Source organism: Kitasatospora sp. NPDC058492 (assembly GCF_042720685.1).
Lineage (GTDB): Bacteria > Actinomycetota > Actinomycetes > Streptomycetales > Streptomycetaceae > Kitasatospora.
Genome location: NZ_JBHXMU010000046.1, coordinates 1 through 57,007 on the forward strand (window position 1 = coordinate 1; position 57,007 = coordinate 57,007).

At 74.7% G+C, this 57,007-nt stretch carries 46 protein-coding genes (1 of these 46 cut by a window edge); 34 read left to right on the forward strand and 12 right to left on the reverse strand.

The genetic code is table 11. The features are described from left to right. Positions 1 to 66: 66 nt before the first annotated feature. Positions 67 to 1,827 (reverse strand): LCP family protein, encoded by a 1,761-nt coding sequence (locus tag ACFWPI_RS26910; RefSeq protein ID WP_380377568.1) that lies wholly within the window; start codon positions 1,825 to 1,827, stop codon positions 67 to 69. 219 nt (positions 1,828 to 2,046) lie between these two features. Between ACFWPI_RS26910 and ACFWPI_RS26915 the strand changes: the two genes are divergently transcribed. The 5 genes from ACFWPI_RS26915 to ACFWPI_RS26935 all read left to right on the forward strand — a co-directional run bounded on the left by ACFWPI_RS26915 (position 2,047) and on the right by ACFWPI_RS26935 (position 7,131). Then, positions 2,047 to 2,424, forward strand: a complete 378-nt coding sequence (locus tag ACFWPI_RS26915; protein WP_380377567.1) for a hypothetical protein — start codon at positions 2,047 to 2,049, stop codon at positions 2,422 to 2,424. Positions 2,425 to 2,524: 100 nt separating this feature from the next. Beyond that, positions 2,525 to 3,805 carry a trans-sulfuration enzyme family protein gene (locus tag ACFWPI_RS26920; protein ID WP_380377565.1) on the forward strand — a complete coding sequence of 427 codons (1,281 nt, stop codon included), beginning with the start codon at positions 2,525 to 2,527 and terminating at the stop codon, positions 3,803 to 3,805. 127 nt (positions 3,806 to 3,932) lie between these two features. Then, positions 3,933 to 4,784 (forward strand): SDR family NAD(P)-dependent oxidoreductase, encoded by an 852-nt coding sequence (locus ACFWPI_RS26925; RefSeq protein WP_380344786.1) that lies wholly within the window; start codon positions 3,933 to 3,935, stop codon positions 4,782 to 4,784. 276 nt (positions 4,785 to 5,060) lie between these two features. Beyond that, complete coding sequence (locus ACFWPI_RS26930) at positions 5,061 to 6,269, forward strand: ROK family protein (RefSeq protein ID WP_380377563.1); 1,209 nt, start codon at positions 5,061 to 5,063, stop codon at positions 6,267 to 6,269. Between the two features lie 340 nt (positions 6,270 to 6,609). Continuing rightward, positions 6,610 to 7,131: a hypothetical protein gene (locus ACFWPI_RS26935; protein WP_380377561.1), complete on the forward strand. Its 522-nt coding sequence runs from the start codon at positions 6,610 to 6,612 to the stop codon at positions 7,129 to 7,131. 862 nt (positions 7,132 to 7,993) lie between these two features. Here the strand turns inward: ACFWPI_RS26935 and ACFWPI_RS26940 are convergent. The 4 genes from ACFWPI_RS26940 to ACFWPI_RS26955 form a co-directional block, all read right to left on the reverse strand. Next, complete coding sequence (locus tag ACFWPI_RS26940; protein ID WP_063350735.1) at positions 7,994 to 8,395, reverse strand: hypothetical protein; 402 nt, start codon at positions 8,393 to 8,395, stop codon at positions 7,994 to 7,996. Between the two features lie 205 nt (positions 8,396 to 8,600). After that, positions 8,601 to 9,512 carry a ketopantoate reductase family protein gene (locus ACFWPI_RS26945; protein WP_380377559.1) on the reverse strand — a complete coding sequence of 304 codons (912 nt, stop codon included), beginning with the start codon at positions 9,510 to 9,512 and terminating at the stop codon, positions 8,601 to 8,603. Between the two features lie 128 nt (positions 9,513 to 9,640). Beyond that, complete coding sequence (locus tag ACFWPI_RS26950; protein WP_380377557.1) at positions 9,641 to 10,180, reverse strand: hypothetical protein; 540 nt, start codon at positions 10,178 to 10,180, stop codon at positions 9,641 to 9,643. Between the two features lie 179 nt (positions 10,181 to 10,359). Further along, positions 10,360 to 12,519, reverse strand: coding sequence for a serine/threonine-protein kinase (locus ACFWPI_RS26955; protein WP_380377556.1), 2,160 nt, complete (start codon positions 12,517 to 12,519; stop codon positions 10,360 to 10,362). A 281-nt stretch (positions 12,520 to 12,800) separates the two neighbouring features. Between ACFWPI_RS26955 and ACFWPI_RS26960 the strand changes: the two genes are divergently transcribed. From ACFWPI_RS26960 to ACFWPI_RS26970, 3 genes are all read left to right on the forward strand, one after another. Continuing rightward, entirely contained in the window at positions 12,801 to 13,571 is a 771-nt protein-coding gene (locus ACFWPI_RS26960) for an ABC transporter ATP-binding protein (protein WP_380377572.1), read from the forward strand. Then, a complete protein-coding gene (locus tag ACFWPI_RS26965; RefSeq protein ID WP_380377554.1) occupies positions 13,568 to 14,956 on the forward strand; it encodes an FtsX-like permease family protein in 1,389 nt (462 codons plus the stop codon). Before ACFWPI_RS26960 ends, ACFWPI_RS26965 begins: the two co-directional genes overlap by 4 nt. A 96-nt stretch (positions 14,957 to 15,052) precedes the next feature. Further along, positions 15,053 to 16,393, forward strand: coding sequence for a sensor histidine kinase (locus tag ACFWPI_RS26970; protein ID WP_380377552.1), 1,341 nt, complete (start codon positions 15,053 to 15,055; stop codon positions 16,391 to 16,393). Positions 16,394 to 16,437: 44 nt separating this feature from the next. On the opposite strand, the gene ACFWPI_RS26975 is transcribed toward ACFWPI_RS26970, so the two are convergent. The 3 genes from ACFWPI_RS26975 to ACFWPI_RS26985 all read right to left on the reverse strand — a co-directional run bounded on the left by ACFWPI_RS26975 (position 16,438) and on the right by ACFWPI_RS26985 (position 19,068). Beyond that, complete coding sequence (locus ACFWPI_RS26975; RefSeq protein WP_380377551.1) at positions 16,438 to 17,103, reverse strand: response regulator transcription factor; 666 nt, start codon at positions 17,101 to 17,103, stop codon at positions 16,438 to 16,440. A gap of 174 nt (positions 17,104 to 17,277) precedes the next feature. Further along, positions 17,278 to 17,778 carry a DUF5959 family protein gene (locus ACFWPI_RS26980; protein ID WP_380425089.1) on the reverse strand — a complete coding sequence of 167 codons (501 nt, stop codon included), beginning with the start codon at positions 17,776 to 17,778 and terminating at the stop codon, positions 17,278 to 17,280. Positions 17,779 to 18,063: 285 nt separating this feature from the next. Continuing rightward, complete coding sequence (locus ACFWPI_RS26985) at positions 18,064 to 19,068, reverse strand: ScbA/BarX family gamma-butyrolactone biosynthesis protein (RefSeq protein WP_380377547.1); 1,005 nt, start codon at positions 19,066 to 19,068, stop codon at positions 18,064 to 18,066. A 461-nt stretch (positions 19,069 to 19,529) separates the two neighbouring features. Here ACFWPI_RS26985 and ACFWPI_RS26990 point away from each other — a divergent pair, with 461 nt between their 5' ends. Together ACFWPI_RS26990 and ACFWPI_RS26995 are read left to right on the forward strand one after the other, a co-directional pair. Next, entirely contained in the window at positions 19,530 to 20,183 is a 654-nt protein-coding gene (locus ACFWPI_RS26990) for a ScbR family autoregulator-binding transcription factor (protein ID WP_363378628.1), read from the forward strand. 235 nt (positions 20,184 to 20,418) lie between these two features. Then, complete coding sequence (locus ACFWPI_RS26995; protein ID WP_380377546.1) at positions 20,419 to 21,300, forward strand: BTAD domain-containing putative transcriptional regulator; 882 nt, start codon at positions 20,419 to 20,421, stop codon at positions 21,298 to 21,300. A gap of 44 nt (positions 21,301 to 21,344) precedes the next feature. On the opposite strand, the gene ACFWPI_RS27000 is transcribed toward ACFWPI_RS26995, so the two are convergent. After that, a complete protein-coding gene (locus ACFWPI_RS27000) occupies positions 21,345 to 22,142 on the reverse strand; it encodes a TioE family transcriptional regulator (RefSeq protein WP_380377570.1) in 798 nt (265 codons plus the stop codon). A gap of 90 nt (positions 22,143 to 22,232) precedes the next feature. Between ACFWPI_RS27000 and ACFWPI_RS27005 the strand changes: the two genes are divergently transcribed. Further along, positions 22,233 to 23,378 carry an erythromycin esterase family protein gene (locus ACFWPI_RS27005; RefSeq protein ID WP_380377545.1) on the forward strand — a complete coding sequence of 382 codons (1,146 nt, stop codon included), beginning with the start codon at positions 22,233 to 22,235 and terminating at the stop codon, positions 23,376 to 23,378. 87 nt (positions 23,379 to 23,465) lie between these two features. On the opposite strand, the gene ACFWPI_RS27010 is transcribed toward ACFWPI_RS27005, so the two are convergent. Continuing rightward, on the reverse strand, positions 23,466 to 24,428 hold the full coding sequence (locus tag ACFWPI_RS27010; RefSeq protein WP_380377544.1) for a LysR family transcriptional regulator: 963 nt from the start codon (positions 24,426 to 24,428) through the stop codon (positions 23,466 to 23,468). Positions 24,429 to 24,499: 71 nt separating this feature from the next. On the opposite strand from ACFWPI_RS27010, the gene ACFWPI_RS27015 reads away from it, so the two are divergent. The 13 genes from ACFWPI_RS27015 to ACFWPI_RS27075 all read left to right on the forward strand — a co-directional run bounded on the left by ACFWPI_RS27015 (position 24,500) and on the right by ACFWPI_RS27075 (position 44,697). Beyond that, complete coding sequence (locus ACFWPI_RS27015; RefSeq protein ID WP_380377543.1) at positions 24,500 to 25,153, forward strand: maleylpyruvate isomerase family mycothiol-dependent enzyme; 654 nt, start codon at positions 24,500 to 24,502, stop codon at positions 25,151 to 25,153. A gap of 230 nt (positions 25,154 to 25,383) precedes the next feature. Next, positions 25,384 to 26,472, forward strand: a complete 1,089-nt coding sequence (locus ACFWPI_RS27020) for a PP2C family protein-serine/threonine phosphatase (RefSeq protein WP_063350747.1) — start codon at positions 25,384 to 25,386, stop codon at positions 26,470 to 26,472. 389 nt (positions 26,473 to 26,861) lie between these two features. Continuing rightward, positions 26,862 to 28,154: an MFS transporter gene (locus tag ACFWPI_RS27025; protein ID WP_380344740.1), complete on the forward strand. Its 1,293-nt coding sequence runs from the start codon at positions 26,862 to 26,864 to the stop codon at positions 28,152 to 28,154. 74 nt (positions 28,155 to 28,228) lie between these two features. Then, the gene (locus ACFWPI_RS27030) at positions 28,229 to 29,503 is read left to right on the forward strand and encodes a non-ribosomal peptide synthetase (protein ID WP_380377540.1); all 1,275 of its coding nucleotides are present in this window, start codon (positions 28,229 to 28,231) and stop codon (positions 29,501 to 29,503) included. A 288-nt stretch (positions 29,504 to 29,791) separates the two neighbouring features. Next, positions 29,792 to 32,902, forward strand: a complete 3,111-nt coding sequence (locus ACFWPI_RS27035; RefSeq protein ID WP_380377539.1) for an amino acid adenylation domain-containing protein — start codon at positions 29,792 to 29,794, stop codon at positions 32,900 to 32,902. After that, entirely contained in the window at positions 32,899 to 34,074 is a 1,176-nt protein-coding gene (locus tag ACFWPI_RS27040; RefSeq protein ID WP_380377537.1) for an acyl-CoA dehydrogenase family protein, read from the forward strand. The genes ACFWPI_RS27035 and ACFWPI_RS27040 overlap by 4 nt, the downstream gene beginning before the upstream one ends. Before the next feature lie 58 nt (positions 34,075 to 34,132). Continuing rightward, on the forward strand, positions 34,133 to 35,926 hold the full coding sequence (locus ACFWPI_RS27045; protein WP_380377536.1) for an AMP-binding protein: 1,794 nt from the start codon (positions 34,133 to 34,135) through the stop codon (positions 35,924 to 35,926). A 74-nt stretch (positions 35,927 to 36,000) separates the two neighbouring features. Beyond that, on the forward strand, positions 36,001 to 37,818 hold the full coding sequence (locus ACFWPI_RS27050) for an amino acid adenylation domain-containing protein (RefSeq protein WP_380377534.1): 1,818 nt from the start codon (positions 36,001 to 36,003) through the stop codon (positions 37,816 to 37,818). Further along, positions 37,815 to 40,694 (forward strand): condensation domain-containing protein, encoded by a 2,880-nt coding sequence (locus ACFWPI_RS27055; protein ID WP_380377532.1) that lies wholly within the window; start codon positions 37,815 to 37,817, stop codon positions 40,692 to 40,694. The genes ACFWPI_RS27050 and ACFWPI_RS27055 overlap by 4 nt, the downstream gene beginning before the upstream one ends. A gap of 121 nt (positions 40,695 to 40,815) precedes the next feature. Further along, positions 40,816 to 41,703 (forward strand): hypothetical protein, encoded by an 888-nt coding sequence (locus ACFWPI_RS27060; protein WP_380377531.1) that lies wholly within the window; start codon positions 40,816 to 40,818, stop codon positions 41,701 to 41,703. A gap of 355 nt (positions 41,704 to 42,058) precedes the next feature. Then, the gene (locus ACFWPI_RS27065) at positions 42,059 to 42,982 is read left to right on the forward strand and encodes an NmrA family transcriptional regulator (RefSeq protein ID WP_380425092.1); all 924 of its coding nucleotides are present in this window, start codon (positions 42,059 to 42,061) and stop codon (positions 42,980 to 42,982) included. A gap of 181 nt (positions 42,983 to 43,163) precedes the next feature. Further along, positions 43,164 to 43,757 (forward strand): DUF1772 domain-containing protein, encoded by a 594-nt coding sequence (locus ACFWPI_RS27070; protein WP_380377886.1) that lies wholly within the window; start codon positions 43,164 to 43,166, stop codon positions 43,755 to 43,757. Positions 43,758 to 43,974: 217 nt separating this feature from the next. Then, positions 43,975 to 44,697 carry a polysaccharide deacetylase family protein gene (locus ACFWPI_RS27075; RefSeq protein WP_380377884.1) on the forward strand — a complete coding sequence of 241 codons (723 nt, stop codon included), beginning with the start codon at positions 43,975 to 43,977 and terminating at the stop codon, positions 44,695 to 44,697. Between the two features lie 104 nt (positions 44,698 to 44,801). Here ACFWPI_RS27075 and ACFWPI_RS27080 read toward each other — a convergent pair whose 3' ends face one another. Then, positions 44,802 to 45,296: a DUF1772 domain-containing protein gene (locus ACFWPI_RS27080; RefSeq protein ID WP_063350758.1), complete on the reverse strand. Its 495-nt coding sequence runs from the start codon at positions 45,294 to 45,296 to the stop codon at positions 44,802 to 44,804. Positions 45,297 to 45,460: 164 nt separating this feature from the next. Here ACFWPI_RS27080 and ACFWPI_RS27085 point away from each other — a divergent pair, with 164 nt between their 5' ends. From ACFWPI_RS27085 to ACFWPI_RS27100, 4 genes are all read left to right on the forward strand, one after another. Next, entirely contained in the window at positions 45,461 to 46,468 is a 1,008-nt protein-coding gene (locus tag ACFWPI_RS27085) for an AraC family transcriptional regulator (protein ID WP_380377881.1), read from the forward strand. A gap of 165 nt (positions 46,469 to 46,633) precedes the next feature. Then, positions 46,634 to 47,794 carry an SGNH/GDSL hydrolase family protein gene (locus ACFWPI_RS27090; protein WP_380377879.1) on the forward strand — a complete coding sequence of 387 codons (1,161 nt, stop codon included), beginning with the start codon at positions 46,634 to 46,636 and terminating at the stop codon, positions 47,792 to 47,794. Positions 47,795 to 47,864: 70 nt separating this feature from the next. After that, complete coding sequence (locus ACFWPI_RS27095) at positions 47,865 to 48,497, forward strand: hypothetical protein (RefSeq protein ID WP_380377877.1); 633 nt, start codon at positions 47,865 to 47,867, stop codon at positions 48,495 to 48,497. A gap of 172 nt (positions 48,498 to 48,669) precedes the next feature. Continuing rightward, positions 48,670 to 50,652, forward strand: a complete 1,983-nt coding sequence (locus tag ACFWPI_RS27100) for a LamG-like jellyroll fold domain-containing protein (RefSeq protein WP_380377875.1) — start codon at positions 48,670 to 48,672, stop codon at positions 50,650 to 50,652. A 42-nt stretch (positions 50,653 to 50,694) separates the two neighbouring features. Here ACFWPI_RS27100 and ACFWPI_RS27105 read toward each other — a convergent pair whose 3' ends face one another. Next, positions 50,695 to 51,948 (reverse strand): SLC13 family permease, encoded by a 1,254-nt coding sequence (locus ACFWPI_RS27105; RefSeq protein ID WP_380377888.1) that lies wholly within the window; start codon positions 51,946 to 51,948, stop codon positions 50,695 to 50,697. A gap of 176 nt (positions 51,949 to 52,124) precedes the next feature. Between ACFWPI_RS27105 and ACFWPI_RS27110 the strand changes: the two genes are divergently transcribed. From ACFWPI_RS27110 to ACFWPI_RS27135, 6 genes are all read left to right on the forward strand, one after another. After that, a complete protein-coding gene (locus ACFWPI_RS27110) occupies positions 52,125 to 53,180 on the forward strand; it encodes a hydrogenase expression protein HypE (protein WP_363378097.1) in 1,056 nt (351 codons plus the stop codon). Between the two features lie 89 nt (positions 53,181 to 53,269). Continuing rightward, a complete protein-coding gene (locus ACFWPI_RS27115) occupies positions 53,270 to 55,054 on the forward strand; it encodes a nickel-dependent hydrogenase large subunit (protein ID WP_063350764.1) in 1,785 nt (594 codons plus the stop codon). Continuing rightward, positions 55,051 to 55,512, forward strand: a complete 462-nt coding sequence (locus tag ACFWPI_RS27120; RefSeq protein ID WP_380377873.1) for a thioredoxin — start codon at positions 55,051 to 55,053, stop codon at positions 55,510 to 55,512. The genes ACFWPI_RS27115 and ACFWPI_RS27120 overlap by 4 nt, the downstream gene beginning before the upstream one ends. After that, the gene (locus ACFWPI_RS27125; protein ID WP_380377871.1) at positions 55,509 to 56,156 is read left to right on the forward strand and encodes a DUF5947 family protein; all 648 of its coding nucleotides are present in this window, start codon (positions 55,509 to 55,511) and stop codon (positions 56,154 to 56,156) included. The genes ACFWPI_RS27120 and ACFWPI_RS27125 overlap by 4 nt, the downstream gene beginning before the upstream one ends. Then, positions 56,153 to 56,869, forward strand: coding sequence for a DUF6084 family protein (locus ACFWPI_RS27130; RefSeq protein WP_380377869.1), 717 nt, complete (start codon positions 56,153 to 56,155; stop codon positions 56,867 to 56,869). Before ACFWPI_RS27125 ends, ACFWPI_RS27130 begins: the two co-directional genes overlap by 4 nt. Beyond that, a protein-coding gene (locus ACFWPI_RS27135; RefSeq protein WP_380377867.1) for a hypothetical protein crosses the window boundary here: on the forward strand, positions 56,866 to 57,007 show its 5' portion. 1,229 nt of this gene lie beyond the right edge of the window; only the first 142 of its 1,371 coding nucleotides appear in the window; it begins with the start codon at positions 56,866 to 56,868; the stop codon falls past the right edge of the window. The genes ACFWPI_RS27130 and ACFWPI_RS27135 overlap by 4 nt, the downstream gene beginning before the upstream one ends.

Here is a 57,007-nt window from a genome sequence, read left to right on the forward strand (position 1 = left end):
CGGGGGCGCGGCGTCGCGTACCCTCGCCCCCCCCCCCCCCCGCCGTCGTCGTACGTCCCGTCCGGGTCAGCCGTACGACACGTTGGCGCACGGGTCGTCGTCGGCCGACCGGGCGGCGTTGGCGACGCTGCTGGGCACCGGGGCCGGAGCAGCCGGGGCGCCGGGCGACGTGGAGGCGGCCGGGTCGGCGGCGCCGGCCGGATTGGCGGCGGCGAAGTCGTGGCCGAGCACCACGCTGACGCCCTTGCCGCCGGCCTGGACGGTGGCGCCCGGGAACAGCTTGGCGACCGCGTCGGCCGCGGCGCGCTCGCCCGCGCCGTACTCGACGACCGTGGTGGCGCGCGGCTTGCCGGTCGCGTTGCCGACGCTGGTCACGGTGTAGCCGGCACCCTTGACGGCCTCCGCGGCCTTGCCGCCGAGCCCGGTCGCGCCGGTGCCGTTGAGCACGGCGACCTTCACGTCGGCGGGCTTGGCCTCGCCGCTCTTGGCGTCCGGGACGGGGGTGGTGGCGGTGGGGCTGGGGGTGGCCTCGGCGGCGGGGGTGCCCGGCGCGGCGGAGTCCGCGGCGGTGGCGCTCGCGTCCTGGCCGTCCAGGGTGCGGTCGGCCTTGAGCGCGGCCCAGAGCTGGTCCGAGTCGGGGTGGAGCAGGGCGACCCGCGGGCCCTCGTAGCGCCACGGCGCCGTCACGAACTTGACGTCGTGCAGGTTGACGTCCTTGAGCGACATGGCGAAGGAGAGCAGCTTGGCCGCCGAGCCGAGGTCGGGGTCGACGGTGAGCGACTTGGTCGCGGCGTCGGCGAGCGGCAGCAGGGTGGTCGGGTCCATGCCGCGGGACTTGACCTCCTTGATGAGCGAGGAGAGGAAGGCCTGCTGACGCTTGGTGCGGCCGATGTCGGAGCCGTCGCCGATGCCGTGCCGCACCCGGACGAAGTCGAGCGCGGACTGGCCCTCCACCTTCTGCTTGCCCTTGGGGAAGACCAGCTTGCCCTTCTTGCCCAGGTTCGGGTTGAGATCGCCCTCGTGGATGTCGTTCGGCAGACAGACCTCGACGCCGCCGACCGCCTTGGTCATCGAGGCGAAGCCGTTGAAGTCCACCACGATGGTGTGGTCGACCCGCAGGTTGGTGAGCTTCTCGACGGCGTTCTGGGTGCAGGCCGGGTTGCCCTGGTCGGTGTCGCCCACCGAGAAGGCGCTGTTGAACATCACATTGGTCTGCTCCTTGGTCCACTTGCCGTTCGGGAGCTTGCACGCCGGGATGGTGACCAGGGAGTCGCGGGGGATGGAGATGCCGACGGCGTGCTTGTGGTCGGCGTAGACGTGCAGCAGGATCGCGGTGTCCGAGCGGGCGCCGCCGTCCCCGCCGCCGCCGAGGTCGCTGTTGCCGTTGCCGCGGCTGTCCGAGCCGATCAGCAGGACGTTGACCGGGCTGCGGCCCTGGGCGTCCGGCGCCGCGGCGGCCGGGCGGTCCTTGCTGAGGGCGTCGCCGTCGAAGGTGGTGAGGTTGCTGTTCAGGCGGTAGTAGACGGCGCAGCCGCCGAGGACCAGGAGGGCGGTGCAGCCGGCCGTCGCCCAGAGCACCTTCTCCTTGGTGCTGCGCTTGGCCTTGGGCTTCGCCCGGCTCGTACGGCTGGTCCGACCGGCCCGGCCTGCCTGATCCGGCCGGCCGGCGTGGCCGCCGTCCGCCGGGCGGCCCGGCGCGGTGCGCTCCTCGGCTGTGCGGCCGCGGCCGTCGGGTATGTCGCCGTCGGGTATGCGGCCCTCCGGCGAGCCGCCGGCTGCCCGGCGCGGCGATTTTCCGGCTCCGGGGGAACCCCTGCGACCAGACACGTCGTCATCCTCCACAGTTGCCACGAAACCCCCGTCGGACCGGCGGGCGTGCGTGGCCGGGGCCGGAGCCGATCCGGGCAGGCCCGTCGCTAAACTTTTACACCGCTGTAGAAACTCAGTGGAGCATACTAGGCGCAGATGAGAAAACCACCTGGTCAGACCAGCGGATCCGGTCGGCCAGGCTCCTCTGTGCTGCTCAGAACCCGTACGAGGAGCACGATGACTCACCGGATCGCACGTTCGATAGCCGGCGCCCTGGTGGCACTGCTGGCCGCCGTCGGCCTCACCGCCGCGGCGTCGAGCGCGACGGCGACGGCCGCACCCCGGCCCGTCGCGGCCGCCGCCACCACCGTTTCCGTCACCGGCTCCGGCCCGGCCGCCCCGGCGGCGGGCCCGGCCGTCTCCGCCAGCACCCGGAGCGGTCAGACCGCGCCGGCCGCCCACCTCGCGGCCAAGGACGAGAAGAAGAAGTCGGGCTTCTTCGCCAAGCTCGGCAAGTTCCTGATCGTCGTGGTCATCCTGATCATCCTGTTCTTCGTGCTGCTGATCGTCGGCATCGTCTACGCCGCGAAGCGGATCTTCGGCCGCCGCAAGTGAGCTGTGGTGGCCCGCCCCGGCGCCGCAGCGGCACCGGGGCGGGCCACCCGGGCGCGATTGGCCCTGGGCGCGGCATGCGACCGGACCGACGATGGGCGGCATGAGCGACTACCTCGGCCACCAGACCCCCGACGGACAGCAGATCCCCGACGGACACCAGGCCCCCGAGGGCCAACGGACCCCCGACGGACACCGGGCCCCCGGCGCGCTGCGCCCCGAGAGCCGGATCGTCCACCCGCCCCTCGCGGACACCGCCGGCAGCCGTCCGATGGGCGTGCCGCTGCACCAGAGCCACCTCTTCGCCTTCGACACCAGCGACGCGCTCACCCAGGCCTTCAGCGGCCCGGGCGGGGCCTTCTTCTACAACCGCTACGGCAACCCGACCGTCCGCTCGCTGGAGACGGCGGTGGCCGACCTCGAAGGCGGCGCCGGCGCGATCGCCACCGCCTCCGGCATGGGCGCGATCAACACCGTCCTGCTCGCCCTGCTGCGCTCCGGCGACCACGTGATCGCCCAGCGAAGCCTGTACGGCGGCACCTTCGCCGTGCTCGCCGACCTCGCCGAGCGCTGGGGGGTGGAGGTCACCCACGTCGGGGGCGACGACCCGGCCGAGGTCGAGGCGGCGCTGCGGCCCACCACCCGGCTGCTGCACCTGGAGACCATCTCCAACCCCACCACCAGGGTCACCGACCTGTCCGGGCTGATCGGCGTCGCCAAGCGGGCCGGGGTGGTCAGCGTGGTGGACAACACCTTCGCGACGCCGCTGCTCTGCCGGCCGATCGAGTACGGCGCGGACGTCGTCATCCACTCGGCCACCAAGTACCTCGGCGGCCACTCGGACGTCCTGGCCGGCGTCGCCGTTCTCGCGGACGCCGAACTGCACCGCAAGGTCTGGCACTACGCCATCGAACTCGGCGCCGCCGCCGACCCGTTCGCCGCCTGGCTGACCCTGCGCGGCCTCCAGACCCTCGCCCTGCGGGTCCGCCGGCACTGCGAGACCGCGCTCGACCTGGCCGGCCGCCTCGCCGCCCACCCCGCGGTCGGGGCCGTCCACTACCCGGGCCTGCCCGGGCACCCCGACCACGACCTCGCCCGCCGGCTCCTGCCCGACGGCCACGGCGGCGTCCTGGCCTTCGACCTCGTCGGCGGCCGCGAGGCGGCCCGCACCTTCACCGAGTCCGTCCGCCTGGCCGCCCTCGCACCCTCCCTCGGCGGCGTGCACACCCTCGTGCTCCACCCGGCCAGCACCTCCCACCGCCAGCTCGACGACGCCGAGTTGGCCGCCGCCGGGATCGGCCCGGGGACGGTGCGGGTGTCGGTGGGCATCGAGCACCCCGAGGACCTGTGGGCGGACATGGAGGGCGCCCTGGCGAAGGTGTGACGGCAGCCCGCCCGGCGGCGCCGGGCTGCCGATCGCGTTTGCGTGCGCGTGCACCTAATTATAGGGTGCGTGCACACGCACACACTTTGCCCCGGAGAAGTCCGGGGAGACCCGAGGAGAGACCTCCATGGACACCGACGCCGCCCCGATCGTCCTCATCACCGGCACCTCCTCCGGGATCGGCCTCGCCACCGCCGTGGCCGCCGCCCGCGCCGGGTACGGCGTCGTCGCCACCATGCGCGACACCGGACGGGCCGAAGCCCTGCGGCGCGCCGCCGCCGAGGCGGGCGTCGACGGGCGGATCGAGGTCGAGCAGCTGGACGTCACCGACCCGGCCTCCGTCACCTCCTGCCTGGAGACCGTCCTCGCCCGGCACGGCCGGCTCGACGCGGTGGTCAACAACGCGGGCGCCGGCCACGTCGGCACGATCGAGCAGGACGGGACGGCGCCGGTGCGGGCCGCCATGGAGGTGAACTTCTTCGGCGTGGTCGAGGTCACCCGGGCCGCACTGCCGCACCTGCGGGCCTCCGGCGGCCGGGTGGTCACCGTGACCAGCGTCGGCGGCGTGGTCGGACAGCCCTTCAACGAGGCGTACTGCGCCGCCAAGTTCGCCGTCGAGGGCTTCATGGAGTCGCTGGCGCCGGTCGCCGCCACCGTCGGCGTGCACGTCACCGTCGTCGAACCGGGCGCCGTCGCCAGCGAGTTCATCGGCAACCAGGCCATCGACCTGCCCGCGCTGACCGCCGCGGCCGGCCCGTACGCCCCCGCCCTGCGGGCCTACGTCGACCGCACGCTGAAGGCCTTCGCCCAGGCCCAGACCCCGGAGCAGGCGGCCGCCCCGATCGTCGCGGCCCTCACCGCCGAGCGGCCGCCGCTGCGGGTGCAGACCTCCGAGGCGGCCCGGGCCTTCGCCGGCACCAAGCTGGCCGACCTGGACGGCTCGGTGGTGCGGCGGATGACGGGCGGCTGGGTGGCCTGAGGGATCCGACCCGGGGTCTGACGCGGCTGACAGGTCCGACGGGCTTGACGGGCTTGACGGGCTTGACGGGCCCGATGGTCCCGCTCGGGGCGGCTCGGGGCTGCTCAGGGCGGTACGGGGCTGCTCGGGACGGTACAGGGCCGGCGGCCGGGGTGGGAACGGAATGATCGCCGGTCATACTTGGGCGGCGGCGCCCGACACCGGACGCCGCGGGCCGTGCCGGCACCGCCCGGCGCAGCCCGCCCGCCAGCCGTCCCGCCCAGACCGGAGGAACCGATGAGCAGCCACCTGCCGACCCACCGCCCGGCGGCCGGGGCCCCGGCAGTGCCGTGGAACCGGCAGCGGCTGCGCAGCAACAACGAATGGCTGCTGCTCGAACTGCTGCGCACCGGCGGCGGCTCCTCGCGCGCCCAACTCGCCCGGGACACCGGCCTGTCCAAGCCCACCGTCTCCGCCGCCCTGGCCGCCCTGGAGCAGGCCGGGCTGGTCCGCGAGGCCGGCCGGCTGGCCCCCGAGCGCGGCCGCACCGCGGTGCTGTACGAGGTCGACCCGGCCGCCGGGCACGTGCTCGGCGTGGACATCGGGCGGGCCAGGCTGCGGGTCGCCGTCGCGGACCTCGCCGGGACGGTCGTCGCCCGCCGGGACGTGGCCAACCGGGGCCGCTCGGCGAACGCCGTCGCCGACGCCGTGGTCGCCGCCGCCCACGAGGCCATCGCCGAGGCGGGCCTGGCCGCCGACGACATCGTGCACGCGGTGATCGGCACCCCGGGCGTGTGGGACGAGCAGCGGCGCGGCGTGCGCTACGCCACCAGCCTGCCCGGTTGGGGCCGGCCCGGTCTGTTCGACCGGATCGGGGAGGGCCTGGGGGTGGCCGTCACCGTGGCCAACGACGCCAACCTGGCCGCGCTCGGCGAGTACACCCTCGGCGCGGGCCGGGGCAGTCGGATGTTCGCCTACCTGCTGGTCGGCACCGGCCTGGGCGTCGGCGTGGTCAAGGACGGCGAACTGCTGCTCGGCGCGCACGGCGCGCTGGGCGAGATCGGCCTGGTGCCGCTGCCCGCCCGCGCCGGTGAGCCTCCGGCGACCATCGAGCAGGAGGCCGCCGCGGACGCCGTGGTGCGCACCGCCCAGGACCTCGGGCTGGGCGGCGCGCCCACGGCCAAGCAGGTCTTCGAACGGGCCCGGGCCGGTGACCCGGCGGCGGTCCGGTCCGTCGACCGTGAAGCCGGCCAACTCGCCTACGCCGTCGCCGTGTTGTCTGCCGTGCTGGATCCGGACCTGGTGGTCCTCGGCGGCGGCATCGGCAACAGCGCGGACCTGCTCCTGGAGCCGCTGGAGCAGGCCCTGCACCGGATCGCCCCGATGCGTCCGACGCTCGCGCCGAGCCTGCTGGGGGAGGAGGCGGTCCTCCTCGGCGCGGTCGCCACCGCCCTGGAGACCGCGCGCCCGGAGGTGTTCGAGCGCCGGACGGCGGGGCTGCCCTAACAGTGGCCCGTGGCTCGGCCGGCGGCTCGACCAGCCGCTCGGCCGCTCAGCCGGTGGCCAAGGTGAGGCCGTAGACGCTCAGGATCGGGTAGACGGGCTGGAAGCAGGGCCGGCAATGTCAGGAACGCGCCGGATTCCCCTGCGCTCCGGCGCTATACCCCTGTTGGGGCGGCAAGCGGCTCGGCGGTTCGGCGCAGCGTGACGGCGGACCGGAGGGCGGCGACGCTCGGTGGTCGGCAGATCTCGATCTGCCAACGAGTGGGAGATCCGTGCACAGATCGTGTGCGGGCTCTGCTTGAATCGCACACCTCATCCAAACGGAACGGAGCGTTCTCCACCCATGCCTTCACGCATACGCGGGCGTCGGCGCGCCGGCCTGGCCGGCTTCGCCGGACTCGTCCTCACCGTCGGTCTGGCGCTGACCGGTTGCGACCCGTCGGCCGCCGACGGCGGAGCCAAGGCCTCGCCCCCGGTGACCGCCCCGGCGGCCGCCACCACCCAGTCGACCCCGCCGGTCGCACCGCCCGCCGCGCCTCCGGCCAGCACGCCGCCGCCCGCGTCCGACCCCGCGCCGAGCACGCCGGCCGCCCCCGCACCGGCGGCCCCCAGCACCCACGCGCCGTCGCCCACCCCGAAGGCGCCGCAGCCGAAGACCACCACGGCCCAGCCGCCGGCCGCCCCGGAGCCGCAGCACACCGCGGCGGCCGGCGGCGCGGAGTGCGAGCTCCGCTCGAACGCGGGGAACTGCTACGCGGCCGGGCAGTTCTGCCGCAACGCCGATCTCGGCAGGAGCACCCATGACGCCAACGGGGGGATGATCTACTGCCGGATGGTCAGCGGCAAGCCGCACTGGCAGGCCTGACCGAGGCCGACCGGGTGCGGGGGGCGAGCCGTCAGTTCCCGCGCCCGGTCGGCTCGTTCCCGCGGCCCGGGGGATCCTGGTCGAGCTGCCCGAGGGTGTCCCAGAACAGGTGCTCGTACGCCTGGAGCACTCGGCCGTGCTCGCGGGCCGCGGCCAGGGTCGGCTCGTCCAGCGGGTCCGGCCCGAGGGCGTCGGCGGCCTGCTGTTCGAGTGCGGTGGCGGGCTGGGCGAAGAAGTCGAAGAACGCGCAGGCCTGGTCGGGGAAGCCGTAGCGGTCGCGCAGGGCCTGCGCGATGGTGGCGCAGTAGCCGCCCCAGGCAGCGAAGTTGGTGACCAGGGCGACGGCTGCGGCGGTGGGCCCGCCGTTCAGCGCGAGCCAGGCGAGGTAGGCCGGGTAGGCCTGGCAGCCGGGCGGCGAGTTCGTCCGGGCCGAGGCCGCAGGCGGCGGCGAGGCCGGGCAGGGTGCGCAGCGCGGCGCTCTCGCCCTCGGCGAGGGTGGCGAACCAGGCGCTCACCGGACGGTCGGCGCTGCGGGTGGCGAGCAGCAGCAGGCTGCGCCGGTCGGAGGCGATGATCCGGTGCTGCTGGGCGGCGAGTTCGGCCAGGGTCGAGCGGGGCGCCGTGCCGTCGGCGAGCGCCGTGACGAGTGCAGGGGCGGCGTCGCCGGGCGCCAACTCGGCGCGCAGGTCGCGGATCTGGTCGAGGATCGGGTGGTTCACCGGTGCCTCCGTGGTGCGGTTCGGTCCCGGTGCCATTCCTACCGCCTGGCGGGGCCCGGTCGGCGGCGACAGGCCGGGGCGGTCCGCGGGTTGCTCCCGGCCCCGCGGGTGCGGGGCCGGGAGCGGGCGGCGCGGTAGGTGGCTCAGGACCCGGCGCAGGCGCTGGTCACGTCGCCGGCGGCGTCGGTGATCGCCCCGATGTCGGGCATCTTGCCCTTGGAGACGTTGTCCTGGGCGCTGGAGACGGCCTTGTTCAGCTTGTCGGTGGCCTTGTCGAGCTTGTCCCCGCTGTTGTGGTCGCGGAGCTTCTTGATGTCGTCGCCGACCTTCTTCAGGGCGTCGGCGGTGTGCTTGCGGCGCTCCTGGTCGGTGAGTTGGCCGACGTTGATGGCCGATGAGGCGAGGTCCTGGATGTCGCCGGTGATGCTGACGGCCTGTTTGCCGCAGTCGAGTGCCTGGTCGACGTCCTTGCATGCGCTGAGTAGTGGAGCGGTGGCGAGCAGCGCGAGTGCGGCGGCGGCCAGTCGGTACGGTTTCCTTGTCATGTCTGTATCCCTCCCGCCGGCAACAACGCCTGATCGCCCACTCGTGGTTCCGCCCGATCGGGTGAATCATGGGTGAACCTTTACTGTCGGCCAGGAACGGGAGTTGATGGAACATCAGATTCCGGGCTCGACTTCGCCGAATTCACCGATGTCACCGACTTCACGTCAGAGGCCCTGCCCCATGACGTGAAGTCGGCTGCGGGTGCTACCGGTTGGCCGGTTCGGACAGGTCGCGCACCAGTCCGGCGAGGGCCGGGGTGTCGGCCCCGTGCGCGGCAGCGGCCCGCAGGACGGCGCCGCCGATGGCGTCCAGCTCAATCGGACGGCCGGCCTCCACGTCGCGCTGCATCGAGGACTTCATCGACCCGGGCACCCGGTCGAAGGCGGTGAGCAGTGCCTGTGCGTCCGCCGGGGCGCCCGCCGCGCCGGAGACGGCCGCGATCTCGTCGAGGACGGTGAGCAGTTCGGACCGGTGCTCGGTGCGCACGACGCCGACCTCGCTGCGGTGGCGGGTGGTGAGCAGCGCGAACGGGGCGAGGAAGGAGAGCTTGCTCCAGAGCATCGCGGTCTCGTCCTCGCGCAGCGTGACATCGAGGCCGGCGCGCCGCAGCTGATCGGCCAAGTCCGCTACCGGTCCGGCCAGTTCGAGCACCGCGAAGGGGCTGGTGTGGGCGATCCGCCCGGGCGCGGTCCGAGTGGCCTCGACCCGGATCGTGCCGGCCGCGACCTGCCCGGCCGGGTAGCGCTCGCGCAGCGCCGCGACGTGGTCGATTCCGTTGAGCAGCGGTACCACGACGGCGGAGCCGAGGGTCTGCGGCGGCATCCGGTCGAGCGCGTCGGCCAGCGCCGTCGCCTTGACGGTCACGAATGCGGCGTCGACCGGCTCGCGCAGTTCGGTGGCGGCTTCGACCCGGGCGGTGAAATCGCCGAACTGCCCGCTGCGGACGTGCAGTCCGTCCCGGTTGAGGACGGCGGCGGTCTCCTCGCCGGCCAGGCAGATCACCCGGTGCCCGGCGCGCGCGAGCAGGCGGCCGATCAGGCCGCCGACGCCGCCAGGTCCGAGGACGGCGATGGTCGAGGGAGTGGTCGCGGGAGTGGTCGCGGGGGTGGTGGTCATGTCGACTCCTGGTGAGGGGGTGAGGGGTGGTGGGCTTCCGAGGAACGGCCCGAGGAACGGCCCGAGGAACGGCCCGACGAACCGGCCCCGAGGAACCGGCCGGTGGGTGCCACGGCCCGGCGGCCCGGTCATGGCGCCGCCTCGTCCGGGGCGGCGGGGGCCGAGGAGGAGAGGGAGACGAGGCCGAAGGTGAACGGCGGTTCGTGGCGCGGTTTCCGCCCGCCGGCCGGGGTCCAGCGCACGGGGGTGTTTCGGCTGAGGCGCAGCGTGTCGTACCGGACGTTGCCGTGGACGAGGTCGGGGACGGGCAGGCCTTCGGCGCGCAGCGCCTCGACCACCTCGTGGGCCGGCCAGCCGAAGACGTCGATGCCGTGGAGGCCGACCGGGCAGGCGGCCGCACCCTCCACCGGCTCCACCGGGCAGCGCGAGAGGAAGACGACCCGGAGGTGCTCGCCCGGGCCCGAGCAGAGGGTGACGCCGACCCCGGGCAGGGTGAAGTGCAGCGCCCAGCTGGAGCCGCAGACGAAGGTGGGGTGCACACCGCCCGGGAGCGCCTCGCGGTGCGGGGCCAGCAGGCGGCGGACCGTCGCCTCGGTGAGGCCGAAGCGCAGTTCGGGCAGCGGCGCGGGCAGGCGGACGCCGTGGCCGGGCAGCAGGTCGATGGTCACCCGTTCATGATCTCTCGTCGGATGGGCGGCGCGGGGCCCGGGGCGGGTGAGGCTCGGCTCGCGGGCGTACCGCGGCGGTGGCCCGAGCCGCGTCCTGCCGTCGGGCGTCGCGGCCGGTGAGCGGCGGCACCGACTCGCCGGGCGGGAGGCGGGCGGGCCCACCGCCCACCGTTGCCGGGTCAGCCGGCCGTCAGGCCGTTCAGCGCGTCGGTGACCTGACGGGCGAGAGCGGGCGGCAGCGCGGCGTAGCCCGACTGCGTCGCGGCCGGCTGGCCGGCGGCGCTCACCGCGTGGGAGAGCAGGCCTGCCAGTGCCCGGGTCGGGTGGTTGCCGAGGTTGTCCGGTGCGTCGGTGCCGCAGAACACCGCGTAGCCGACCTGGACGAGCGGGTACGCGCCGGAGCCGGGGTTCGCGTAGTCGACGTCGACTGTCAGGTCGGCGCCCGTGCCGGTGACCTTGGCGCCGACCAGGGCAGCGGTGGCGGCCTCGGTGGTGGCGGCCACCGGGCCGGAGCCGGCGGACAGTTTGGCGGTCCGCAACCCGTCGGCGTCCTTGAGCGGGAGGAAGGCGATCGCGCCGGACTTGCCGGCCACCGTCGGGTGGACGGAGCCGAGGTCGCCGACCGTCAGACCGCCCATCGCCTGAGCGGGCCAGGAGTGGGCGACCGTCGGGTACGGCCAGGCGGCGGGCGCGGCCTTGGCGAGGTAGCGGGTGAAGCCGAGCGTGATCGGCGACTCGCCCGACGGGTGGACCGCGGTGATGGCCGTGTCGGGCAGCACCCGGCCGGGGTTGAGCGTGGCGATCGCGGGATCCCGCCAGCTGGTGATCTGGCTGTTGAAGATCCGGGCCACCGTCGGGGCGTCCAGCACCAGCGAGTCGAGCCCGGGGACGTTGTAGACGACCGCGATCGGCAGTGCGGCGAGCGGGAGTTGGGCGGGCCGGGCGGCCGCGCACCGCTTGCCGAGGCCGGCGGCCTCGTCGCCCAGGGGTGCGTCGTCGAGGGTGACGGCGTCGACCTGGCCGGCGACGAACTGCTGGCCGGCGGTGCCGCTCACATCGGTGGCGGTCACGTTCGCGGTGGGGCACGCCTGGTGGTAGTCGGCCGTCCAACGGCTCATGACGGTCTCCAACGGGCCGTCTCCGCCCACGACAGCGCGGGCCGAGGGGCAGTCGGGCGGGCCCGACTGGCCTGAGTGGCCTGACTGGCCGGGAGTGGACGGCGCCGAGGCGGCCGGGGGCAGGGCACCGGCACCGCCGTTGTCCTTCTCCTTCTGCCGCAGCAGGACGGCCGTGCCGCCGGTCGCGGCCAACGCGACGGCGACCGCGACGACGAGCGCGGCCGTCCGGCGGCGGGGCCGGGGGACGGCGGGGCCGGTCGGTGCCGGTATGACGGGGGGCCCGGCGGGCGGGGGGAGGGCGGGCGGGGGGAAGGCGGGCGCGAGGGGTGCCGAGCGGACGTCCGGCTCGGTCGGAACGGGCGGCACGGCGGGCCGCTCCCACACGGTCGCGGGCCGGGTGTCGGGAGCGGCCGGGGGAGGCTCCACGCCCGCGACGGACCACGTCAGCAACGTCTCCAGGGTGGGCCGTCGGGTCGGCTCCTTGGCGAGGCAGGCCGCGACCATCGGGAGCAGCTCCGCCGCCAGCCCGGCGAGGTCCGGCTCCTCGTAGACGACCCGGAAGCCCACCGCGTGCGAGGAGTCCGAGCCGAACGGACCGCGCCCGGTGCCCGCGAAGGCCAGTACCGAACCGAGCGCGAACACGTCGGTGGCCGGGCTGGTGTCGCCGTGCCGGAACTGCTCAGGCGCCATGAACGGCGGTGTGCCGACGGCGACTCCGGTGCTGGTGAGCTGGGTGCCGTCCAGGGCGCGGGCGATGCCGAAGTCGATCACGCGGGGGCCGTCCTCGGCGAGCAGGACGTTGCCGGGCTTGAGGTCCCGGTGCACCAGCCCGGCGCGATGGATGTCCCGCAGCGCCTCCGCGAGGCCCGTGGCCAGCCGCCGTACCTCCGGCGGGCTCAACGGGCCCTGCCGGGCGATCCGTTCGGCCAGCGAAGGGCCCGGGACGTACAGGGTGGCCAGCCAGGGCGACGGGGCGTCGGGGTCCGCGTCGACGACGGGCGCGGTGAACGCCCCGCTCACCCGGCGGGCGGCCTCGACCTCGTGCCGGAACCGGGCCCGGAACTCTTCGTCCCCGGCGAGCTCGGGGCGGATCACCTTGAGCGCCACCTGCCGCCCGGACAGCGACCGCGCGCGGTACACGACGCCCATGCCGCCCGCGCCGATCCGGCCCTCCAGCCGGTACCCGCCGATCTCGCGCGGATCGTTCTCCAGCAAGGTCACGTGACCCCCGTCCTCAGACATCCGTCCCCCGTCCCCCCGGTCAAACGGGAGCCTAGTACCGCACCGGCGGGCGCCGTGACGGTGGCTCGGGTCGGTCGACCTCGACCGCGACGGCGATGGCACTGAGGTGGGAGGGGACCGGGACGGCCTCGACCCGACGTACGCGTCCTGGGTCCGGAGGTAGGACCACCTGCGGGGTTCGGTTTTCCGAACCCCGAATTGGGGGGCCAGCCCAATCGATTGTGCGGCCGTTCATGTCCAGGATGGAGGGCATGAACGGGATGACGACAGCCGCCGTGGCGGCGAGCGGTGAGGTGGCGGGCGCGGCCCTGACCGGGGACGGGCTGCACCGGGAGTACGGGCGGGGCACGGCCGCCGTCCGGGCGCTGCGGGGGGTGTCCGTGGCCTTCGCGCCGGGGACGTTCACGGCGGTGATGGGGCCCTCGGGTTCCGGCAAGACGACGCTGCTGCACTGCCTCGCGGGGATGGACCGCCCCACCCGGGGCATCGTCCGCTGGGGTGGGACGGAGGTGTCCCGGCTGCCCGAGCGGCGGCTCGCGCAGTTGCGCCGCACCAGGGTGGGGTTCGTGTTCCAGGCGTTCAACCTGATGCCCGCGATGACCGTCGCGCAGAACGTCGAACTTCCCGGGCGGCTCGCGGGGGCGCGGCCGGACCGGGCGCAGGTGCGGGAGGCGCTCGCCAGGGTCGGCCTGTCCGGGCGGGAGCGGCACCGGCCCGGGCAGCTGTCCGGCGGCCAGCAGCAGCGGGTGGCGATCGCCCGGGCGCTGGTCGCGCGGCCGGCCGTGCTGTTCGCGGACGAGCCGACCGGCGCGCTCGACCGGGCGACCGGGCACGACGTCCTCGACCTGCTGCGTTCCGGTGTGGACCTGGACGGGCGGACGTGTGTGATGGTCACCCACGATCCGGTGGCCGCCGGCTACGCGGACCGGGTGCTGCTGCTGGCCGACGGGCTGCTGGTGGACGAGCTCGACCGGCCGACCGCCGCACAGGTCGGCGAGCGGCTGAGCCGGCTGGGCGGGGGAGCACGATGAGCCCCGTCCTCTCCCTGGCGGCCGGCCAGATCCGGCGCCGAGCGGCCTCCTTCGCCGGGCTGGCGGTGGCGCTGTTCCTGGCGGTGGCGACGGTGACGCTGTTCGGCTCGCTGGTCGCCGCCCAGGCCACGGCCCCCGCCGCGGTGGCCCGCCGGGCGGTGGCCGGGCCGGGCCTGCTGCTGATCGCGGGGGCGTTCGGTGAGATCGCCGTCCTGGTCGCGCTGTTCGTCGTGGTCAACGCGCTCGGCTTCACCCTCCGCCAGCAGCACCGCGACCTCGCCCTGCTGCGGACGGTCGCCGCGACACCCCGTCAGGTGCGTCGGCTGGTGCGGGCCCAGGTCGCGGCGACCATCCTGCTGATAGCCGTGCCCGGCGGCGCGGCGGGCACCCTCGCCGCCCGGGGCTTCCTCGCCGCGCTCCAACGGCGCGGGCTGGCCGCGCCCGGCCTGCGGATCCCCGGGACGCCGGTGCCGATGCTGGTCGCACTGGCGGTGGCGCTGCTGGTCGGCCTGGCCGCCACCGCCCTCGCCGCCCGACGGATCACCCGGCTCACCCCGGCCGCCGCGCTGACCGCGGACACCTCGGGCCAGCGGCGGGCGGGCGTGCTGCGAGTGCTGGCCGGGCTGGCCGTCCTGGCGGGCGGGGTGCTGCTGCTGCGGCTCGCCGCCACCAGAGGGGCCGGCGAACTGGACAAGGCGGGGCAGGCGACGATGCTCGGCTCACTGGTGCTGCTGGTCGCCCTCGCCCTGCTCGGGCCACTCGCCGCACGGGCCGTGGCCGCCGTGCTCGGCGCGCCGGTACGGGTGCTGGCCCCCGGAGCGGGCTGGCTCGCCGACGCCAACCTGCGCGGCTACGCGGCCCGGCTCTCCTCGGCCGTGGTGCCGGTCGCGCTCCTGGTCGGGCTGTCGGGCACCATGTTGATCATGACGAGCACCGCCGAGCACGTGGTCCGTACGACCGGCGCCGCGACCAGCGTCACCAAGGCGACGGACGTCTGGCTGCGCGAGGCAGAACTGGGGATGCTGGTCTGCTTCGCAGCCGTCTCCACCGTCAACACGCTGGTCGCCCTGACGGCCGACCGGTGGCGCGAGTTCGCGCTACTGCGCCTGGTCGGCGCGACCAGGCGGCAACTGCTGCGGATGCTGTCCGTCGAGGCGGCCCTCACCACGGCGGTCGGCGTGCTGCTGGGTGCGGCGGTGGCGGCCGTCGCCACGGGGGCGTTCGCCCGGGCGGTGACGGGGTCGGTGCTGCCGGTGGTGCCCGGCGCTGCGTGCGGCTGGGTGGTGGCGGGCGCGGCGGCGCTGACGGTACCGGGGATCCTGGGCACCGGCCTGCGGGCGATCCGGGGGCGCGCGGTCGAGGCGGTCGGCGGTGAGCGGGGGTGACCGGGCCCTTCGCCAGGTGCGGCGGGGTCGGGTCGAAGCCGCCTGGGTGTGTCGTCGAGGCGGTGAGCGCGGTGAGCGGGAGTGGTGAGGTGGACGGTGGCTGAGCGTCGGCGGTATCTGTCGGTGCGCGGTGGCGAGTTGGCCTTCGCGCTGCTCGGGCTGCCGGTCGGCGTGCTCGGCGGGGTCTACGCCGTGGCCGTGCTCTATGCCGGGGCGTTGCTCTCGCTCACCGTGCTCGGGCTGCCGTTCGTGGTGGCCGCCCTGGCCGGGGCGCGCGGGCTGGGCGGGGTGCACCGGCGACTGGTCGGGCGGCTGCTCGGCGAGCCGGTGCCGGCCCCGGGGGCGCTGCCCCGGCCGTCCGGGGCGATCGCCCGGGGCCGGGCGGTGCTGACCGACCCGGTGGCCTGGCGGGCACTGCTCTACCTGCTGCTGCGGCTGCCATTGGGGGTGCTCGGCTTCCTGGTCGCGGTCGGATTGCCGCTCAGCTGCGTCTGGTTGGTCGGCTTCCCGCTGTGGGTGCGGCTGCTGGAGCCCGGGCCGAGGCCGGTCGGCTGGCCGGACGTGGCCGGGGCCCCGGTCGGGCTCGCCGTACTGGCGGTGGTGCCGGCGGCGCTGCGGGCGGTGAGCGCGGCCAATCGGGGCCTCGCCCGGCTGCTGCTCGGCCCGGTGCGGTCGCAGGAGCGGGTGCGCGAGTTGGAGACCGCCCGGGCCACCCTGCTCGCCGAGAACACCGACCGGTTGCGCCGTCTCGAACGCGATCTGCACGACGGGACGCAGGCGCAACTGGTCGCGCTCGCCATCACGCTCTCGCTGGCCGACGACGCCCTCAGCGAGGTCACCGGCGAGGTCACCGGTAAGGCCGTTGGCGTCGCCCAGCCCGAGCCGACCGGGCAGCCCGAGCCGACCGGCCCGCCCGGCACTCCGGAGGCCGAGCGCCTGCGCACCCTGGTCGACCGGGCTCGCCGGCAGACCGACGACACCATCGCGGAACTGCGCCGGCTCACTCGGGGCATCCACCCGGTGGCGCTGGACGGCGGCCTCGCCCAGGCGTTGCCCGGGCTCACCGCCACCGCGCCGGTGCCGGTCACGGTCCGGCTGGATCTGAGGGAGCGGCCGGACGCGGCGATCGAGCAGGCCGTCTACTTCTGTGCGGCCGAGTTGCTGACCAACGTCGCCAAGCACAGCGGCGCGGCGGCGGCGGAGCTCACGGTCAGCGCAGCCGACGGGCGGGTGCGGCTGACGGTGCGCGACGACGGCCGCGGGGGCGCCGCTCCGGGCGGGGGCTCCGGCAGAGGCTCCGGCTCGGGCTCCGGCTCGGGCCTGGCGGGCCTGGCGGGCCTGGCCGAACGGCTCGCGGCGGTGGACGGGGTGCTGCGGGTGGACAGTCCGCCGGGCGGGCCGACGACGGTCACCGCCGAACTGCCGAGCAGCCTGTGACGGGTGCCCGCGGCGGGGCCGTCCACGGAACCGCTGCTCCCGGCTCAGCCGCCGTTCTCGGCGAGGTAGGTGAGGACGGCTTTCACCCGCCGGTTGTCGGCTTCGGTCGCCGGCAGGTCGAACTTGGCGAAGACGGCGGCGACGTGCTTCTCCACCGCCCGCTCCGAGACCACGAGCAGCCCCGCGATCGAGCGGTTGGAGTGACCCTGCGCCATCAGCTCCAGCACCTCCCGTTCGCGCGGGGTGAGCGCGTCGACGCGGCTGCGCCGCCCGCCGTGCATCAGGCCGTTGACGATCTCCGGGTCGAGCGCCGTGCCGCCGGCCGCGACCCGCTGCAGCGCGTCCACGAACTCCGAGGTGCGGGCCACGCGTTCCTTGAGCAGATAGCCGACGCCGGCGGCGCCACCTGCGAGCAGCCGGGCCGCCCAGGCGGTCTCGACGTGCTGGGAGAAGACCAGGATGCCGACCCCGGGCGAGGTGGAGCGGAGCTCGACGGCGGCGCGGATGCCCTCGTCGGTGTGGCTGGGCGGCATCCGGATGTCGACCACGGCCACATCGGGCCGGTGCTCGGCGACGGCGGCGACGAGTTCGGGGGCCGTTCCGGCGGTGGCGACCACGGTGCACCCGCGCGCGGTGAGGAGTTCGACCATGCCGTCCCGGAGGATCACCGAGTCCTCGGCGAGGACGACGCGGAGCTGCTTCTCGATCATGTCGCCATTATCGGTGGCGGCCGGACCACCGCCACCGCCACCGCCACACCATCGCCACCGGACCGGTCATACTGCCGCTCGCCCTGCCCTGCCCTGCTTTGCCCTGCCCTGCCCTGCCCGGCCGCGCGCTGCGCCGGGCGTCGGCCTTGTCATCAAAAGGATTCTGACAATCCGTCAGTTGCCGTTCCCCTGCCGCCCGCGCCAGGCGTGGATGCCGGGGGCGACCTCGATCACCTCGAACGGGTAGGCGTCCCGGATGAGTTCGAGCAGGGCGCGCTGCTCGTCCAGCCAGCCGGGGGCGGGGGACAGGACGACCCGGAGGGTGACTCCGGAGTCCTCGGCGTCGGAGACGGTCACCCAGAGGCCGCCGGGCCGCCCCGGCTCGATCCGCAGCTCGGGGCCGTGCTCCTCGTCCAGCCAGCGCACCGCCTCGCGCCGCGCCAACCGTTCCAGGGCGGCTTCCCACTGCTGAAGCTGACGTTCCGTCACCAGCGTGACGAACTGCCCGCGGGCCGAGTCAGCGGTGACGGTGATCTCGCAGTCCAGCCAGTCGTGGCCGAGCAGGGAGCCCGGTGCGTGTCGCCCCAGCACCCGCACCCGTACGCTCCGGCCGCCGGTGCGCCCCTCGTGCCCGGTGGCATCGTCGGTGCCGGGGCGGTCCGTCAGTCTGATCAACTCGTTCTGGTGCGAAGCGACTTCACGCACTGTGTACTCCCGGTCACTGCGAATCCAAGGGCTGACATCCTCGCGCAGGTGTTCGTCCGGTGCCAGTCCATGGGAGGGGTTCGTCTCCGACGCGCCGACGGCCCGCCCGACCGTGGAGGTCGGGCGGGCCGGGTGGGACGGTGGGCGGCCGGCGGTCCGTGCTGGTCAGGGCTGGTCCGCGCTGGTCGGGACTGGTCGGGGTCGGCGCGGGTCGACGGGAGCCCGTGAGTACCGGTCAGCGCCCGTCAGTGCCGGTCACCGCTGGTCGGTGTGGCCGGTCAGGACGGTGGTGAAGATCGGCTCGCCGTTCTGGTGGCCGGTGACGGTGGTGGTGAGGGCGTCCGGGTCGTCACCGGGGGTGTGCCGGGCGGTGATCGTGGTGGCGGCGTCGTGCTCGGCGTACCGGTGGTAGGTGGTCGAGGCGGAGGCGGGGATGACGGTGGCCGGTGAGACGAGCGCGTTGGTGGCCTGGCGGGCGGCCTCCAGCAGGACCATGCCGGGGACGTGGTCGTTGGCGTGGTCGAAGAGGATCGGGTGCCAGGGATCGGGGGTGAGGTGCCAGGTCCCGGGTGCGTCGGCCGGGGTCAGGACGACGTCGCAGGGGCGGATCCGGCCCACTCGGCCCGGGGCCAGCGGCTCGCCGGAGACGGCGGGCGCCGGGTCGGCCTCGCGGCGGGCCCCGCGCAGCCGCCGGTAGGTGGAGTCCGGCACGGTGGTGAACCGGGTGTGTCCGGTGGCGGCGAGGTGGGCGCCGCGTCGGATGACGGCGCTGAGGGTGAAGTCGATGGTGGTGCCGCTTCGGCGCGGCTGTGGGACGAGTCTGGCCTCGATGCTGAGGTCGGTGGGCGCCGCGCCGATGAGCAGTTGGCGGGGGCGGGTGGTGTAGTCGAGGTTCCACATCATGAACTTGTGGTCGAGCGGGACGCCGAACCGGGTGTGCGCGAGGTAGAGCCCGGCTTGGCGGATCGTTTCAGCGGTCTGGATCGGGTCGTGCCGGGTTCCGTCGGGGGTGGTGAAGAAGGTGTGGGCGCGCGGCCACTGCGCGGTGACGGCGAAGGTCGTCTCGTTCAGCTGCTCGCTGCCGGTGAGGAAGACCTCGGCGTGGCAGGCCCGGTGGACGTACTCCTTGGCAACGGTGCTGGTCAGGCGCGGTGCCGGTCCGGTCGGCACGGACGGTCCGGCGGTGCGGCCGGGGGTGGTGCCGTGGTCCGCGCCGGCGGCGCGGGAGATGGCGGGGGCGCGGTAGGCAAGCAGGGTCATGGGAGCGCTCCGGAAGGCCGTGGCGGGCGGGGTGGGCTGCTCAGGGCTCGTAAGATACGTACCTTCCGGTTTGGTTTTCAAGGAGCCCGAACGAAGGTTCGTTGGCGGCCGAGCGTGGTCGGGTGGTCGCTCCAGGTGCCGCGTGATGGCCGTCCGGGTGGACCGAGCCTGGGGTGGATGCCGCCTGGCCTGCAAAGGAATCCCCAAAAGTGGGATGACAGGTGCATTATCACGGCGGGCCGTTTTCGGTGGGATGCGGCCAGAAGTGGGGAGCCGGATTCCGGCTCTGTCGGCTGGGGGAGGGGCGGCGGTCGCTTTCCCGCCCTGTGCCGTCCACGCGGTTTTCCTTCGCTCGAAGGCGGGTGCATGCGACCTGGGGAGGAGGGATCGCCGGTTGACCGGCGGGTAAGATACAGGGTGTTTGGTTTTGTTTGCCGAGCGGTTCAGGTGGGGTGGTTGCGGTGGTGCGGCAGGAGCGGGCGATCCGGACGCGTCGGCTGATCCTGGAGGCGGCGGCCTCGGTCTTCGACGAGCACGGGTACGAGGGGGCGACGATCGGCGAGGTGGTCGCCCGCGCGGGTGTGACCCGGGGCGCGGTGTACTTCCACTTCGCGTCGAAGCGGGAGCTCGCGCAGGGCGTCGTGGAGGAGCAGTTCGGTCGGGACGAGATCCCCGAACGGCATTGCAAGCTCCAGGAGTTCGTCGACCTGGGGATGGTCGTCGCGCATCTCATGCCGCGTGACCCGCTGCTGAGCGCGGGCGCGCGGCTCTCGCTCGGCCAGGACGTGTTCGGCGACCTCGGCGGTGGTGCCACGCCCGGGTGGATCGCCCGGCTGGAGGCGGTGCTGACGGCGGCCGGCGAGCGGGGCGAACTGCTGCCGCACGTGCTGCCGGCCGAGACGGCGTGGCTGGTGACGGGTGCCTGGACGGGCGTGCAGATCCAGTCCCAGAAGATGTCCGGCCGGGCGGATCTGGAGCGCCGGGTGGCCGTGCTGTACCGGCACGTGATGCCGAGCATCACCGTCCCCGGGGTGCTGGCCACGCTGGACCTGGGCTCGGACCGTGGTGAGCGGGTGGTGGCCGAGCTGGCGGCGGCCCGTGCGGGCGGGGCCTGAGAGTGTGCGTCCGGGGTTGACGCGGCGGCGCTCGCGGCGGCGGTCATTCCGGTTGGTCGCAGCAGTCCGGCGCTCGATTGTCCGTCCAAAAACAAACAGCTCGTTCGGTTTTGTATTGACAAACCGTCCGTCCTGTTTTTGGATGAGCACCCGGTGCTCGGCTGTGCGATAGCCACAGCACCGGCCGGCCGGTGGCCGTCGGGGTCGCCGATCCGTCTGGATTGGGGTGGACGTCATGGAGATCCGGGTGTTAGGGGCCTTGGGGGTCCAGGTGTGCGGGGTGTCGGTGGTGCCCTCGGCGCCGAAACCACGGCAAGTGCTCGCCCTGCTGGCCCTGCGCGCCGACCAGGTCATCTCGGCGGGCGTCCTCGCCGAGGAACTGTGGTCCGGCCATCCGCCGCGCAGCGCGCGCACCACCGTCCAGACCTACGTCCTCCAACTGCGCGACCTCATCGACCGGGCGCTCGCCCACCGCGATGACGCCGGGGGCGCGTGCGGAGCCAAGGACGTCCTGGTGACCTCGCCCGGCGGCTACCGGCTCGACAGCGGCGGCGGACTGGTCGACCTCCAGGAGTTCGACCGCCTCGCGGGCCTCGGCTACCGGGCCATGGACGGCGGCGACTTCCCGCTCGCCGCCCGCCAGTTGGGCGAGGCGCTCGGTCTGTGGCGCGGTCCGGCCTTCGCCGACATCCCGCTCGGCGGTCAACTCGCCGTCGAGGCCAAGCGGTTGGAGGAGACCCGGCTCTGCGCCCTGGACCAGCGGATCGAGGCCGATCTGCGGCTGGGCCGCCACCGCGTCCTGCTCGCCGAACTCACCGTCCTGGTCGACCGCTACCGCACCCACGAGAGCCTGCACGGCCAGTACATGATCGCCCTGCACCGCTCCGGCCGGCGGGGCGAGGCCCTGGAGGCCTACCAGCGCCTGCGCAACACCCTGGTACGGGAGTTGGGCATGGAACCCTCGGCCGGACTGCGACGGCTCCAGCGCTCCATCCTGCTCGCCAACCCCGATCGCCCCGAGCCCGACCGCGCCGCCGGCCCCGCCACCCCCGCAGGCCCTGCCACCCCCGCCGACCGGACCCCGCCCCGCACCACCCGGCTCACCCGCGTCGGCTGAGCCCACCGCGGCGGCCCGCCGCATCGCTGACGAAGACCCTAGATCTACTCCGGCCGGGGGTGGCCGGTCAGGCCCAGGTAGTGGCCGAGTCGGGCGGCCGCGTCGAGCATGGCCAGGCCCTGGGTGGTGAGCCTGCGCTGCCAGCCGTCGAGGGCGTCGGCCAGGGAGGCCGTGCCGCCGGCCGTCCGTACCTGTCGGAGCACGGTGGCGATGTGGTCCAGCGGGTAGCCGCCGCGCCGGAGCAGGTGGGCGAGTTCGGCGTCGCGGATGTCGTCGGCGCGGAAGACGCGGTGCCCGGTGGCCTGGTCCCGGGCGGGGGCGAGGATGCCCGCGCCCTCCCAGTTGCGTACGGTCGCCGGGGTGAGGCCGAGCCGGTGGGCGAGTTCGCCGATGCTCAGGACGGCACCGTCCACCGCGGGCGCCGCCGACGGGCCCGCCGCAAGATCCGCCGCAATGTCCCGTGCCGCAAGGTCTCGCGCCGTGTCGGGCCGTGCCGCAACGTCCCGCGCCGCGTCGGGCCGCGCCGCAAGGTGGTGCACGGCCTTCCGCACCGCGTCCAGGGTGTCCCGGTCGCGGAGCAGTTGGCCGTGGCCGCGGTCGATGGCCGTCAGGGCGTCGTCGAGCCCGCCCCGGTGGAGCGCGGTCATGATCCGGCCGCCGGTCGCGTGGCCGTACGCCGCGACGAGGGAGCGGTAGGCGTCGAGCGCGGCCGCGTGCACCTCGGTGTAGATCCGGTAGCCGCTGGCGGTGCGTTCGGCGGGCGGGAGGAAGCCGTCCCGCTCGTAGTTGCGTACGGCCTGGGCCGAGAGGCCGTGCCCGCGGGCGAGGTCGGAGGGGCGCATGGTGGTCACCGGTTTGAGGCTTCAGCGGAGGGTCGGGCGGTCGGAGCAGGAAAAGTCTCAACCGTTCTTTGAAGGATACGCTTGAGGACCATGAGTCAGGACTTGCGAGACCTCGTCCCTTCGCCGTGCGCACTGCTGGCGCTCGGTGAACCCACCCACCGGGAACCGGCCTTCGCGCGGATCCGCAACGAGCTGTTCGCCCAGCTGGTCGACCGGGGATTCCGGTCGATCGCCCTCGAAACCGACCGGGTGGCCGCGCTCGCCGTGAACGACTTCGTCCAGGAGGGGGTGGGCACCCTCGACTCGGTGATGGGCGAGGGCTTCTCCCACGGCTTCGGAGAGCTGGACGGCAACCGGCGGCTGGTCGCCTGGATGCGCGAGTACAACCGGAGCCGGCCGCCGGCGGACCGTCTGGCCTTCCACGGCTTCGACGCGCAGACGGAGAACACCAGCGCACCCAGCCCGCGGCGCTACCTCGAACACGCCCGCGACTACCTCGGGCTCGACCTCGACCTCGCCGGCCTGGTCGGCGACGACCAGCGCTGGAGCCGCCCCGAGGCGGTCCTGGACCCGGAGATGTCGCCCGGCGCCTCCGCCGAGGCGGAGAAGCTGCGGACGATCGCCGACGACCTGCTCACCCTGCTGTACGCGCGGGCCCCGGAACTGGTCGCGGCGACCTCGCGCGCCGAGTGGCGCAGGGCCAGGACGCACCTCACCGCCGGCCTCGGCCTGCTCCGCTACCACCGGCAGTCGGCCGAGCGCCTGGAGCCGGGCGCCCGGCTGTCCGGCCTCCTCGGCACCCGGGACGTGCTCATGGCCCAGAACCTCCTCGACATCCGCAGCGGCGAGGCCCGCCGAGGGGGAACCCTCCTCTTCGCCCACAACCTCCACCTGCAACGGCAGCCGAGCACCATGCGGTTGGCGGACCTGGACCTGGCCTGGAGCGGCGCCGGCGCCATCCTGGACTCCCTGGACGAGCCGTACACCTTCGTCCCCGGCAGCCTGGGGCGCAGCGCGGCCGTCGGGCTCCAGGAGCCCGAGCCGGACACCCACGAGGGCGCGCTCCAGCGCGGGGCCGCCACCTGGGGACTGGTCGAGCCCGGTGCGGCCGCCGGCGGCCGGACGCGCACCGACACCACGCCTGAGCAGGGCTACTTCCCGCTCGACCGGGCTGTCCTCGACGGGGCCGACGCGATCCTGCACATCGGCGACGGCACCGCCGCCGCCGCGTCCTGACGGGGCACCGCCGCCACGCTCTGACGTGACGTCACCACCGCCGTCGCGCTGACACGGCGGCCTGCGGAGGGCGGACCCCCGGCAGCGTCAGGTACGGGCCCCCGGGCCCGGATAGGACGTCCGCAAGTGGCCCAGGAGTGCGGCCGTGGGCGGCGCGATGGGGCGGCCGGTCGGCCAGGCCAGCGCGATCCGCACCAGCGGGACGGGATCGGTGAGCGGCCGGATCCGCAGCCCGGCGGCGGGCGGCGGATCCGGCAGCACGGCCACGCCCAGCCCGTGCGCGGCGAGTTCGGCCAGCTGCGGCGGGGCGGCCGCCTCGACCGCGACCGTGGGGCGCGCCCCGGCCGCGGCCAGGGCCTGCTCCAGCGCCGTCCGCAGGCCGGTGCCGCGCGGGGTGCTCACCAGGGCGTGCCCGGCCAGCGCGGCGACCGGCAGGGGGCCGTCCGGTCCGCCGGCCAGCGGGTGGTGCCCGGTGAAGGCGGCGACCAGCGGGGCTTCCAGCACGGTGTGCAGGGCGAGCCCGGCCAGCGTCCGCCAGCCGTCGTCGTCGTCCCGTCCGCTGGCGGCGGTGGGCAGGCCGATCACGGCGAGGTCCAAGTGCCCCTCGCGCAGCGCGCCGAGCATCCGCGCGGTACCGTCCTCGGCCAGCGAGAGGTCGATGCCCGGGTGGTCGCGGCGGAACGCGGCGAGTGTGGTGGCGAGTCCGGGGAGGTCGTCCGCCCCGGCCGGCGGGACAGGGCCCAGGGCTGCCCCGGAGACCAGCCCGAGCCGGACGTGCCCGCGCCGCAACCCGCCGAAGTCCTGCGCCGTCTGCCGCGCCGCCGTGGCGGAGGCGAGCGCCGCCCGCGCGTGCGGGAGCACCGCCTCGCCGACCGGGGTGAGCCGGACGCCGCGCCCGCTGCGGTCCAGCAGCCGGTGGCCCAACTCCTTCTCCAGCTGCCGGATCTGGGCGCTCACCCCGGGCTGGGTGAGGTGCAGCAGCTCGGCGGCGCGGGTGAAGCTGCCCTGCTGGGCCACGGTGACGAAGTACTGGAGCTGCCGGAGTTCCATAACTTCTGATGATAGGTGGAAGAACTCCCCGGTCTTGGACGTACGGAGGGCCCCGGCCGCAGGCTGGAGGCATGGAAACCGTGCAGCACGACCAGGGCGTCGACTGGGTCCGCGAACAGATCGCGGCCGAACGCCGGGAACTCGCCGAGGTGTTCACCACCTTCACCCGGGACCAGTGGAACTCACCGTCGCTGTGCGCCGGTTGGCGCGTCCGCGAGGTCGCCGCCCACATGAGCACCGGCTTTCGCTACTCCACGGCCCGCAACCTCGCGGACCTCATGCGGGCCGGCGGCTCCCTCCACCGGATGACCGACCGGGTGGCCCGCCGCGACGCCGCCGCCCTCACCGACCGCCAACTCGCCGCCGCCCTCGCCGACCACGCCGAACACCCCTGGCGCCCCCCGGTCGGCGGCCGGATCGCCGCCCTCGGCCACGACGTCGTCCACGGCCTCGACATCACCACCGCGCTCGGCCTGCCCTCGCGCCTCCCGCTGCCTCGGGTCACCGCCCTGCTCGCCACCGTCTCCCGCTGCAGCCTGCGCTTCTTCGGTGCCCGACTCGACGGCGTCCACCTGCGGGCCACCGACACCGGCTGGGCGTACGGCGAGGGCCCGGCCGTGGTGGAGGGCCGGGCCGAACACCTCCTGCTGCTCGCCTACGGGCGCCGCCTGCCGCCCGGCCTGCTCACCGGCCCGGGTGCGGGGCGGTTCACCCTGGACGGGTAGCGGGCGCGGCCGCTCCCGGGTGTCCGGCCGTCGGCGAGAGCGCCGTGCAGGTACCGAAGCAGGTCACCAGGCTGACCCACGGCCCCCGACCCCGACTCCCGACCCCGCGAGGCGCCGCCGCGCGCTTCGCTCCCCGCGGCGCAGCCGGGGGCGCGCGGGGGTGAGCAGGGGTGGCTAGGATCGGAATCGCATATTCCGGATAGGCGGTGAGACGGGAAGCAAGGTCTCCGATGGCCCCGAGGTCCGAGCAGTGGCCGCCGTACGTGCGGTTCGCGCCGTGGTTGCTGATCGTCGGCGGGCTCGTCTGGAACTCCCTGGATCCCACCGACTACTGGGGCGACCCGCTCCTGGCGGCCGCCGCCGTCCTGACCGGCGCGCTGCTGACCTTGCGGGACACCCTCGCGGTGGGCGTCGCCAATGTGACCGGCATCCTCGTGCTGGCCGTGCGGGACGGCTCGATCGGCACCCAGGACGGCTACCTGGAGCTGGTGAACACGGCCTTCGCCGCGCTGCTCGGCGTCTGGGTCAACCGCGTCGTCGCCCGGCACGGGGAGCGGCTGGCGCAGGTGCGGTCGGTGGCCGAGGCCGCCCAGCGGGCGGTGCTGCCCGAGCCGCCCGCGCGGGTGGGCCGGCTGTCGGTCGCCGCCTGCTACCGGGCGGCGCAGACCGAGGCACTGATCGGCGGCGACGCGTACGCGCTGCAGGCGACCCCGTACGGCGTACGGGTGCTGATCGCGGACGTACGGGGCAAGGGGCTGCAGGCGGTCGGCGCGGTGTCGGTGCTGCTCGGCGCGTTCCGGGAGGACGCCCACCGCGCGCCGGACCTCGCGGCGCTGGCCGACGGGTTGGAGCGGGCGCTCGCCCGGGAGAGCGCGCTGCTGGCCGAGGAGGTGCGGCTGGAGGGGTTCATCACGGCGCTGCTGGTCGAGTTCCCGCCGGGTGAGGACGTCGTGCGCACGCTCGACTGCGGGCACCCGGGGCCGTACCTGCTGGGCGGCCCGGACGCGGTGCGCCGGCTGGACGCCGCCGACCCGGGGCTGCCGCTCGGGATGGGCTCGCTGGGCGTGGCCCGGCCGGTGCCGCAGACCCGGCCGTTCCCGCCGGGGTGCACGCTGCTGCTGGTGACCGACGGGGTGACGGAGGCCCGGGACGCGGCCGGGGAGTTCTACGATCCGCTGCTCGCCCTGGGCCCGCTCGGCCCGTTCGACGGCCCCCAGGAGGCCGTCGACGCGCTGGTGGCGGACGTGGAGCGGTGGACGGGCGGGCCGCGCGACGACGACATGGCGGTGCTGGCGGTGACCTGCCGGGAGGCGGACTGAGCGGCGGGGCCCGGTCCGGCCCGTCCGGCGGCGCGGGTGCTTCTTCCCACGGCCTCCCGCGGCGCGGCTGATATCACGATCAGGTGACGGACAGTCAGTGTTTCGCATGATCCAGCCAAGTTGAGTGACGGCGTCCGGTGGCCGGAATGCGAATGCCCGCATAGCGGACGGCGAATTGGACGTGCGGGGCCCGCGGTGTGCCGGGTGGCCGCGCGAGTGGTCCGCCCCTGGTCGGCGGCCTGCGCGGACGTCCCGGCGGGAGCGTGTTCGGCCGTATGGGGGCCGTAAGGGCAGGCCGCGGGAGTGGCGCGATCAGGCCGACCCGTGGTTCGTCCGGAAACGGACGCGATGCTTGCCCAGTAGCGAAGTGGTGACCGAAAGTCGCACTGATGAACGAGACGCCAAGCCCCCGCCGCGACCGACTGCTCGGCCACCGCGACTTCCGACTCCTGCTCACCGGAGCCGCGACGGCCCAGACGGGCAGTCAGGTGACCCTGGTCGCGCTCCCGTTGGTGGCGGTGGTGGTGCTCGATGCCACACCCTTCGAGGTCGGCCTGCTGACCGCCGCCGAGACCGCCGCGTTCCTGCTGGTCGGCCTGCCGGCCGGCGCCTGGCTGGACCGGATGCGCAAGCTCCCGGTGCTGATCCGCGCCGACGTGGTGCGCTGCCTCGCCGTCGGGTCGATCCCGCCGGCCGCCGCGCTCGGCGTGCTGACCATGGCCCAGCTCTACCTGGTGGCGCTGGTCACCGGGGTGGCGACGGTCTTCTTCGACGTCGCCCACCAGTCCTTCCTGCCGTCCGTCCTGCCGCGCGAGCAACTGGTCGGGGGCAACGGCGCGATCGAGACGGTCCGCTCCTCGGCGCAGATCGTCGGGCCCGGGCTCGGCGGCGGCCTGGTCCAGCTGCTCGGTGCGTCGCTCGCCATCGTGGCCGACGCCGTCGGCTACCTCGCCTCCGCCCTGCTGCTCGCCCGGATCCGGGTCGAGGAGCCCCAACCGGAGCCGGCGACCGGACGGTCGCTGCGCGCCGAGGTCGCCGAGGGCGTGCGCTTCGTGCTCGGGCACCCGCTGCTGCGGGCGATCGCCACCGCGACCGCCGTGTCCAACCTGTTCGCCGCCGTGCTGGCGGCCGTGCAGACGGTGTTCTGGGTGCGGGTGCTCGACCTGGCGCCGGGCGCCATCGGCCTGCTGCTGTCGGCCTCCGCCGTCGGCGGCCTGGCCGGGGCGCTGTGCGCGGGGCGGCTGGCGGCGTGGCTCGGCCAGGCCCGGCTGATCTGGCTCGCCACCGTGGTGACGGCGCCGTTCGCGCTGCTGTGGCCGCTGTCCGGCCGGGGCGCGGGCGTGGTGCTGTTCGGGATCGCCTCGGCGGTGGTGCTGTTCGGCGCGGTGGCCTACAACGTCGCCCAGGTGAGCTTCCGGCAGAGCCTGTGCCCGCCGGAGCTGCTCGGCCGGATGAACGCCACCATGCGCTTCCTGGTCTGGGGCACGCTGCCGATCGGCGCGCTCGTCGGCGGCACTGTCGCCGACGCGGCCGGACCGCGCGCCGCGCTGTGGCTGTGCGCGGCGGGCTTCCTGCTCGTCCCGGTGCCGCTGCTGCTGTCGCCGCTGCGCCGGCTGCGGGACCTCCCGGCCGAAACCGCCGCCACGGCCGGGGAGGAGCCCGTCGCGAGCCCCGCCGCCTGACGCACCCGGCCGCCCGACGAGCCCCGCCGCCTGACGTCCGAACCGAACCGAGACCGGAAACCGGAGACCGTTCCGTGCACGCCAGCATCACCGCCGCCTACCTCGCCCGGTACCGTTCCGCCGCCGCCGACTCCCCGACGGACCTGCTCCCGCTCACCGGCGCCCAGCGGCGCTTCCTGATCACCCGCAGGCTCGCGCCGCAGGGCCGGCCCGAGGTCGTCCCGCTGTTCCACGCCTACCCGGGCGGCACCCTCGACCTGCCCCGGCTGGCCCGCGCCGCCGCCGCCACCGCCGCCCGGCACCCGGCGCTGTGCGGCGGCTTCGGGACGGTGCGCGGCACGCCCGTCCTGCGGGTCGGCGCCCCCTCGGCCGAGGCCGCCCGGATCGCCGTCCCGCCCGGCGACACCGCCGGGTCCGCCCTGCGCGAGGCCCTGCTGGACTGGCCCGCCGACGGGCCCGCGCTGCGCCTGCTGGTGGCCCGGGAGCCGGACGGCGAGGAGGAGCTGCTCGCCCTCGCGGTGGACCACGCGGCCTGCGACGAGCAGTCGCTCGGCATCCTGACCGCCGACCTCACCGACGCCTACGCCCGGGACGACCACGCCCAGGAGGCCGTCGCCGCCCCCGACCAGGACGCCCTGGCGGCCTACCGGGAGGCCGTCGAACGGCAACTGGCCGCCGAGGACGCCGCCGGCGGCCCCGCCGCACAGGCCCACTGGGGCCGCCGGCTCGGCGGCGTCACCGGGACGGGCGGGGGAGCGGCCGGCTCCACCGGCATGCTCAGCCACCGGCTGCCCGCCGCCGAGGGGGCCGCCCGCACCGCCTTCTTCCCCGCCCTGCTGGACGCCACCGCGGCCGCCGCCCACCGGCTGCACCGGACCGACGGGCAGCTCGCCCTCGGCTACCCGTGGGGCGGCCGCCCGCCCGGCGCGCCCGCCGCGCTCGGCTGCTTCCTCAACACCCTGGTGCACCCCGCCGTACCCGGCGCGGCCACCGCCCTGGAGGACCTCGCCGACGCCTGGTGGGACGACCTCGACCACGCCGACACCCCGTTCGACGAGGTGGTCCGGGCCGCCCGCACCGCCGGCGCCCCGTGGACGGGCGCCCTGGACGGCATGCTCACCCTGGAGGACCTGCACCGCCGCCCGCCGCTGGTGTTCGGCGGCGTGCCCGGCCGGGAGATCCACCTGGCCGGGCGGCCGCTCGCCGCGCCGTTCGCGGTCGCCGCCTCGCACGGCGACGACCTGCTGGTGCGCCTCGCCTGGGACCGCGAGCGGTTCCCCGAGGACGCCGCCACCGCCGCCTTCGACGACCTGCTCGCCACGCTGCGCCGCCACCTGCGGACGGCCTGACCCGCCCGGCCCGACCCCGCGCCGGACACCTGATCCGGACACCTGATCCGGACCCGACCCGAAGCCGCCCCGGCCCCGACCCGAAGCCGTACCGGACCCGCACCGGACGTCCGCATCAGGACGCCCGCCCCGGACGCCTGACCCGCCCCGGACCGAAGCCGCCACCGAATCCCCACACCGACCGCCGGGCCGTGCCACCACCCCGGCGCGCCCGGAACCAGGGCCGGGCCATCCACGCCCGCCCCGTCACCGCAGGGCCAACACGCCCACCACACAAGGGAGTCACCGATGTTTGCGCTCTCCTCCTCGCAGGAGATCGTCTGGCTGCACGAGCAGATGCTGCCCGGCAGTCGTGCGTACAACTTCACCGCCGTGCTCGACCTCTGGGGCACCCTCGACGAGGACGCGCTGCACGCCGGACTGGCCGCCGTCCTCGCCCACCATCCGGGCCTGCGCCTGGAACTGGTCCCCCGCCCGGAGGGCCTGCCGGGCCAGCGGGTCGCCGAGCACTGCGAACCGACGCTGCGCCGCAGCGACTTCGCCGCCGAGGCCGACCCGGACGCCGCCTTCCGCGAGCTGCTGGCCGCCGAGGCCGAGGAGCCGGTGGACACCGAGAAGGCGCCGGTGCTGCGCTGGCACCTGGTGCGCCTCGGCACGGACCACCACCGGCTGATCCACGTCGAGCACCACCTCGTCCACGACGGCCACTCCTTCGCGATCCTGCTGCGCGACCTGTTCACCGTCTACCGCGCCCACGTCCTCGGCGAGCCCTACCAGCTGCCCGAGGCGCCCTCGTACGAGCAGCACGCCCGTACGGCCGTCGACCCGGACGCCCGCGAGCGCGCGCTCGCCTTCTGGCTGCGGGAGCTGACCGACGCCCCGCGCGAGGTCACCCTGCCCGGGCTGGCCAACCCCGCCGCGGTGCGCCGCCACCGCGGCGGCCAGATGCGCCAGGCGATCGGCGCCGACCTGGCCGAGCGGCTGCGCACCCGCAGCAAGGAGGACGGGCACACCCCGTTCAGCACCCTGCTCACGCTCTTCGCCGAACTGCTGCGCCGGCACTCCGGGCACCGCGAACTCGTCGTCGGCACCGCCGTCGGCAACCGCCCCGAGGGCTTCGAGGGCACCGTCGGCATGTTCGTGAACACCGTGCCGCTGCACCTGCGACTGGACCCGTCCGCCCCCGGCACCGAGGCCGTCGACGAGGTGACCGACGTCCTGCTGCGCGCGCTGCCCTACCAGGACCTGCCGGTCCAGGAGCTGACCCGCCGGCTCGGCCTGCACACCGGCGGCGCCGACAACCCGCTGTTCAACGTGATGTTCAGCGCGCACGACGCCGCGCTGCCGGACGTCCAGGCGCCCGGTCTCGAAGTCTCGCTGTACGAGGGCTTCAACACCGGCACCACCCGCTTCGACCTCGACCTGGTGCTGCTGCCCGACGACCGCCGGGTGGTCGGCGAGAAGCACGGCGGCGCCGGGATGACCCTGGTCTGGGACTACGACGCCGACCTCTTCGGCGAGGCCGAGGCCACCCTGCTGGCCGACCGCCTGCTCCAGCTGCTGCGCTGCTACCTCGACCGGCCCGAGGCCACGCTCGCCGCGCTCGACCCCGCCCCGGCCGCCGAACCCGCCACCGCCGTCGCCCGGGCCGGTCTCGACCCGGCCGCCGCCCACGACCCCACGGCGATCGCGATGATCGCCGGCACCGAGCGCCTCAGCTACGGCGAGCTCGACCGCCGCGTCACCCAACTGGCCGAACGCCTGCGCGCCGCCGGCGTCACCCCCGGCCAGCCGGTCGCCGCCGTGCTGCCGCGCGGCGTGGACAGCGTCGTCGCCCTGCTCGCCTGCCTGCGGTACGGCGCCGTGTACGCGCCGCTGTCCGCCGAGGACCCGGCCGCCCGGCTCGGCCTGCTGCTGGACCGGCTGGCCCCGGCCCTGGTGCTGGCCACCCGGCAGAGCGCGCTCGCCCTGCCCGCCGACGGCGTCACCCCCGCGCTGCTGGACGGCCCGGCCTTCCCCAAGGCCGAGCCCGCCGCAGTGGTGGACGGCGCCGCCTACCTGATCCACACCTCCGGCTCCACCGGCGTGCCCAAGCCCGTCCTGGTCGGCCGCGACGCGCTCGCCGGGTACGTCGCCGCGATCGCCGCCCGCTACGAACTGACCCCCGCCGACCGGGTGCTGCTGTTCGCCCGCCCGTCCTTCGACGTGGCGCTGGAGGAGGTGCTGCCCGCGCTCGCCGCCGGCGCCGCCCTGGTCGTGCCGCAGCGCGAGGTGCCCACCGGGCCCGAGCTCGTCGCCGTGCTCGCCGCCCGCGGCGTCACCGTCGCCAACCTGCCGACCAGCTACCTGCTCGCCGTCCGCGAGGACCTGCGCGAGGCGCTGCGCGACGGCCTCTGGGCGCCCCGGCTGCTCGTCCTCGGCGGCGAGCGCCTGCCCGCCCGCGCGCTGACCGGCCTGATCGAGGCCACCACCGTGCTGAACGCCTACGGCGTCACCGAGGCCACCGTCACCTCCACCGTGTACGAGGTCACCGCCGCCGACGTGGCCGAGGACGGCGAGATCCCGCTCGGCGCCGAACTGGACGGCGTGCGCCTGCACGTCCTGGACGAGGCGCTGCGCCCGCTCCCGGCCGGCTGCGTCGGCGAACTCGCCGTCAGCGGAGCCCTGTTGGCCGATGGTTACCTCGGCCTGCCGGAGCCGACCGCGGCCCGCTTCGTCACCGTGCCCGCCCTCGGCGGCGAGCGCGTCTACCGCACCGGCGACCGCGGCTACCGCGACCTGCGCGGCCGGCTGTGCTTCCTCGGCCGCGCCGACAACCAGGTCAAGCTCCGCGGTCACCGGATCGAACTGGAGGAGATCGAGGCCGCCGCCTCCGCCGAACTCGGCGGCCGCTCCTGCGCGGTGGTGCTGCACACCGACCCGCAGGCCGGCCCGCGCCTGATCGGCTTCCTGGAGGGCGCCGACCGCCCCGACCAGGCCGCCCTGCACGCCGCGCTCGCCCAGCGGCTGCCCGGCGGGCTCGTCCCCGCCACCTGGACGGCCGTCGAGGCGATGCCCACCCTGCCCGGCGGCAAGCCCGACCGCGCCGCCCTCGCCCGGCTCGCCGACGAGGCCCCAGCCCAGGAGGCCGCCCCGGCCGCCGAGAGCGCCTTCGCCGACCCCGGCCAGGAACTGATCGCCGCCGCCTGGCGCGAGGTGCTCGGCCACGACCGCTTCACCGCCGAGTCCCACTTCTTCGAGGTCGGCGGCCACTCGCTGCTCGCCGCCCAGCTCGCCGCCTGGCTGGAGCCGCACCTCGGCAGCCGCCCGCCGCTGCGCACCCTGTTCCGCCACGCCGTCCTGGCCGACCAGGCCAGCGCCCTCACCGGCCAGCACCCCGGAAAGGCAGACCGCGCATGAGCGCCCCCTCCGCCGTCCTCGAAGACGCCCACCGCGAACTCGTCGACGCCTTCGAGAGCTTCGTCCGCCGCGAGCTCGTCCCGCTGGCCGCCGAACTGCCCGAGACCGCCGACGAGGTGCCCGCCGAACTGCGCGCCTACGTCCGCAAGCGCTCCGCCGCGCTCGGCTTCTACGCCGGCGACTACCCCGAGGAACTCGGCGGCGCCGACATGCCGTTCACCGCCGTCGTCCTGCTGCACCACGCCGCCGGGCGCAGCGGCTGCCCGCTCGCGCCGTACGCCCTGGCCGGCTCCGACGGCCCCAGCCCGCTGCTGCGGCACGGCACCCCCGAGCAGATCGAGCGCCACCTCGTGCCGCTGGTGCGCGGCGAGCAGACCCGCTGCCTCGCCCTCACCGAGCCGCACGCCGGCTCCGACGCGTTCCGCCTCACCACCACCGCCGTGCGCACCGCCGACGGCTGGGTGCTGAACGGCCGCAAGACCTTCGTCAGCAACGCCGACCGGGCCGGCCTGGTGCTCGTCGTCACCGCCACCGACCTCGGCGAGGGGGCCGGGCCCACCGCCGGCGCCACCGCCTTCGTCCTCCCGATCGACCAGCCCGGCCTGCGGATCGGCCAGCGCTACGAGGGCATGTCCGGCGAACCGCTGTTCGAGCTGCTGCTCGACCAGGTCACCGTCTCCACCGACGCCGTGATCGGCGGCGAGGAGGGCGTCGGCGCGGCCACCGCCCTCGCCATGGACAGCCTCTCCCGGGGCCGCCTGGTCGTCGCCGCGATGTGCAACGGCATCGCCGAGTACGCGCTGCGCATGGGCGTCGAGTACGCCCGCGAGCGGCGCGCCTTCGGCAAGGTGATCGGCGAGTACCAGCACGTCCAGGAGCACCTGGTGGCCACCCGGGCCGAGGTGGAGTGCTCCAAGCTGCTCACCCTCGCCTGCGCCCGGCTGGTCGACGACGGCACCGAGGCGCCGGAGAACGCGGCGCTCGCCAAGCTCACCGCCTCCGAGACCGCCGTGCGCGCGGTGGACCGCTCGCTCCAGGTGCACGGCGCCACCGGCTGGGTGCGCGGCCACCCGCTGGAGTTCCTGTACCGCTACGTGCGGATGACCACGATCATCGAGGGGACCTCCGAGGTCCAGAAGGTGATCATCGCCCGCTCCATGGGCCTGAACTGACAGTCCGTCAACGATCTGTCAACAGCCTGTCAACGGCCTGAACCACCTGGAGACGATGATGGAAACCCTGAGCATCGAATACGGCCGCCCGCACCAGGACGGCGCGGTCCTCGACCTGTTCGCCACCTGGGTGCACCGGACCCCGGACGCGCCCGCCCTGATCGACGGCGCCCGCACCTACAGCTACGCCGAACTCGACCGCCTCGCCGACACCGTGGCCGCGGCGCTGCGCGACCGGATCCGCCCCGGCGACCTGGTCGGCGTCTGCCTCGGCCACTCCGCCGCCCTGGCCGCCGTCACCCTCGCCACCGCCAAGCTCGGCGCCGTCCACCTGCCGCTCGGCCCGCGCCCCGGCGAGCGCCGGCTCCAGGCCGTCGCCGAGCAGCTGCGGCCCGCCTGCCTGGTCGGCGACCCGGCCCGGCTTCCCCAGGGCGGCGAGCAGCTGGCGCTCGACCTGGACCCGACCACCGACGTGGTCGCCGCGTTCGTCCCCGGCGAGCAGGTCCACGTGCCCGCCGGCACCCACTACGCGGTGCTCACCTCCGGCTCGACCGGCACCCCCAAGGCCGTCGCCGTCGGCGAGCCCGCCCTCGGCGCGCTGCTCCACTGGTACCGCGAGCTGACCGGCCTCGGCCCCGGCGAGCGGCACAGCCTGCTGATCGGCGTGTCCTTCGACCCGCACGTCCTGGAGCTGTGGGCCACCCTCACCTCCGGCGCCGCACTCACCCTCGCCCCCGAGGCCGTCCGCTGGGACCCGGGCGCGCTCACCGACTGGTGGCGCGAGGCCGGCGTCACCGTCAGCATCCTGCCCACCCCGCTCGCCGAACCGATCCTGGCGCGCGCGTGGCCGGACGGGCTGGCGCTGCGCCACCTCACCATCGGCGGCGACCGGCTGCGCCGCGCCCCCGGCCCGGACGTCACCGCGGCCGTCCACAACGCCTACGGCCCCGCCGAGGCCACCGTCACCACCACCGTGCACACCATGGCGCCCGGCCTCGACCACGGCGCCGGCGCACCCCCGATCGGGCTGCCCGTCCCGGGCGCGGTCGTCCTGGTCACCGACGAGGACGGCCGGCCGGTGCCGCGCGGCCAGGCCGGCGAACTGCGCATCGGCGGCCGGGGCCTGGCCGCCGGCTACCTCGACCCCGAGCTGACCGCCCGGCGCTTCGTCGGCGTGCCGCCCGGCGTGGACGGCATCGACCGGGTCTACCGCAGCGGCGACCGGGTCGTGATGGGCGCCGACGGCGTGCTGGAGTTCCACGGCCGGCTCGACGACCAGGTCAAGGTCAGCGGCGTCCGGGTCGAACCCGCCGAGGTCGAGGCCGCGTTCGAGCGCGACCCGCGGGTGCGCCGGGCCGTGGTGGCCGCGGCCCCGGCGCCGACCGGCGGCGTCCGGCTGCTCGCCTTCGTCCAGACCGTCGAGGGGCCCTCGGCGGCCGGCGCCGACGAACTGCTGGCGGCGGTCCGGCCGTGGCTGCCCGAGCAGGCCGTCCCGTCGGCCGTCCGCCTGGTCGACACCTTCCCGCTGGACGCCAACGGCAAGGTCGACCGCGCCGCCCTGCTGCTCGCCCCGGCCGCGGACGAGCCGGTCGCGGCGGAGGAGGGCGCCACGCCCACCGAGCGCACCGTGCTGCGCCTGTGCCGCGACCTGCTCGGCCGCGCCGACCTCGGGCCCGGCGACAACTTCCTCGCCTCGGGTGGCAACTCGCTCGCCGCCGCACGGCTGCTGGAGGCCCTGGAGGAGGAGTGCGGGGTGCGGCTGCGCGCGCCCCTGGTGCTGCGCCAGCCCGACCTGCGGGCCGTCGCCCGGCTGGTGGCGGAGCGGCAGCCGACCGCCGCCGCCGCCGTCTGACCGCCCGCCCGCCCGTACGACCTGCGCAGGGCGCCCCGGCCGTTCGCGGCCGGGGCGCCCGGAAGGGAACCATCATGCCCACCGCGACCCTCCCGGACCTGATCGCCCGGCACGCCCAGGAGCGCCCCGACGCCCTCGCCGTGACCGACGGCTCCACCGTTCTGACGTACCGTCAACTCCTCGACTCCTCCGCCCGGCTGGCCGCGACCCTGGCCGCCCGGGGGATCGGCCCCGGCAGCGCCGTCGGCCTGCTCTGCGCCCGTTCCACCCGCCTGGTCGTCGCCCAGCTCGCGATCTGGCGGACCGGCGCCCACGTCGTCCCGCTCGACCCGGCCTACCCGCGCCAGCGCATCGCCGAGATGACCGGGGACGCCGGGGTCCGGCTCGTCCTCGGCGACAAGACGCTGCTCGCCGAGGCCGGACTCGCCGAGGAGCAGACCCTCGCGCTGACCTCGACCCTCGTCCTGGCCGAGCCCGCCGCCCCGGCCGGGCACGGCCCCGACGCCGCCGGTGCGGCGGCCCCCGACGCCGCCGAGCCGGCCGCGCCCGCCCTGCTCTTCTACACCTCGGGCTCCACCGGCCGGCCCAAGGGCGTCATCGTCCCGCACAGCGCCGTCGCCGACCTGGTCACCGCCCAGGACGCGTTCACGCTCGGCCCCCGCGACCGGGTCCTGTTCCACTCCACGATCAGCTTCGACGCCTCCACCTTCGAACTGTGGGCCCCGCTGGCGCGCGGCGCCGCCGTCGCCGTCTCGCCGTCCGACCGGCCCACCGCCGAGGAACTCGTCCGCGACATCGAGCGGTTCGGCGTCACCACGGTGTTCATCACCACCGCCCTGTTCCACCACCTGGCCGCCCGGCAGTCCCGGATCTTCGGCGTGCTGCGCACCCTGGCCGTCGGCGGGGAGGCCCTGTCGCCCGAGTACGCCGGGGCGGTGCTGCGCGCCTTCCCCTGGCTCGAACTCTTCAACGTCTACGGGCCGACCGAGGCCACCACCTTCACCACCCTGCACCGGATCACCCCGGCCGACTGCACCACCGGCCCGGTCCCGATCGGCCGGCCCTTCGGCGGCGCCCGCGCCCTCGTCCTCGACCAGGAGCTCGCGCCGGTGGCGCCCGGCACCGTCGGCGAACTGTGGATCGCCGGCGGCCGGCTCGCCCAGGGCTACCTGAACCGGCCGGAGCTGACCGCCGAGCGCTTCCGCGACCTGCCCGGCACCGGCCGCGCCTACCGCAGCGGCGACCTCGTCCGCCAACGCCCCGACGGCGCACTGGAGTTCCACGGCCGCACCGACGACCAGGTGAAGGTCCGCGGCTTCCGGATCGAACCCGGCGAGGTCGAGCACGCGCTGCTGCAGTTCCCCGAGGTCGCCGAGGCGGCCGTCGTGGTCCGCCGGCCCGGCCACACCGACGCCGCGCTCACCGCCTGCCTGGTCCTCGCCGACGGCAGCCGACCGGCCGTCGAAACCCTCCGCACCCGGCTCGCCGACCGGCTGCCCGCCCACCTGGTGCCCACCGCCTGGACCGTACTCGCCGCCCTGCCGCTGACCGGCACCGGCAAGATCGACCGCCGCGCCCTCGCCGCCGCCGACGAGACGGCCGCCGACGGACCGGGCACCGCCGCCGCCCTCACCCCGATCCAGCAGGCCGTCGCCACCGCCTGGACCCGCGCCCTGGAACGCCCGATCACCGACCCGGCCGCCGACTTCCTCGCCGAGGGCGGCCACTCGCTGCTCGCCATGTGGGTCGTCGACGACCTCCGCGAGGACCTCGGCGTCGAGCTCTCGCTCGCCGACTTCCTCGGCCACCCCACCGTCGCCGGCCAGGCCGACCTGCTCGAACGAGCCCTGCGCGCCGCGCACGACGACACCCCGCAAGGAGCCACCCGATGACCGCCGAGCACCCGGCCGTCGACCAGACCGCCGACCAGGCCGACCTGCTGCGCCGCGCCCGCCGCAAGCGCCCCGCCGCGGGCGGGCGCCCGGCGGCCCCGCAGAGCGCGCCGGCCGGCCAGGGTGACGGCCCGGCCGGCCCCGCCCCGCTCTCGCACGCCCAGCAGCGAATGTGGCTGATGGACCACCTCGGCCAGGGCGGCGCCCTCTACAACGTCCCGCTCGCCACCCGCCTGCGCGGACCGCTCGACCCCGCCGCCCTCGCCACCGCCCTCACCGGCCTCACCGAGCGCCACGCCGTCCTGCGCACCCGCTACGGCCGCCAGGGCGACCAGCCGCACCAGCAGACCGACCCGGTCACCCCGGTGCCGCTGCGCACGGTGGACGCCACCTGGGAGAACGGCGCCGGGAACAACGCCCCCGCCCTGCTCGCCGCCGAGGCCGCCCGCCCCTTCGACCTCGCCACCGGCCCGGTCCTGCGCGCCCTGCTGCTGCGGCACGACCCGCAGGACCACACCCTGCTCCTGAACATCCACCACATCGCCGTCGACGGCGGCTCGCTGCCCGTCCTCGCCGCCGACCTGGCCGCCCTCTACGTCGCCGCCCGCGACGGCGTGGAACCCCAACTCCCGCCGCCCGGACCGTCGTACGCCGAGTACGCCCGCGAGGAGCGCACCCGCGACGCCGAACTCACCAGCGCCGCCGACGCCCGCGCCCGACACCTGGCCGGCGCCCGCCCGCTGCCGCTGCTGCGGCCCACCCCGCCCGGGGCGCGCGAGCGCCGGGCCACCCTGCACACCGCCCCGCTCGCCCCCGCCACCGTCGAGGGCCTGCGCCGGCTCGGCGCCCGGCACGGCGCCACCCTGTTCGCCGTCGTCCTGGCCGCCGCCTTCGCCACCCTGCGCACCGCCGCCGACCAGGCCGACCTCACCCTCGGCTGCGCCAGCGGCCAGCGCCTGCGGCCCGAACTGCGCCGCACCGTCGGCCTCGGCGTCAACACCCTCGCGGTGCGCGCCGACCTGGCCGGCGATCCCACCTTCACCGAGGTGCTCGGCCGGGCCCGGACCGCGCTGCTCGACGCGCAGCAGCACCACGAGATCCCGTTCGACCTGATCGTCGAGCGGCTCGGCGCGGCGGCCCGCGGCGCCGACGGCACCCCGCTGCTGTCCGTCAGCTGCGACCTCGTCCGCCCTGCCGAGCCGCTCACGCTGCCCGGCCTCACCGCCGAGGACGTCGAACTCGACCTGGGCCTGGCCAAGTTCGGCCTCGCCCTGCTGGTCGAGGACGGCCCGCAGCCGCGCTGCCTGGTCCAGCACGACCGGGACGCCCTCGACGAGACCACCGCCGAGCACCTGCTCAGCGCCTTCGCGGACCTGCTCGCCGCCGTCGCCGCCGACCCCGACCAGCCCCTCTCCGCACTCCCCGGCACCCGCCTGGCCACCGCCCGGCACCCGGCCCTCGCCGCGCTGTCGGCCGACCCCCGGGTGGTCGAGGCGGCCGTCGTCGAGACCGCCGACGGCCCGCCGCTCGCCTACGCCGTGGTGCGCGGCCCGGTCGCCCCGACCGGCGTCGAACTGCGTGCCGCCCTGCGCCGCCACGTCGACCCCGCCCACCTGCCGGCCGCCGTCACCCTGCTGGACCGGTTGCCCCGGCACGCCGACGGGACCCCGGACCGCGGCCGGCTGCCCGGCGCGGCCCCGACCGCCCCCGAGCGGTCCGGCCCGCTCGACACCGTCCGGACGGCCTTCGGCGAACTGCTCGGCACCACCCCGCCCGCCGACGGCGACTTCTTCGCCCTCGGCGGCCACTCCCTGGTCGCCGTCCAGCTCGCCGAACGCCTGCGCACCCGCACCGGTCTGCCGCTCACCGGCCTGGACGTGCTGGAACAGCGCACCCCGCGCGCCCTTGCCGCCCTGCTCGCCACCCGCGAGGACGAGCGCCGCGCCGCCCCCGCCCGCACCGGCTACCGCCCGGGCACCCGCACCCGCGCGGGCACCGTGCTGCTCACCGGAGCCACCGGCGGAGTCGGCGCGGCCGTCCTCCAGGAACTGATGGCCCAGGGCCGCCCGGTCCGGGCCCTGGTCCGGCCCGAGTCCGCCCACCTGCCCGCCCTGCACGGCGCCGAACTGGCCGAGGGCGACCTCGCCGACCTCGACAGCCTGCGCCGCGCGGTCGAGGGCGTCGACGCCGTCATCCACGCCGCCTGCACCTTCACCGAGCACGCCGTCGACCTCGCCGCGATGCGCGCCCTGGTCGAGGGCTGGCGCGGCGGCCCGTTCGTCTTCGTCAGCAGCATCGACGCCTACGGCCGCCCGTCCGGCACCGACGTCCCCGAAGGCGGCCCCACCGGCGAACCGGTCAGCCCCTACGGGCAGGCCAAGCTGGACTGCGAGCGCATCCTGTTCGAGGCGGCCGCCACCGGCCGGGGCCCGGCCACCGTGGTCCGCGCCCCGATCGTCTGGGGCCCGCACCAGCGCCTGCGCGACCAGCTCCGCTGGGGCTCCACCGGCGACCTCTACCAGGCCGCCCTGGCCGGCCGCCCGATCGCCCTGCCCGCCCCCGGCGACCGCCCCACCTGGTACGGCGCCGCCTGGGTGCACTCCGCCGCCCTGGCCCGCGCGCTCGCCGCCTGCGTCGCCGACGGCAACCCGGCGGCCGGCCGGATCGTCAACGCCGTCAACGGGCACGTCTCCTGGACGGACTTCACCGGCGAGCTCGTGCGCCTGCTCGACTCCGGCAGCCCGCTGGACCTGCGCCCCGACACCGATCCCGAACTCCGCCGCCCCTGGCACTACCGCGCCGAGACCCTCGCCGCCCCGCTGAGCCCCGAGCCGGGCGAGGACTGGCGCACCGTCCTGGCGGCGATGGTCGGCTGACCTGCACCGCTCCGCGTCGCGGCGGCCGGCCCGAGGCCGGCCGCCGCGGCCGTTCGGGGGGCCGCCGCGGCTATATGATCACGCGGCCGAGATCACGTCACGGGGGAGCACGAGAACAGCGATGGCCGGGCAGGCAGTACTCGCACCGCCGAGGGAACTCCGCACCTGGTTCGGCCGGCGCTCGGTGCGGATGACCGGATCCGCGCTGGTGTGGCAGGAGGAACCGGAGGCCTTCCACATCCCCTACGGCCGGATCCACCGGGTGCACGCCGTCCCCGGCCGGGGCGTGCTCTGGGACCTGTGCGTCGAGGTCGACCCGCCGGGGCGCGGCGAGCGCTCCGAGTTCCGCCTGGGCACGACCGACGCCAAGGCCCAGGCGTTCGCCGACGCCATCAACGCGCAACGGCTGAAACGGCTCGCCGAGGCTCCGGCCGACCCGACGCGGATCCGCGTCGAACCGTTCCGGCGGCCCAGGCCGCTGCGGCCCGCCGGCTGGCAGCTCGGCCTCCTCGCCCTGTTCGCCGGCTGCCTCACCGAGTCCGTCGCCCTGGCCCTGCTCGGCCACCCCGTGCGGGCCGGGTTCGTCTGGGCCGGCTTCACCGCCTGGTGGGTGAGCGCCGCCTGGGCGGCGAACCTGCCCTGGCAGCTCCGCTACTGGCGCCAGCAGCAGGCACTGGGCGAGCTCCGCCCGGCGGAGTTCACCGGCTCCTACCTCGGTGAGTACCGGGTGCACGACGTCCGCGGCCACTCCCGCAGCACCCGGCGCACGCTCCGGTACACCTACCGGGTGACCGACCAGCTCGGCACGGCGCAGCGGCACGAGTGCAGCGCCGCCGACGTGCAGGACGTGGCGCGGCCCCGCACGGTCCTGGTGGTGCCCGGCCGCCTGTCGGCGGACACCCCGGGCAGGCTCGCCGGCCACCTGGTGTGGATGGGCGTCACCGGCCTGCCGACCCTGGTCGCGGGCCTGGTCGGCCTGGTCCTCGTCCCGGGCCTGCTACTGCCCTGAGCCGTCGGCAGCTCACCCGATGCCGACCACCCGCGCCCACCCGGGCGGCACGTCCGGCCTGGACTCCGGGTCCGTCTCCCGCCCCACCCGACGCGCGCCCTTCCGTTTGCGGCGGCCCGGGCGGGGGTGTGGGGGCGCTGTGCGGGCGCTGGAGATCCACTGGAGGCCGCCTCAAGGCGGGTGGTTCGTGGCGGGTTGGGTGTGTTCTGGTGGATGGCGAAGCAGACCCGCTCCAGGTCCTGTCCGGCCGGACAGGACCTGGAGCGGGGCACGCCGGGGGACGGTAGACGCTCGCGCATGGATGTGAGTGTGGAGGCTATGGTTCGCCGGCCCGGAGTGGATTTGACTGGTGGACATGAGGACGGACGCGCAGGGTTCGCAGAACCGGCCGGGTCCGCTGGTTTCGTCGACTTCTTCTCCGAATGGGGTGGCTGCTGTGGTTGCCAAGGGTGTTGTGGATCTTCCGGTCGGTGCTGGTGTGGTGCTGGTGGTGGGTGGGACGGGGAAGACCGGTCGGCGGGTGGCGGAGCGGTTGGCGGGGTTGGGGTACGGGGTGCGGGTGGGGTCGCGGTCGGGGGCGGTGGCGTTCGACTGGCATGACGAGGGGACGTGGGAGGCGGCGCTGGAGGGGGTGAGTGCGGCGTATCTGACGTACTACCCGGATCTGGCGTTTCCGGGGGCGGTGGAGGCGGTGGGGGCGTTCGCGCGGCTGGCGGCGCGGCGTGGTGTGGGGCGGCTGGTGCTGCTGTCGGGGCGTGGTGAGGAGGCGGCGGAGGCGGGGGAGAAGGCGGTGATGGAGTCGGGGGCCGCGTGGACGGTGGTGCGGTGCGCGTGGTTCAACCAGAACTTCAGTGAGAGTTTCTTCCTGGATCCGGTGCTGGCGGGGGAGTTGGCGTTGCCGGTGGGGGGTGCGGTGGAGCCGTTCGTGGATGCGGAGGACATCGCGGAGGTGGCGGTGGCGGCGTTGACGCGGGCGGGGCATGCGGGGGAGGTGTACGAGTTGACGGGGCCGCGGTTGCTGTCGTTCGCGGAGGTGGCGGTGGAGTTGTCGCGGGCGACGGGTCGTGAGGTGCGGTTCGAGGCGGTGTCGGAGGCGGCGTACCGGGGGGTGTTGGAGGAGGCGGGTCTGCCGGGGGACTTCGCGGAGTTGTTCTCGGTGATCCTGGACGGTCGTAACGCTTCGTTGGGGGACGGGGTGCGGCGGGCGTTGGGGCGTGAGCCGCGCGACTTCGCCGACTTCGCCCGCGAGGCCGCCGCGTCCGGGGTCTGGGACGTGTGAGCCGCCCGCCGCTCCGCACAACTCGCATGCCAGTCAGTTTCGTTGATCTTCGGTGCCGGGCCTCGCCGACTTCTTGACCGTCCATCCGGGTCGAACCCGGGAGCGGTACGGAAGCCGGTGCCCGGGCACCGTGGTGGCCCCCGCGCTGGGCGGGGGCCGGGGAGAAATCGAAGGATTACCGATGCGCTCGAACCAGACCGCGACTCCAGCTTCCTACTCCGCTCCATCCTCCTTCAGCGGCCTCGCGCCGGGCGCCTCGGCGGCCCCCGCCGCACGGAGCAAGGCCGCCGGGCCCGTCCTGGCGGGCGCCACCATCGCGATGGGCCTGATGGCGGGCCTGTTCTTCGCCTTCGACGTGTCCGTGATGCCGGGCCTCGCGGCGGGCGACGACCGGACGTACGTGACGGCGATGCAGCACATCAACAAGTCGATCGAGAACGGCATGTTCGGCCTGGTCTTCGTCGGCGCCTTCGTGGCGACGGGCGTGGCGGCCTGGCTCCAGCACAAGGCCGGGCGACGGCAGGCGGCACTGTGGGCCGCCGGGGCGACGGTGCTCTACGTGGTGGCCGTGATGGTCACCATGGGCGTCAACATCCCGCTCAACAACCAGCTGGCGCAGGCCGGCGACCCGTCCCAGATCACCGACTTCGCGGGCGTGCGCGCCAAGTTCGAGGGCACCTGGGTGGCCACCAACATGCTCCGCACGCTGCTCTGCACGGGGGGCCTGGCGGCCCTGACCCGGGCGCTGGTCCTGCACGGCCGCGCCTCGCGCTGAACGGCCCGGCCCCGCAACGGGGTTGCCGCCCCTGGTGGATCCCCGCCGGGGGCGGTCGCCGTGCCCGGTGCCGTGCCCGGCCAGTTCCCGCCGCTCGCCGCTGGTCAACCCGCCGAGCAGCTGGCCGAATTCACCCCCGGCCGGTCGCGGCGGCGGCGCCCTTCGGCGCAGACTGGTCGGTACAGGGCGGTTCCGGCACCAGGGGCAGGGGGCAGGCATGGCCGTACATTCCGGCAGGCGCAGGGCGGTTGGGCGGATTCGGACCGCGATCGGCGCACTCGCCGTCGCCCTGGTGGCGGGAGCGGCGGTCGCGGTGCCGGCCGCACCGGCCGAGGCGGCGGGCGCCAAGGCCGACCAGGGCGCCAAGGCCTACCAGGGCGGGAAGGTCGTCTACCTCACCTTCGACGACGGCCCCAGCCCCACCTACACGCCGAGGATCCTCGGGATCCTCGCCCGCTACGGTGTGCGCGCGACGTTCTTCGAGATCGGGCAGAACGTCGCCGCCCACCCGGCGCTCACCGGGCAGGTCGCCCGGGCGGGCCACAGCGTGCAGAACCACTCCTGGTCGCACCCGGACCTGCGCCGGCTCTCGGCCTCCGCCGTCAACGCCCAGGTGGCGAACACGGACAAGGCGATCCGCGCCCAGACCGGCCGCACCCCGAGCTGCCTGCGCCCGCCCTACGGTGCGGTCAACGGCGCGGTGCGCTCGCGCGCGGCGGCGCTCGGCAAGCAGGTCGTGCTGTGGTCGGTGGACCCGACCGACTGGTCCCGGCCGGGAACGGCGGCCATCCAGTCCCGGGTGCTGAAGAACGTCCGCCCGGGCTCGGTGATCCTGCTGCACGACGGCGGCGGAGACCGCAGCCAGACGGTCGCCGCACTTCCGACGATCCTCTCCACCCTCAAGTCGCGCGGGTACACCTTCGGGACCCTCTGCGGCTAGGGCAAGATCCGCCGGACAGGCCGTAGCCCCCGGACACGCCTTCGAACTCCCACGAAGCAAGCGGGAGTTCGAAGGCGTATCCGGGGGTCCGACCGGGCGCGGGGTCAGGCCTGGCCGTGCAGGATCAGCGCCCAGGCGAGGCAGGCGACGGCGGCGGTGCAGAGCAGGGCGCGCAGCACGTTGAAGCGGACCCAGCGGGCTTCGAAGCGCCCCCGGACGGCGGCCGGGTCGGTGATGCGCCGGGGCTCGCCGCCGGCGGCGAGTTCGTCGTTGAGCGGGATGTTGACGGAGCGGGTGACGCCGATCGCGGCGATGTAGAGCACCAGGGCGGCCACGGTGGCGGGTAGCGCGTGGTGGCCGTCGGAGGGCAGGTGGAGGGCGACGGCGGCGCCGGTGGTGAGGAGCGCGCCGACGAAGCCGAGGACGAACCAGCCGTTCAGGATGGCCACGTTGATGCGCTGCATGACCTCGATGAAGGTGCGGTCCTCGACCCGCGCGAGCGCGGGCATGACCGAGCACGCGAAGGCGTAGAACAACCCGGCGGTCAGTCCACAGGTGACGGTGGCCGCCACCAGTGCGAGTGTGCGTGCCAGTTCCATCTTCGTAGCCCCTCACTGTCTCTGCGTATCTGCTATCTGCGTATCGGTTCGTGCCCCCGTGCGCCGATCATCCGGCATCCGGGCCGCCCGGGCCACCTCGATCACTCAAGACCCTCTCAAATGACGAACCGTCAAATGATGTCTTGCCGTCTACACTTGGGGCCATGGACACTCTGACGGGACTCCTCGACGGCCCCAAGGCCCGCGGTGCGTTCCTGCTGCGCTCGATCCTCACCCCGCCGTGGTCGCTGCGGATCGAGGACCGGGCCCCGCTGTCGGTGGTGACGATGGTCCGCGGCGAGGCCTGGATCCTGCCCGAGCGCGGTACGCCGCTGCTGCTGCACCCCGGCGACGTGGCGATCGTCCGCGGCCCGGAGCCGTACACGGTGGCGGACGACCCCGACACCCCCGTGGACGTGATCGTCGGCCCCGGGCAGGTCTGCACGCGCGGCGGGGTGGACGTCTCCGAGGTGATGTCGCTCGGCGTCCGGACCTGGGGGCAGGGCCGGGAGGGGGACCAGGCGTCCTCGGTGGTCCTGTCCGGCACCTACCAGGCCGAGCACGAGATCGGCCAGCGCCTGCTCGGCTGCCTGCCCGCCCTGCTGGTCCGCCCGGCCGGCACCGGCGCCGACGACACCCTGGTGCACCTGCTGGCCGCCGAGATAGGGCGCAACGAGCCCGGTCAGGAGCTGGTCCTGGACCGCATCCTGGACCTGCTGGTCGTCTCCGTGCTGCGCTCCTGGCTCGCCGCCCCCGACTCCGGCGCCCCGGCCTGGTACCGCGCCCAGCACGACGCCGTCGTCGGGCCGGTGCTGCGGCTGATGCACGACGACCCGGCCACCGCCTGGACGGTCGCCGACCTCGCCCAGCGGGTCGGGGTGTCGCGGGCGGGCCTGGCCCGCCGCTTCACCGGCCTGGTCGGCGAACCGCCGATGGCCTACCTGGCGGGCTGGCGGCTGGCCGTGGCCGCCGACCTGCTGCGCGAACCCGAGTGCACCGTCGCCTTCGCGGCCCGCAAGGTCGGCTACAGCAACGCCTTCGCCCTCTCTGCGGCCTTCAAGCGCGTCCGCGGTGTCAGTCCGCAGGAGCACCGCCGCCTCGCCGCGACCGGCACCCCGGCCCAGCAGGCCGGCTTCTCCGGCCCGGCGGAGACGGTCATCCTGGCGGGCTGACGCCGCGGCCGCCGCCGACGGCCAAGGCCTGGGAATCCAAGACCGGGAATCCAAGGCTGCAATCCCATTTGCCTAAACCCATTAGGCAATCCCATACTGGCTATAGCCGGATGGCAGAAGGTGCACGGCACGGGCAGGACCCGCACAGAACGCGATGGAACAGCGATGAACACCTCTTTCACCACCCCCGTCACCGAGGCCCTGCTGCACGGCCACCTCGACGTCGAGCACACCGGGCGCGGCCTGCTGCCGCACCGCCTGCCCGCCCGGGCACGCCGGCAGATCCCCGACGAACAGCTCGCGATCGCCGAGTCCCAGCCCAGCGGCGTCCGGCTGGCCTTCCGCACCCGCGCCACCGCGATCGACCTGCACACCGTCCCGACCAAGCGGGCCTACGTGGGCGTGCCCACCCCGCCCGACGGGATGTACGACCTCCTCGTCGACGGGCGGCTGACGGCGCAGACCACGGTGTCCGGCGGCAACCTGCGCACCATCGACCTGGCCACCGGCCGCGTCGAGCTGACCCATGGCCCGCCCGGCACCGCCCGGTTCACCGGTCTGCCCGCACGGGACAAGACCGTCGAGATCTGGCTCCCGCACACCGAGACCACCGAACTCCTCGCCCTCGACACCGACGCCCCCGTCACCCCGGCCCCGGACGGCACCCGCCGGCGCTGGCTGCACCACGGCAGCTCGATCAGCCACGGCTCCAACGCCACCCACCCGACCGGCACCTGGCCCGCCCTGACGGCGGCCGCGGCCGGCGTCGACCTGGTCAACCTGGGCTTCGGCGGCAGCGCCCTGCTCGACCCGTTCACCGCCCGCGCCATCCGCGACACCCCCGCCGACCTGATCAGCCTGAAGATCGGCATCAACCTCGTCAACGCCGACGTGATGCGCCTGCGCGCCTTCGTCCCGGCGGTGCACGGCTTCCTCGACACCGTCCGCGAAGGACACCCGGCCACGCCGCTGCTCGTCGTCTCCTCGATCCTCTGCCCGATCCAGGAGGACACCCCGGGGCCCCTCGCCGCCGACTTCAGCACCGGGGCACTGCGCTTCCGGGCCACCGGCGACCCGGCCGAGACCGCGGCGGGCCGCCTCACCCTCACCGTCATCCGGACCGAACTCGCCCGCATCGTCGCCGCCCGCGTCGCCGACGGCGACCTCAACCTGCACTACCTGGACGGCCGTTCGCTCTACGGCCGGACCGACCACGACGACCACCCGCTCCCCGACGACCTGCACCCGGACCAGGCCGGCCACCACCGCATCGCCGAGCACTTCACCCGCCTCGCCTTCGGAGACACCGGCCCGTTCGCGGATTGACCCGCCCGCCGCCGCCCTCGTGCGCGACAATGATGCGATCAAGGGTCAATGGCCAAGGGGGAGAAGGTCGATGAAGCGCGCGAGGACCGTGATGGCCGCAGGCCTGGCCGCGGCCGTGGCAGTCGTGGCACTGTCTGGTTGCGGATCGGTGAGCGCACCGGGCAGTGCGACCGGCGGTACGCCGGTCGGCAGCGCCCCCGCCACCGCGACCACCCCGGCCCGAGAACCCGGTCAGGCCGGGGCCGAGGCCCTGGCCCGCCACGACCGGCTCTTCCCCCAGGTCGCGGCGAAATGCGCGGGCGTCGCCGCCACACTGCCGTCCGCCCCGGCCGCCGCCCCCACGGGCGACGGCGGTACCTGGGCCGACAAGTACGCGGAGAACCACGCCTACAAACAGACCGTCAGGCTCCTCGCCGACGCCCAATGCCGAGGCGAGGCCCACGCGGCACGGATCGCGGACGCCCTGCGGCCCGCCGGCGCGCCGGCCGTCCTCGACGAAGCCGGCCTCCGCGCGGCCCTCCAACGCCTCGGCTACCCGGCCGAGCTGGTCAACGTCCGCACCTCCGCCGGCGCCCCCGGCTTCGACCTCGAAATCCCCGAAGCCGTTCTCTGCGTCAGCGGCCTGCTGACCGCCCGGCCCGACATCCGCCCGCACGGCATGTACCTGGACGGCGGCTGCACCGAGCCCAAGGGCGGCCACTGACCAGGCCCACTGACCAGGCCCGCTGACCCGGCCGCGGAGGTCGGGCAGGGAGCAGCAGCCTGCGGGGGACGTTCCCCGGGCGTTCACCGTGCGGAGGCCGGCCGTCCGGTCAGCGGTCCGCGTCGTGCCCCTAGCGTCGCGATCACCGTGTACGGCCCGAGGAGCTGCCCCGATGAACCACCATCAGAACGACCTTCCCCACGACGACCACGGGTCGAGCTGCCCGCGGACCGTCGGGTTCGACTCCGACGCGCCGGCGGCGGCCGGACGCCGCGCCTTCCTGCGCGCGACGGGGCTGGTCGGCGCCGGGCTGGCGGTCCTCGGGGCGGGCTCCACAACGACGGCGACGGCGGCAGCGGCGGACGGGCCCACCGACGCGACGGCCGACGCCTTCGGCGCGCCCGCCGCCGCGGACGACGGCCGGGGCGCCTGGGATCCGGACCCGGACGGCCCCCGCTTCTCCCTGGCGGTGATGCCCGACACCCAGTACCTCTTCGACGACGACCGGATCCACCCCGCCCCGCTGGAGGCCTCGCTGCGCCACGTGCTGGACGGCAGCGACGAGAACTTCGTCTTCCTCGCGCACCTGGGCGACGTCACCCAGAACGGCAAGGCCGAGGAGTTCGCCGCCGCGGGCAAGGCCTTCACCCTCCTCGACCGCCACGGCGCGGCCTACAGCGTCCTGGCCGGCAACCACGACGTCGGCTCGGGCGGCGACGACCAGCGGGGCCGGACGGCGTACCTGGACACCTTCAACCCGGCCCGGTTCGCCCGCTCTGCGACCTTCAAGGGCGCGAGCCCGGACGGCTACAACACCTACCACCTGTTCCGGGGAGCCGGCCGGGACTGGATGGTGCTCTCGCTGGACTGGCGGCTGTCCGACCGCGGCTTCGCCTGGGCGAACTCGGTGATCGCCCAGCACCCGACCGTGCCGGTCATCCTCACCACCCACGACCTCGCCTACGCCGACGACGGCGGCGCCGCCCAGCTGTCCGACCACGGGCACGCCCTCTGGGACAGGCTGATCAGCGGCAACGACCAGATCTTCCTCACCCTGAACGGCCACTACTGGCCGCCCGGCAGCACCACGCTGACCAACAAGGCCGGCCACGACGTCCACGTCCACATCACCAACTACCAGAACCGGTACTACGGCGGCGCGGCGATGATCCGCGCCTACCGCTTCGACCTGGACCGCAACACCATCGACGTGCGGACGTACTCGCCCTGGATCCAGCAGCTGGCGGCCGAGAAGGTCAACCGCCTCGCCAGCGAGGAGATCGAGCTGACCGGCCCGGTGGACAGCTTCTCGGTGCAGGTGGACTTCGCGCGGCGGTTCGCCGGCTTCGCCCCGGTCCCGGCCCGCCCGGCCCGCCCCGCACGTCAGCTGACGATCCCGGGAACGGTCGCCTACTGGCGCTTCGACGGCGGACGGCCGGACGGCAGCGCCGTCGCCGACTCCCAGGTCGTCAAGGACCTGAGCGGCCACGGCAACGACCTCGTGAGCCAGACCGCCCCGGGCAGCCCGGCCGGGACGCTCACCTGGTCCACCGAGTCCCACCCCGACCAGCCCGGCCGCGGCAGCCTCTACTTCGCGGGCCGGGGCAAGCCGGTCCAGGGCGCGTACCTGCAGACCGTCGCCAAGGCCCCGATGAACGCCGACACCTTCCAGCAGGGCTACACCTTCGAGGCGTTCTTCAAGCTGCCGGCCGACTGGGACGCCGGCCGCAACGCCTGGACGGCGCTGCTCAGCCGCTGGGGCACCAGCGGGGAGGCGGGGAAGAGCGGCCCCGACACCGACCCGCAGGAGCCGGTCGCCACGCTCAGCCTGTCCGGCGGGCGGGAACTGCAGTGGTGCGTCTACCCGACCAACCTGAGCGGCCCCGTCACCAACTGGGGCCACGAACTCCCGCTCGGCGCCTGGTGGCACGTCGCGGTCGTCAACAACAAGCGGCTCACCCGGATGTACGTGAACGGCTGCGAGGTCGTCCGCAACCCCTCGACACCGTCCGAGGGCCTCAGCACCCTCGGCCACCCCTGGCTGCTCGGCGGCTACGAGTACGGCGGCGCGCTCAACCAGGTGTTCCACGGCTGGATCGGCGATGTCCGGGTGGTCAACCGCCCCCTGCCGGTCCGGGACTTCATGATCTCCTGACACCCCGCGCCCCGGGGCGCCCGCCCCACGGGCGCCCCGCCGTCAGCCTCCCAGGGCCAGCAGCGAGGCCCACAACGCCAGGACGGACAGCACCAGCGCCGACGGGACGGTGAGCAGGCCGAGGCGGGTGAACTCGCCCAGCCGGACGGTGCTGCCGTGCTGCTGGACGATCTTGCGCCACAGCAGGGTGGCCAGGGAGCCGGCGTAGGTGAGGTTGGGGCCGATGTTCACGCCGAGCAGCATCGCCAGCACCGCACCTGGGCCGGAGGCCGCCGTCAGCGGCAGCAGGACCAGGACGGCGGGCAGGTTGTTGATCACGTTCGCGAGGACGGCGGCCAGCGCGGCGACCGCGAGCAGGGACGGCAGGCCGGTGCCGGCGGGGACCACGTGGCCGAGCGCGGTGGCGAGGCCGTTGTCGACGACGGCGCGGACGACGATCGCGAGGGCGACGACGAAGGCGAGGAACGGAACGTTCGCGGCCCGGACGACCGCCGTCGGCGTGATGCGGCGCCGGGCGAGCGCCCGGCCGGCCAGCACGAGGGCTCCCGCCGCGGCCGCCCACGCCGGATTGACGCCCAGCGCGGAGGTGAGGACGAACCCGCCGAGCGTGCAGGCCACGACGACGAGCGCGAACAGCGGCAGCTCGGGGGCCACCTCGTCCGGTGGCGGCGGGGCCGCGCTGTCCAGGTCGGCGGCGAAGAACCGGCGGAAGACCACGTACTCGGCGCCGATCGCCACCAGCCACGGCAGGGCCATCAGCGCGGCGAACCGGGTGAAGCTCAGGCCGCTGGCCGCGAACGCCAGCAGGTTGGTGAGGTTGGACACCGGAAGCAGCAGCGACGCGGTGTTCGACAGGTGCGCGCAGGCGTAGACGTGCGGCTTCGGCCGGGCGCCGAGCCGGGTGGCGGTCGCGAACACCACCGGGGTCAGCAGCACCACCGTCGCGTCCAGGCTCAGCACCGCGGTGATCACCGAGGACAGGGCGAACACCTGCACCAGCAGCCGTCCGGGCCGCGCGGCGGTCCGGGCCATCCACGCCCCGCAGGCGTGGAACAGTCCCTCCTCGTCGCACAGCTGCGCCAGCACCAGCACTGCGGCCAGGAACCCGACCACCGGCCCCAGCCGTTCGGCCTCCTCCAGCGCGTGCGTGGGCGATATGGCGCCGGTGGCGATCAGCAGGGCGGCGGCGGGTACCGCGACGGCGGCCTCGGGCCAGCCCCACGGCCGGACGACGGCGCAGGCCAGTACGGCCAGCAGCAGTACCAGTGCCAGGCCCTCCGCGAGCGGGGTGTTCAGTGCGGGCTCCCTTCGAGACCAGCCGAGTCCGGCTGACGGCCACCCGGACGGGTGCGCCGGCTTGCGTCCCTTCGAGCGACCCGCCCGGCTCTCTGGACCGGCGGCCGGACTGAACTGCTGCTATGAATTTTTTGAGCCTATCTGTCCGGCTCCCGTTTTTTTGAGGAGGCATCCTCATGGGTGCGGTTGCAACAACTTCAGCCGACGCCGCCGTGGTGCACATTCTCTGGATCAATGCGGGTCTGAGCTGCGACGGGGACTCGGTCTCCCTGACCGCGGCGATGCAGCCCAGCATCGAGGAGATCGTCACCGGCGCACTCCCCGGCCTGCCGAAGGTCGCCGTCCACTGGCCGCTGATCGACTTCGAGTGCGGTCCGGTCCAGGGCGCGGACAACTTCGTGGAGTGGTTCTTCAAGGCGGACCGCGGCGAGCTCGACCCCTTCGTCCTGGTCGTCGAGGGTTCCATCCCGAACGAGACGATCAAGGAGGAGGGCTACTGGTGCGGCTTCGGCGACGACCCGGACACCGGCCAGCCGATCACCACCAGTGAGTGGCTGGACCGCCTCACCCCCAAGGCCACCGCGGTGGTCGCCATCGGCACCTGTGCCACCTACGGCGGCATCCACGCGATGGCCGGCAACCCGACCGGTGCCATGGGGGTGCCCGACTACCTGGGCTGGGACTGGAAGTCCAAGGCGGGCCTGCCGATCGTCTGCGTGCCGGGCTGCCCGATCCAGCCCGACAACTTCGCCGAGACGCTGACCTACCTGCTGTACCAGCTGGCCGGTTCCGCGCCGATGATCCCGTTGGACGACAAGCTGCGTCCGGCCTGGCTGTTCGGCGCGACCGTGCACGAGGGCTGCGACCGCGGCGGGTACTACGAACAGGGCCAGTTCGCCACCGACTACGGCACGCCCGAGTGCCTGGTGCGCCTCGGCTGCTGGGGCCCGGTCGTCAAGTGCAACGTCGCCAAACGCGGCTGGATCAACGGCATCGGCGGCTGCCCCAACGTCGGCGGCATCTGCATCGCCTGCACCATGCCGGGCTTCCCCGACAAGTTCATGCCGTTCATGGACCCGCCGCCCGGCTCCCGGGTCTCCACGGGCGCCAGCTCGGCGTACGGGGCGGTGATCCGCCGCCTGCGCACGATCACGGGCCGGACGGTCGACCAGGAGCCCAAGTGGCGGCACACCGGGCGCCGTCTGACCACCGGTTACCGCCCGCCGTGGTGACCCCTTTCCCCCTTCGGCCCGCCCGCCCCGCCCGGGGCGGGCGGGCCGTTGCAGAGCCTCCTCCCGCTGACAGAAGGGCATGACAGACGATGGCACCGACGACCAGGACGGCCGGCGACGGCAACGGTCTGGTGGAGATGTCCTGGGACCCGATCACCCGGATCGTGGGCAGCCTGGGCATCCACACGAAGATCGACTTCAAGCAGAAGAAGGTCGCGGAGTGCTACAGCACCTCCTCGGTCTTCCGCGGCTACAGCGTCTTCATGCGCGGCAAGGACCCGCGCGACGCGCACTTCATCACCAGCCGGATCTGCGGCATCTGCGGCGACAACCACGCCACCTGTTCGGTCTACGCGCAGAACATGGCCTACGGGGTCAAGCCCCCGCACCTCGGCGAGTGGATCATCAACCTCGGCGAGGCCGCCGAGTACATGTTCGACCACAACATCTTCCAGGAGAACCTGGTCGGGGTCGACTACTGCGAGAAGATGGTCCGCGAGACCAACCCCGGCGTCCTGGAACTGGCCGAACGCACCGAGGCACCCCACGCCGGCGACCACGGGTACCGCACCATCGCCGACATCATGCGCTCGCTGAACCCCATCGAGGGCGAGTTCTACCGCGAGGCGCTCCAGGTCAGCCGCTACACCCGGGAGATGTTCTGCCTGATGGAGGGCCGCCACGTGCACCCCTCCACCCTCTACCCCGGCGGCGTCGGCACGGTGGCCACCGTCCAGCTGTTCACCGACTACCTGACCCGGCTGATGCGCTACGTGGAGTTCATGAAGAAGGTCGTGCCGCTGCACGACGACCTCTTCGACTTCTTCTACGAGGCCCTGCCCGGCTACGAGGAGGTCGGCCGGCGCCGCGTCATGCTCGGCTGCTGGGGCAGCCTCAACGACCCGGACCACTGCGACTTCACCTACCGCAACATGACGGACTGGGGCCGGCGGATGTTCGTCACCCCGGGCATCGTGGTGGACGGCAAGCTCGTCACCAACGACCTCACCGAGATCAACCTCGGCATCCGCATCCTGCTCGGCAGCTCCTACTACGAGGACTGGCAGGGCAAGGAGCTCTTCGTCACCCACGACCCGCTGGGCAACCCCGTCGACCCCCGCCACCCCTGGAACCAGCACACCATCCCCGCCCCGCAGAAACGCGACTTCGACGACAAGTACAGCTGGGTGATGTCCCCCCGCTGGTTCGACGGCAAGGACTACCTCGCCCTCGACACCGGCGGCGGTCCGATCGCCCGCCTGTGGTCCACCGCGCTGTCCGGACTGGTCGACATCGGCTACATCAAGGCCACCGGACACAGCGTGCAGATCAACCTGCCGCGCTCCATGACCAAGCCGGAGACCACCTTCGAGTGGAAGATCCCGCAGTGGAGCAACGCCATCGAACGCAACCGCGCCCGCACCTACTTCCAGGCCTACGCGGCCGCCGCGGCCCTGCACTTCGCCGAGAAGGCGCTCGACGAGGTCCGCGCCGGGCGCAGCCAGACCTGGGAGCGCTTCGAGGTGCCGGACGAGTCGATCGGCTGCGGCTTCACCGAGGCCGTACGCGGCGTGCTGTCCCACCACATGGTGATCCGGGACGGCAAGATCGCCAACTACCACCCCTACCCGCCGACCCCGTGGAACGCCAGCGTCCGCGACAGCTTCGGCACCCCCGGCCCCTACGAGGACGCCGTCCAGAACACCCCGATCTTCGAGGAGAACCCCCCGGAGACCTTCAAGGGCATCGACATCATGCGCGCCGTGCGCAGCTTCGACCCCTGCCTGCCCTGCGGCGTCCACATGTACCTGGGCGACGGCAGGACGGTGCAGACCATGCACGTGCCCACCGGGCTGAGCGGACTCACCGCATGACCCCGGAACAGGCGGGGGCCCGCATCCAGGAGGCCCTGGACCAACTGGCCGGCGCCGACGCCCAGGAGGTCGGCGAGCACCTCGTCCGCGAACTGATGGCCCTCTACGGCGACGCCCTGGCCCGCCTCGTCCAGGCCCTGCCGCCCGCCGTGCTGGCCCGGCTGCTGGACGAACCGTCGCTGGCCGGCCTGCTCGTCCTGCACGACCTGCACCCCGAGGACGTCACCGCCCGCATCACCCGAGCACTCGCCACCCTGCCCGAACCGGTCGACCTGGCCGCCTTCGACCCCGCCACCGGCACCGCCCGGCTGCGCCGCACCCGCAGCGGCTGCGGGTGCGGCGAACAGGACATCGAGAACGCCCTGGCCTGCCACGCCCCCGAGGTCACCGCGGTCGAGCTCGAACGCCCCGCAGAACTGCTGCAGATCGGCGCTCGGCCCCCGGCGGGCCCGCGATGACCTTCCGCCAGCTCGACCGGCCCGGCACCGCGCTGCTGCGCCGGCTGCGGGAGCCCGCACCCCCGCAGCCGCAACGCTGCGAGTTCTGCGGCCGGCACCTGCCCGCCGAGCACCGCCACCTGGCGGACACCGACCAGCAGGCGCTCACCTGCGCCTGCACCGCCTGCGCCCTGCTGTTCCAGCAGCCCGGCGCGGCCGACGGCCGCTACTGCGCAGTCCCCGACCGCTACCTGACCGACCCGGCCCACCCCCTCGGCGAGGACGCCTGGGCCGCCCTCGGCATCCCCGTCGCCACCGCGTTCCTGCTGCGCACCACACGACTGCAGCGGTCCGTCCTGCTCTACCCAGGACCGGGCGGCGCGACCGAGGCCGAACCCGACGAGGCCGCCTGGCAGGCCGCGCTCGGCGGTAGCCGCCTGTACGCCGCACTGCGGCCGGACGTGGAGGCGCTGCTGCTGCGGCGCGACACCGACGGCATCCAGTGCTACCTGGTGCCGGTCGACGTCTGCTACGAACTCGTCGGCCGACTGCGGCGCTGCTGGAAGGGCTTCGACGGCGGGGCCGAGGCCCGCGCCGAACAGACCGCCTTCTTCGAGCGCCTGGCCGCCCGGTCCCGCGTCCTCCCCGAAGGCGGCGCCCGGTGACCTCGATCTCCTTCGCCTGCACCGGAGTGCGGGCCGATCCCTACGCCGCCGGGCCCGCCCTGGTCTTCCGGCTGCGCATCACCGCCCCCGCCGAGGTGCGGGTGCACGCGCTGGCGCTGCGCTGCCAGCTGCGGATCGAACCGGCCCGGCGCCGCTACGGCGACGCCGAGGGCGGGCGGCTGACCGACCTGTTCGGCGAGCGCTCACGCTGGGCCGGCACCCTCCACCCGGTCCAGTTCGCCCAGGTCCCGCTGCTGGTCGGCGCGTTCACCGGCGAGACCGAGACCGACCTGGTGGTGCCCTGCACCTACGACATGGATGTCTCCGCCGCCCGCTACCTCGCGGCACTGGACGACGGGGACGTGCCGCTGCTGCTGCTCTTCTCGGGCACCGCCTTCGCCGGCCCCGGCGGCTTCCAGGTCACCCCGGTGGCCTGGGACCAGGAAGCCGCCGTGCGGATGCCGGTCAAGGTCTGGCGGGAGGCGATCGACGCGCACTTCCCGGGCTGCGGCTGGCTCCGGCTGCCCGCCGACCTGATGGCCGAACTGCTCGCCTACCGCTCCCGGCGCGCCCTGCCGTCCTGGGAGGCCACCGTGCGCGAACTGCTCGGCACGGCCCGGACCGCAAAGCCGTCCCAGACCGTGAAGCCGACCCAGGCCGCGAAGCCACCCCAGGCCGTCAAGGCGGCCCAGACCGCGAAGGGGGAGCGGTGACCGCGCCCGCCCACGAGAGCGAGAACAGGTTCGCCCACGCCCGGCAGATCGCCGACGCAGTCCTGTTCGAGGGCTACGTGCTCTACCCCTACCGGGCGTCGGCGGCCAAGAACCGGCTGCGCTGGCAGTTCGGCGTCC

Excerpts from the sequence above, each read along its gene's own strand:
- ACFWPI_RS27075 (WP_380377884.1), top strand. The coding sequence starts at position 43,975 with ATGGCCGTACATTCCGGCAGGCGCAGGGCGGTTGGGCGGATTCGGACC.
- ACFWPI_RS27110 (WP_363378097.1), top strand. The coding sequence starts at position 52,125 with ATGGGTGCGGTTGCAACAACTTCAGCCGACGCCGCCGTGGTGCACATT.
- ACFWPI_RS26995 (WP_380377546.1), top strand. The coding sequence starts at position 20,419 with ATGGAGATCCGGGTGTTAGGGGCCTTGGGGGTCCAGGTGTGCGGGGTG.
- ACFWPI_RS27120 (WP_380377873.1), top strand. The coding sequence starts at position 55,051 with ATGACCCCGGAACAGGCGGGGGCCCGCATCCAGGAGGCCCTGGACCAA.
- ACFWPI_RS26975 (WP_380377551.1), bottom strand. The coding sequence starts at position 17,103 with ATGATCGAGAAGCAGCTCCGCGTCGTCCTCGCCGAGGACTCGGTGATC.
- ACFWPI_RS26985 (WP_380377547.1), bottom strand. The coding sequence starts at position 19,068 with ATGACCCTGCTTGCCTACCGCGCCCCCGCCATCTCCCGCGCCGCCGGC.
- ACFWPI_RS27010 (WP_380377544.1), bottom strand. The coding sequence starts at position 24,428 with ATGGAACTCCGGCAGCTCCAGTACTTCGTCACCGTGGCCCAGCAGGGC.
- ACFWPI_RS26965 (WP_380377554.1), top strand. The coding sequence starts at position 13,568 with ATGAGCCCCGTCCTCTCCCTGGCGGCCGGCCAGATCCGGCGCCGAGCG.
- ACFWPI_RS27060 (WP_380377531.1), top strand. The coding sequence starts at position 40,816 with ATGGCCGGGCAGGCAGTACTCGCACCGCCGAGGGAACTCCGCACCTGG.
- ACFWPI_RS26945 (WP_380377559.1), bottom strand. The coding sequence starts at position 9,512 with ATGACCACCACCCCCGCGACCACTCCCGCGACCACTCCCTCGACCATC.
- ACFWPI_RS26940 (WP_063350735.1), bottom strand. The coding sequence starts at position 8,395 with ATGACAAGGAAACCGTACCGACTGGCCGCCGCCGCACTCGCGCTGCTC.
- ACFWPI_RS27125 (WP_380377871.1), top strand. The coding sequence starts at position 55,509 with ATGACCTTCCGCCAGCTCGACCGGCCCGGCACCGCGCTGCTGCGCCGG.
- ACFWPI_RS27055 (WP_380377532.1), top strand. The coding sequence starts at position 37,815 with ATGACCGCCGAGCACCCGGCCGTCGACCAGACCGCCGACCAGGCCGAC.
- ACFWPI_RS27000 (WP_380377570.1), bottom strand. The coding sequence starts at position 22,142 with ATGCGCCCCTCCGACCTCGCCCGCGGGCACGGCCTCTCGGCCCAGGCC.
- ACFWPI_RS26920 (WP_380377565.1), top strand. The coding sequence starts at position 2,525 with ATGAGCGACTACCTCGGCCACCAGACCCCCGACGGACAGCAGATCCCC.
- ACFWPI_RS27050 (WP_380377534.1), top strand. The coding sequence starts at position 36,001 with ATGCCCACCGCGACCCTCCCGGACCTGATCGCCCGGCACGCCCAGGAG.
- ACFWPI_RS26915 (WP_380377567.1), top strand. The coding sequence starts at position 2,047 with ATGACTCACCGGATCGCACGTTCGATAGCCGGCGCCCTGGTGGCACTG.
- ACFWPI_RS27005 (WP_380377545.1), top strand. The coding sequence starts at position 22,233 with ATGAGTCAGGACTTGCGAGACCTCGTCCCTTCGCCGTGCGCACTGCTG.
- ACFWPI_RS27090 (WP_380377879.1), top strand. The coding sequence starts at position 46,634 with ATGAACACCTCTTTCACCACCCCCGTCACCGAGGCCCTGCTGCACGGC.
- ACFWPI_RS26925 (WP_380344786.1), top strand. The coding sequence starts at position 3,933 with ATGGACACCGACGCCGCCCCGATCGTCCTCATCACCGGCACCTCCTCC.
- ACFWPI_RS27065 (WP_380425092.1), top strand. The coding sequence starts at position 42,059 with ATGAGGACGGACGCGCAGGGTTCGCAGAACCGGCCGGGTCCGCTGGTT.
- ACFWPI_RS27045 (WP_380377536.1), top strand. The coding sequence starts at position 34,133 with ATGGAAACCCTGAGCATCGAATACGGCCGCCCGCACCAGGACGGCGCG.
- ACFWPI_RS26935 (WP_380377561.1), top strand. The coding sequence starts at position 6,610 with ATGCCTTCACGCATACGCGGGCGTCGGCGCGCCGGCCTGGCCGGCTTC.
- ACFWPI_RS26930 (WP_380377563.1), top strand. The coding sequence starts at position 5,061 with ATGAGCAGCCACCTGCCGACCCACCGCCCGGCGGCCGGGGCCCCGGCA.
- ACFWPI_RS27080 (WP_063350758.1), bottom strand. The coding sequence starts at position 45,296 with ATGGAACTGGCACGCACACTCGCACTGGTGGCGGCCACCGTCACCTGT.
- ACFWPI_RS27020 (WP_063350747.1), top strand. The coding sequence starts at position 25,384 with ATGGCCCCGAGGTCCGAGCAGTGGCCGCCGTACGTGCGGTTCGCGCCG.
- ACFWPI_RS26960 (WP_380377572.1), top strand. The coding sequence starts at position 12,801 with ATGACGACAGCCGCCGTGGCGGCGAGCGGTGAGGTGGCGGGCGCGGCC.
- ACFWPI_RS27025 (WP_380344740.1), top strand. The coding sequence starts at position 26,862 with ATGAACGAGACGCCAAGCCCCCGCCGCGACCGACTGCTCGGCCACCGC.
- ACFWPI_RS27100 (WP_380377875.1), top strand. The coding sequence starts at position 48,670 with ATGAACCACCATCAGAACGACCTTCCCCACGACGACCACGGGTCGAGC.
- ACFWPI_RS27085 (WP_380377881.1), top strand. The coding sequence starts at position 45,461 with ATGGACACTCTGACGGGACTCCTCGACGGCCCCAAGGCCCGCGGTGCG.
- ACFWPI_RS27015 (WP_380377543.1), top strand. The coding sequence starts at position 24,500 with ATGGAAACCGTGCAGCACGACCAGGGCGTCGACTGGGTCCGCGAACAG.
- ACFWPI_RS27115 (WP_063350764.1), top strand. The coding sequence starts at position 53,270 with ATGGCACCGACGACCAGGACGGCCGGCGACGGCAACGGTCTGGTGGAG.
- ACFWPI_RS27035 (WP_380377539.1), top strand. The coding sequence starts at position 29,792 with ATGTTTGCGCTCTCCTCCTCGCAGGAGATCGTCTGGCTGCACGAGCAG.
- ACFWPI_RS27095 (WP_380377877.1), top strand. The coding sequence starts at position 47,865 with ATGAAGCGCGCGAGGACCGTGATGGCCGCAGGCCTGGCCGCGGCCGTG.
- ACFWPI_RS27040 (WP_380377537.1), top strand. The coding sequence starts at position 32,899 with ATGAGCGCCCCCTCCGCCGTCCTCGAAGACGCCCACCGCGAACTCGTC.
- ACFWPI_RS27070 (WP_380377886.1), top strand. The coding sequence starts at position 43,164 with ATGCGCTCGAACCAGACCGCGACTCCAGCTTCCTACTCCGCTCCATCC.